The sequence below is a fragment of the Azospira sp. I13 genome (genome assembly GCF_003112695.1).
Classification (GTDB): Bacteria; Pseudomonadota; Gammaproteobacteria; order Burkholderiales; family Rhodocyclaceae; genus Azospira.
The window spans coordinates 1-55,964 of the sequence record NZ_BFBP01000007.1 but is presented as its reverse complement, the minus strand read 5'-3'; the positions used below and the strand labels follow the sequence as shown (position 1 = coordinate 55,964).

Below are 55,964 nucleotides of genomic sequence, written 5' to 3'. Positions count from 1 at the left end.
GGATATTGCCAACCAAGGAAACCTAGAGGGTTACTACATCGTTGAGGAAGGAGATTACGTTTATAACCCCCGTATCTCCGCAACAGCCCCCGTTGGACCCGTCTCGAAGAACAGAATAGGTCTCGGCGTGATGTCGCCGTTGTATACGGTATTCAGGTTCAATAACACGCAGAACGATATATACGCCCACTACTTCAAATCGACGCATTGGCATCAGTATATGCGCCAAGCATCGAGCACGGGTGCTCGCCATGACCGCATGAGCATCACAAATGATGATTTCATGGGGTTGCCACTTCCTGTTTCCAAACCAGAAGAACAACAAAAAATCGCTGACTGCCTGTCTTCGCTAGATGATCTCATCGCAGCGGAAAGCCAAAAGCTCGACACCCTCAAGACCCACAAAAAGGGCCTGATGCAGCAGCTTTTCCCCCGCGAAGGCGAAACCGTGCCACGGCTGCGGTTTCCAGAGTTTCGGGAAGCTCCAGCATGGGGCAAGGAGAAATTGGAAAAACTTATTACTACGGTTAGCCCACCGTCGAAACTGCAGTCATCCAACTATGGGACGCAAGGTAAGTTTCCCATCATCGACCAATCTCAAGAGTTTATTTGTGGCTGGACTGATGATGAACGCGCTGTAATTACTGAATCGCTGCCACTCATCATATTTGGCGACCACACCTGCGCCCTCAAGTTTGTTGACAAACCGTTTGCGCAAGGCGCCGATGGCATCAAAATTCTCAAGGTAAGGCCCGCCATCTCTGCTGAATATTTGTTTCATTCCCTCAGCCACCGTCCGTTGGCGATGGAGGACTACAAGCGTCATTTTTCGATGCTGAAGGAGCGTGCAGTTGTTTTTCCTGATATCGAATCAGGCGAGCAACAAAAAATCGCTGACTGCCTGTCTTCGCTGGACGATCTGATCACCGCCCAAACCCAGAAAATCGATGCCCTAAAGACCCACAAAAAGGGCCTGATGCAGCAGTTATTTCCGACGCTGGATGAGGTGGACGCATGAAGCCCGCCCAATCCTTCGCCGACTTGCCCGCGCTGGCCGCTCATCTGCGCAGCGAGCTGGAGAACAAGAAGACCATCCTGCTCTATGCCTACAACGGCACGGGCAAGACGCGGTTATCCATGGCCTTCAAGGACATGGGCAAGCAGGCCGAGGCCCGCGATACCCTGTACTTCAACGCATTCACTGAAGACCTGTTCCACTGGAATAACGATCTGGCAGGCGATGCGGACCGGCGCTTGCTGCTCAACAGGGATTCGCGATTCTTTCAGGGGCTGTTCGATCTGGAGATGGATAACCGCATTCGCCCATTGCTGCGGCGTTACGCGGATTTCGACTTCCGGATCGACACCGAGGGCCCAGAGTGGGCGGTGCGCTTTTCGCGCTTGGCGGATGGCCAGACCGTTGACAACATCAAGGTGTCACGCGGCGAGGAAAACATCTTCATCTGGTGTTTTTTTCTGGCTGTGGTCGAACTGGCGATGGACGCCGATATCGAGGCGTACCAATGGGTGAAGTACCTGTATATCGACGATCCAATCTCGTCGCTAGATGAACACAACGCCATTGCCGTCGCCAATCACTTGGCGCAGTTGCTCAAGCGGCAGGACAATCGGCTCAAGACAGTGCTCTCCACGCACCACACCTTGTTTTTCAATGTGCTCTGTAACGAGCTGGGCAAGGCGCGCCGCTATGTGATCAACAAGCACCCGGCTAACGGCGGCTATCTGCTACGGCCCGAAGAGGGCGATACGCCTTTCTTTCACCACGTTGCGGCCTTGGCGGAACTCTATCAGGCCGCGCAGGAAGATCGTTTGTTCACGCACCACTTCAACATGCTGCGCACGATTCTGGAGAAGACGGCCAGTTTTCACGGCCACAAGAACTTCTCGGCCTGCATCAAGCAAGACGATGATGATCCGGACGGCATTTTGCACGCGCGTCTGATCAACATCCTCAGTCACGGCAACTACTCGCTGTATGAGCCGCAGCAGATGCTCGATGAGAACAAGGCTTACTTTAAGAAGATTCTGAACGACTTCCTGAATCGCTACCCCTTCAACCCCGATTTGTTCCCTCTGCACCCTGAGGCTGTAACAGTAGGTACACCATGACTGAGTTCGAAAAGCAAAAACTGGGCAAGACCCTCTGGGCCATTGCCGACCAGCTGCGTGGCGCGATGAATGCGGACGACTTCCGCGACTACATGCTGGCATTTCTCTTCCTGCGCTATCTGTCGGACAACTACGAGGCCGCCGCGCAGAAGGAGCTGGGGGCGGACTATCCAGACCTTCCTTCCGATGTGTTGAGGCAGACTGGCGTGAATACGCCGCTTCAAGCGTGGTACGAGGAAAATCTGGACGACGTACCCGAATTCGAGAAGCAGATGCGCCGCAAGGTGCATTACGTGATCGAACCCCAATACCTGTGGGGCAACATCGCCGAGATGGCGCGCACGCAGGATGCCGAGCTGCTGCATACCTTGCAGAAGGGCTTCAAGTATATCGAGGAAGAGTCCTTCGCCAGCACCTTCCGGGGCCTGTTCTCAGAGATCAATCTGGCGTCGGACAAGCTGGGCAAGACCTACATCGAGCGCAATGCCCGCCTGTGCAAGATCATCGCCGAGATCGCCAAGGGGCTGGGGCAGTTCTCTACTGACAGTGACACGCTGGGTGATGCCTACGAGTACCTGATCGGCCAGTTTGCGGCAGGCTCGGGCAAAAAGGCCGGCGAGTTCTACACGCCGCAGCGTATTTCAGACATCTTGTCGGCCATCGTCACGCTGGACAGCCAGGAGCCAGCCACCGGCAAGCGCTCGCATCTGGATAGCGTTTTCGACTTTGCCTGCGGCTCGGGCTCCTTGCTGCTCAACGTGCGCCGCCTGATGGGGCCGCACGGCATTGGCAAGATTTACGGCCAGGAAAAGAACATCACCACCTACAACCTGGCGCGCATGAACATGCTGCTGCACGGGGTGAAGGACTCGGAGTTCGAGATTTTCCATGGCGATACCCTGCTCAACGAGTGGGATATGTTGCGCGAAACCAACCCAGCGAAGATGCCGAAGTTCGACGCGGTGGTGGCCAACCCGCCGTTCAGCTATCGCTGGGAGCCGAGCGAGGCGCTGGGCGAAGACGTGCGCTTCAAGAATTACGGCCTGGCACCGAAGTCTGCTGCTGACTTTGCCTTCCTGCTGCATGGCTTCCACTTCCTCAAGCAAGACGGTGTGATGGCGATCATCCTGCCCCACGGTGTGCTGTTCCGTGGTGGTGCCGAGGCTCGCATTCGTACCAAACTGCTCAAGGATGGGCACATCGACACTGTTATCGGCCTTCCGGCGAACCTGTTCTTCTCTACTGGCATACCGGTGTGCATCCTGGTGCTGAAAAAGTGCAAGAAGCCGGACGACGTGCTGTTCATCAACGCTGCCGAGCATTATGAGAAGGGCAAACGCCAGAACCAGCTCTTGCCGGAGCACATCGACCAAATCATCGACGCCTACCAGTACCGCAAGGAAGCGCCGCGTTACTCTCGCCGGGTGAGCATGGAAGAAATCGAGAAGAACGATTTCAACCTGAACATCTCGCGCTATGTGAGCACCGCGCAAGCTGAGGAAGAGATCGACCTGGCAGCGGTTCATGCCGACTTGGTTGCCGCCGAGAACAAGATTGCAGACGCCAAGGCGCGCCACAATCAGTATCTGGCTGAGTTGGGGTTGCCTCCGCTGCCTTAACAAAGGCAAAGCCGATTGGTTTGCAACGTGATGCCATCACGGTTCACTTTGCAAACCGTAATGGCGAGAGTCGATCCCTTGGTCGGCCCATTACTTGTGACGCGGGCGGTACAATTACTCCCTGAGGCTGATCACCGACCAGCAGCACGCTTCCGCGCTCACGGCAGGCCGGCACGCAGTTTGAGGGGTTGCTGCGAGTGTCTTGGGGTATCGTCGTAGAATGGGGGTATCTTTGGGGGGTATATTATGTGCGCGGTAGAATGATCCGTTGCGCAACGCCCCGCAAGAATTGGATTTTTATGGGGATTTTAGGTTCAACGTGTGACTCTTCCGCTTCAACGTCTAATCGACTTGCCGCAAAGAAAAGGGCCCTTGCGGGCCCTTTGTCATTTCTGTGCTTCGCTTTTCGCCAGCTTGTCCGTGGCGGGCGGCGTGGTCGCTGCGTTTTGTGCCGCATCGGCAGGCCCGGTGCTGCCGACCTCTTTGGCCAGGGAAGGCTGGCCTTCCTGATCATCGCGGCGGTCAAAGGCCAGCAGCTTGCCGAAGACCATCTGCACCCATTGCGGATAGGTGTAGGCCGTGCCCTTGTTATGGTCGATGACGGCCCCGATGCCGCCGCCGAAGAGAATGTTCCCCCACATTCCCCCGTTGGCGCGGGATACCGCAGTGGCGCGCCCGTCAGCCAGGCCTTCCTTGCGGCAGGTCACTTGCAGCTCGCTGCCGGAACGGCGCACCGTGACGGCGCCCGGCGTCTTGACGCGGAAAGCGCCATATTCGTTTTGCAGTTCGCATTCGGCATCGCGGATTTCGGTGCCATCGGCCATGCGGGTTTCGACGCGCATGGATTGGGTTGTCTCCCCGGTGATGGATGCGCATCCGGAGAGTAAAAGCAGCGTGGATGCGGAGAGGGATAAAGCGGTTTTTTTCATTATTGGAATACCTTGTATTGTTATAAAGAGTGCCGCCGTAGAGGCGGAAGGGATGCTATAAAAGTACGTCAAACGACTATTTGATTCATGTCATACGAATTGCCAAATCCTGATCCATGCGCGCCACGGCACTACCGGGGCCGTTTCGCCCCGTCGCCCTCCGGCCCCCTGCATTTCGGTTCCCTGGTGGCCGCCCTCGGCAGCTGCCTGGAAGCCCGTTGCCGCGGCGGTGAGTGGCTGGTGCGCATGGAGGATGTGGACGCGCCCCGCACCGTGCCCGGGGCGGCATCGACCATCCTGCGCAGCCTCGAGGCCTATGGCTTTGCCTGGGACGGCCCGGTGCTGTGGCAAAGCCAGCGCCTGGCGGCCTATGGTGAAGCCCTGGCGCAGTTGCAGGCGGCAGAGCTGGCCTATCCCTGCGGCTGTTCACGCAAAGAGATCGCCGAGGGTGGGGGGGGACGTTCAGTGGACGGCGCCCCCCGTTATCCCGGTATTTGCCGCCATGGCTTGCCGCCGGGGCGGCAAGTGCGCGCCTGGCGCCTCGCCGTGCCGGATATCGAGGTGGATTTTGAGGACGGCCTGCTCGGCCCCTGTCGGCAGAACCTGCAACAGAATGTGGGGGATTTCGTGCTGCTGCGGGCTGACGGGCAGTACGCCTACCAGCTGGCGGTGGTGGTGGATGATGCCTTCCAGGGCATCACCCACGTGGTGCGCGGCGCCGACCTGCTCGACTCGACCCCACGCCAGCTCTGGCTGCAAGACTGTCTGGCGGCGCCCCGGCCCGCCTACGTGCATCTGCCCCTGGCCACCAATGAGGCCGGCGAGAAACTCTCCAAGCAGACCCGGGCGCCGGCCCTCGATGATGCCGACCCCGGCCCCGCCCTCTACCGTGCCCTGGCTTTTCTCGGGCAGGAACCGCCGCTGGAACTCAGCCGGGCAGGCCAGGTAGAACTCTGGGCCTGGGCCCTGGCCCACTGGCAGCTCGACAAGGTGCCGGCCCGCCGGTCCATTGTTTTGCCGGCCTAGGCGGAAGGGTTCAGTGCTTGGCGCCGTAGCCGGCGATGCCGATCAGCAGGCGCACCAGGGAATAGGCCAGGCGTCGCATCAGACGTGAATGCCAGGGCAGGCGGCGCCAGCGACCCGGCAGCAGTTCCCGGCTGCCCTCCTGCATGGCTTGCTCCAGGCTGGCCTGCAGTTGCTCGGCAAAACCCTGATCCTTCACCACCACATTGGCCTCCCGGGCCAGCAGCAGGGAAAAGGGGTCGATATTGCTCGAGCCCACGGTAGCCCAGCTGCCGTCCACCACCGCCACCTTGGCGTGGAGAAAGCTGCGGTGGTATTCGACGATGCGGATGCCGGCCTCCAGCAGGGGGCCGTAAAGGGCTTGGGTGGCGTAGTGCAGCAGCCGGTATTCCACCCGCCCTTGCAACAGTACCGTCACCTGCACCCCTCGTTCGGTTGCCGCCTTGAGGGCTTCGCGGAAGCGCCGGCCGGGGAGGAAATAGGCATTGGCGATGAGGATTTCCTGTCGTGCGCCGGCAATGGCCTCCAGGTAGGCATCTTCGATATCCCGGCGGTGGCGCAGGTTGTCGCGAATGAGAAAGGCCGCCGTCTGCTGCCCGGTGATGGGGCAACAGGCGGGCGTCGGCGCCGGCAGGCGGTAGCGGCGGCGGAAGCTGGCCCACACCACCAGTTCCCAGAGATGCTGGACAGCTCGCTGCACCGGCGCCAGGAGCGGCCCTTCCAGTCGCACCGCGTAATCGTAGCGGGGCGGTACTTGATGGGGTGTGTTGCGGTCGTCGATGATGTTGATGCCGCCGACAAAGGCGATGCGGCCATCCACCACGGTGATCTTGCGATGCAGGCGGCGCAGGCGGTGGCGGCGCAGGCGGAAGGGCGCCAGTTCCGGGCGATAGACCAGTACCTGCACGCCATCGGCCACCAGGGCCGGCATCAGGGTACGGGGAAACTCCCGGGCACCGAAGCCATCCACCAGCACCCGCACGGCAACCCCCCGCTGGGCGGCGCGGGAGAGGGTGGCGGCGATGGCCAGGCCGGTGTCGTCCGCCTCAAAAATATAGGTTTCCAGGTGCACGCTCTCCGTTGCTCCGTCGATGGCGGCGCGCAGCGCGGGGAAGAACTCGGCGCCGCTGTTGAGCAGGGTGATGCGGTTACCGGGAAGAAAGTCGGCGCCCATGCCTCAGGCAGGCTCGAGGTGAGCCGACAGGGCGGCGTGGTCGGAAATGCGGGACCAGGGCTGGCCGAAATGCACCTGGGTTGCCTGTACGGCAAAGCCCCGGGCGTAGATGCGGTCCAGGCGGAACAGGGGCAGGCCGGCGGGAAAGCTGCGCACCGGGCGGCCCCGGCTGTCGTGGAAAACTTCGATCAGGCCCAGGCGGTCGGCCAGCAGGCCATCGGCCCGGTTGCTCCAGTCGTTGAAGTCACCGGCGATGATGAGGGGAGCATCCGGCGGCACCAGATCTTCCAGACGCTCGGCCAGGGCGCCCAGCTGCAGCCGCCGGCTGCGGCCGATGAGCGACAGATGGACGCAGACGCAGTGCAGGTGCCGATCCCAACCGGGGGGCTGGACCTGGCAGTGGAGCAGGCCGCGGCGCTCGAAGCGCAGGTGGGTCACATCCTGGTTGTGGCTGGAGAGGATGGGAAAGCGGGAGAGGATGGCGTTGCCGTGGTGGCCGTGGTCGTAAACCATGTTGCGGCCGTAGGCAGCGTCGGGCCAGACGTCGGCAGCGAGGAATTCGTGCTGGGGTGCATCCGGCCAGTGCTCGTGGCGTTCCGCATGGCCCAGGTGGAGGCCCTGCACTTCCTGCAGGAAGACCAGGTCCGGGCCCAGGGCCCGCAGGCGGTCCCGCAGCTCGTGCACCATCATGCGGCGGTTGAACTGGGAGAAGCCCTTGTGGATGTTGTAGGTGGCGATATGGAGGGTGGGATTCGGCATGGCAGACCGGGCCTGTCCGTACTAATTCCTGAACTTCAAGGGTATCACGAGGCCCGCGTCCGGCTGGATAGCTGGGAAATGCCCTAGGTTCGGTTCTCCTAAGGCCCTGATAGCATTCGCGGAATTCTCACGTAAAGGCAGATGACCGTGAACTTTTCCCAATTCAAGCTGCGCACTCAGGTGGCCATCATGCTCGGCGTACTGGTGGCCGGCATGCTCATTTTCGGTGCCTGGTCCTTCCGTACCCTGGGCCAGGTGGAGGTCAATGGGCCGATCTACCGCGACATCGTGCGCGGCAAGGATCTGGTGGCCGACATCCTGCCGCCGCCCAACTACATCATCGAGTCCTATCTGGTGGTGCTGCAACTGGCGGACCCGGAACGGGCTGCTGACCGGCCTGTCTTGATCGGGCGCCTCGGTGACCTGAAGAAGGAATACGCCACCCGCCACGCCTTCTGGCAGGGAGAGCCGTTGGCCGCCGATATCCGCGAGCAGTTCCTCAATCAGGCCCATCGCCCGGCCGAGACCTTTTTCCAGCTGGTGGATTCCCGCTTTCTGCCCCATCTGCAGGCCGGGGATGCGGGGGCCCTGCGGGAGGACCTGAAGGCCCTGCGCAGTGCCTACGAAACCCATCGCCAGGCGGTGGACCGGGTGGTGGACATGGCCAACCGCGCCAATGTCGCGGAGGAACAGCGGGCCGAAGCGGCGGTTTCCAGCGCCAGCATCGGCCTGGCCGTGGTGCTGCTGGTGGCCCTGCTGGGCGGTACTGCCCTGGCCATGGTGGTCAGCGGCGGGCTGATTGCCGCGGTCCGCCGGGCGGCGGACGTGGCGGCCCGGGTAGCGGAAGGGGATTTGTGTTCGCCGGTCACCATTGATGTGGGGGGCGAACTGGGGGAGCTGATGCTGGCCCTACAGACCATGCAGGGGCGCCTGCGGGAATTGATCGGCCACCTCGGGGAAAGCGCGGACCAGATTTTTGCCGCCTCCCAGCAGTTGTCGGTGTCGGCCGAACAGGTGTCCTCCCGCACCCAGGACCAGTCCCTGTCGGCCCAGCAGATTGCCGGGGCGGTAGCTTCCCTGACCGATAGCATTGCCGCCATGGCCGATAGCGCCCAGCGTTCCGAATCCATGGCGCTCCAGGCCGGCACCACCTCTGCCGAAGGTAGCGCCGCGGTCGGCCGCACCGCCCGGGAAGTGGCCGAAGTGGCGCAGCGGGTCGGCGAAACCTCCGACACCATCCAGGACCTGGGCAACCAGTCCCGGCGCATTTCCGACATCGTCAATGTGATCAAGGAAATTGCCGACCAGACCAATCTCCTGGCCCTCAATGCAGCCATTGAGGCCGCCCGGGCGGGGGAGACCGGCCGGGGGTTCGCTGTGGTGGCGGACGAGGTGCGCAAGCTGGCGGAGCGCACCGCCCAGTCCACCCACGAAATCACCAACATGATCACCGCCGTGCAGAGCGGTACGACCAAGGCCGTGGCCTCCATGTTGGCCGGTTCGGAAAAGGCCCAGGAAGGAGTGGGCCTGGTGCAGCAGGCCGCATCCAGCATGCTGGAGATCAAGACCAGCACCGATGCCATCACTCACGAGATCATGGCCATTTCGGCGGCGCTCAAATCCCAGGCCGACAACAGCCGCCATGTCACCGATCAGGTGGATGAAATTGCCCGGGTTTCCGGTGACAACAACCAGGCCATCCAGCAGGTGGCCCAGACGGCCATGAGCCTGACCCGGCTGGCGGAAGGCCAGCATGAGGCGGTGGCGCGGTTCCGGCTGTAGGCGGCTGTAGGCCATAGGGCCCGCGCCGGTTCGTCGCAGGGAACAAAAAAGGGCGTCCGCGGACGCCCTTTTTTGTTCCGATGACAGGCTCAGGAAATGGCCAGCATCCGGTCCAGGGCCAGCTTGGCCATGGGGGCCTCGTGGGCGGGCACGCTGATGCGGTTCACCACCTTGCCCTCGGCCAGGTTTTCCAGGGTCCAGGCCAGATGCTGGGGGTCGATGCGCTGCATGGTGGAGCACATGCATACCGTGGGGGCCATGAACTGGACGATCTTGCCTTCCGGCTTCACTTCTTCCGCCAGACGGTTCACCAGGTTCAGTTCGGTGCCCACCAGCCAGCGGGTGTTGGGAGCGCCTTCCTTGATGGCCTTGACGATGTATTCGGTGGAACCCACGTAGTCGGAGGCCTTGCAGACATCGAATGAGCACTCCGGGTGGGAGATCACCAGGCCGTCCGGATACTGCTGGCGGAAGCGCTGGATGTGGGTCGGCTGAAACATCTGGTGTACCGAACAGTGCCCCTTCCACAGCAGGATTTTGGCATCCTTGATTTGCTGGGGCGTGAGGCCGCCGTATTCCAGGTCCGGGTCCCACACCACCATCTCTTCCATGGGGATGCCCAGGTTGTGGCCGGTCCAGCGGCCCAGGTGTTGGTCGGGGAAGAACAGCACTTTTTCGCGCTGGGCAAAGGCCCACTGGGCGATGGTGCCGGCGTTGGAGGAGGTGCACACGATGCCGCCCCGCTCGCCGCAGAAGGCTTTCAGGTCGGCGGCGGAGTTGATGTAGGTGACCGGCGTCACCTGGGCTTCCGCATCCCCCAGCACTTCGTTCAACTCGCGCCAGCAGCGCTCCACCTTGGCCAGGTTGGCCATGTCGGCCATGGAACAGCCGGCGGCCAGGTCGGGCAGGATGGCGATCTGCTCGGGCTTGGACATGATGTCCGCTACTTCGGCCATGAAGTGCACGCCGCAGAAAATGATGTATTCCGCATCGGTCTGGGAGGCCAGGCGGGACAGCTTGAGGGAGTCCCCGGTCAGGTCGGCGTGCTGGTACACATCGGCCCGCTGGTAGTGATGGCAGAGCAGGACCGCCTTCTTGCCCAGCTTGGCGCGGGCAGCGCGGATGCGTTCCTGGCAGTCAGCATCAGCCATCTGGTTGAAACGGTCGAATTGAATGGTGGCGTGCATTTGCTAGTATGTTCCCGTACGGAATGCAGGTGGCCTCGGGGCCCCGGGTTGGAGCCGATCTTGCGCAAACAGAAATTCTATCATTGCTGCGCTGCCTCTCTTTTGCTGCTTTGTCTTGGCGCGGCAGGCGGTCGCGCGTCCGCCGTCGAGGCCGAAGGGGAGACGGAAATGCTGCTGCAGGCACCGCCGCCCCGCACCATCCAGGACGTCACCCGCCTGCTGGAGCAGTACCAGCCGGATACCCAGGCCGCTGCTGCCGCCTTGCGGGCGGCGGAGCAGGCGGCCCCCGAAAGCTCTGACCGCAACGGCCTGTTCGAGTTTTACCTGGAGCGGGCCCGGGCGGCGGGCCGCATTGGCCGCATCCGTCAGCAGATCGAGGATTTGCGTCTGGCCCGGGAGCAGGGCGAGCCGGGTACTCCCCGCCACGTGCGGGCCTTGCGCGAACTGGCTTCGGCGGAGACTTCCGGCGGCAATCTGCTGAGCGCCCTGCGCTACTCGGAAGAGGCCATCGCCACGGCGCCGAAGAACACTTCCGGCCTGCTGGTGGGCACCTTGCAGCTGGCCGCCTACCAATACACCCTGATCGGCGATTTCGAGTCTGCACGGGCCCGCCTGCGGGAGCTGGAAAGCCTGCTGGTGGTGCTGAAGCGCGGTAAGAGCTGGGACAACTACGGGCATTCCTGGCTTTCTTCCTACGAACGGGGGCGTGGCGAACTGTTCCGGGTCGAAGGCCGCTTCGTCGAGGCTGAGGGGGCCTATCGCCGTGCCCTGCGGGAAAACGACCTTTACCTGGAAAGGCTGCCCCGCCTCCTTGATCGCGGGCTGGATGGCGGTACCACCGACGGTACCCGGCGCTTTACCGAAGTGCTTGAGCGCAGCCTGGCCAGTGTCCTCCTGGCCCAGGGCAAGACCGCCGAGGCGGAAGTGGCGGCACGCCAGGCCATTCGCCATGCCCTGGAGCGGGCCGGGCGGGATTCGGCCGATGTGGGCCAGGGCATCCGCCTGCTGGCGGCCATCCTGGCCGAGGAGGGGCGGCTGGAGGAATCGTCCCGCCTGGCCCAGGCTGCCCTGGATACTTTTCTGCAGGCCGGTGCGGCACCGGAATCCCGGTTGCTGGCCGACGCCCGGCGTGCCGTGGCAGCGGCCCTGGTGGCCCAGGGGCGATATGGCGAAGCCCTGCCGGTATTTGAGGCACTGCGAGCCGGTATCGGCAATGCCCCGGAACTCCTGGCCAAGACCGGTGCTGCCGATCTGGACTGGGTGCTGGCGCTGTTGCGCACCGGTGCTGCCGAACGGGCCGAGCCGATGGCCGGGGCCATGCTGGAATGGGCCCGCCAACGCTATGGCGACCAGGCGGCGCGCACCGCCGAAGTTCGCGGCTTCCACGCCATGACCCTGGCGGCCCTTGGCCGGGACGAGCCAGCCCTGAAGGATTTCCAGCTGGCCGTGCCGGTACTCCTGGAGCAGGCCCGCATCGACAGCGAAGCCGAGGCCGGCTCCCGCAAGCGACAGCAGCGCCTGATCCTGATTGTCGAAAGCTACCTGCAACTACTGGGGCGGCTGGCCGATTCGCCTATCCTGCCTCGGGGTTTCGATGCCCTGGCCGAATCCTTCCGTCTGGCCGACATTGCCCGTTCCAGCGGCGTCCAGCGCGCCCTCACCGCCAGCGCCGCACGGGCCCGCATCGACGATCCCGCCCTGGCCCAACTGGCCCGCCAGGAGCAGGACGCCCAGCGCCGCATCAACTCGCTGAACAACCTGCTGACCCAGCTATTGTCTGCCGCACCGGACCAGCAGCTGCCTCAGGTGCAGCAGAAGATTCGTGCCGACGTGGAGCAGTTGCGGCAGCAGCGGGAGAGTTACCGACGGGACATCCTGCGGGGCTACCCAGATTACGCCCAGCTGGTGGATCCCCAGCCGGCCACCCTGGAGGAGGTGCGCCGCCGCCTGCACCCTGGAGAAGTGCTGCTGGCCTGGTACTTCGGCGAACAAGGCGGCCACGTCTGGGCGGTGCCGGCCCGGGGCAAAGCCCTGGGGGCGCCCGTGGCGCTGTCCCGGGCGGGCCTGGCGGAAGCGGTGGCCGGCCTGCGCCGGGCCCTGGACCCGAATGTCGGCACCATCGAGGAAATTCCGCCCTTCGACGGGCGCGCCGCCCATGCCCTGTATCTTCAGCTGTTGCAGCCGGTACTGCCGGCCTGGCAGGAGGCCAGGGTGATGCTGGCGGTGCCCCATGGTGCCCTCGGCCAGTTGCCCCTGGCCGTGCTGCTGACGGCGCCACCGGTAGCCGCGCCGGCCGCCAGTCTGGCATTTGCCACCTACCGGGAGCAGCCCTGGCTGGCCAGACAGCTAGCCATTGCCCAGCTGCCGTCGGTGACGGCCCTCGGCAGCCTGCGTGCCCTCAAGGCCGGTAGCCGGGAGCGCCGGCCCTTCATCGGCTTCGGCGACCCGATCTTCTCCGAGGAGCAGGCCCGCCAGGCCGCCCAGTCCACCACCCGGCTGGCGACTCGGGGCGGGGCGCTACATTTACGCAACATTCCCCGCACCGGCGGCGTCGATTCCGCCGAGCTGGCCCTGCTGCCGCGCCTGCCGGATACCGGCAGCGAAATTCGCGACATCGGCCGGGTACTGGGGGCCCAGCCGGATGACCTCTACCTCCAGGCCCGGGCCAGCGAACAGGCGGTGATCCATGGCGACCTCAGCAACCGCCGGGTCATCATGTTCGCCACCCATGGCCTGGTACCCGGCGACCTGGATGGTCTGACCCAGCCGGCCCTGGCCCTCAGCGCCCCCCAGGTGGCGGGCGGCAAGGGTGACGGCCTATTGACCCTGGACGAAATCCTCGGCCTCAAGCTGGATGCGGACTGGGTGGTCCTTTCTGCCTGCAACACGGCGGCGGGGGAGGGCGCGGGCGCCGAAGCCGTTTCCGGCCTGGGGCGCGCCTTTTTCTATGCCGGTGCCCGGGCCCTGCTAGTCTCCAACTGGCCGGTGGAAACGGTGGCAGCCCGGCTGCTGATGACCGACCTGTTCCGCCGCCAGGTGCAAAGCCCTGGCCTCGGCAAGGCCGAAGCCCTACGCCAAGCCATGCTGGCCCTGCTCGCCGGGCCTGGCGCCATTGACAGCAAGACGGGCAAGGCTGCCTACAGCTATGCCCACCCCCTTTTCTGGGCCCCCTTTGTTCTGGTGGGCGATTGATTCAAGGAGAAAACCATGCGATCTATGCTGCAAACCCTGACTGCCGGTGCTGTGCTGCTGGCCTTGAGCGTACCGGCCACCGCCGTGACCCTGATCAAGGAGGACGAGGCGCGCCAGCCAGCCCCTGCCGGTAGCTTCACCACCCGCGGCATCACCCGGGGGCCGGCGGTGAAGCTGGTTTCCCCCGATCCGGCGGTGGGCGCAGTGAAGTCGCCCTTCAACCTGAAGGTGGCTTTCGAGCCCCGGGGGGGCGCCAAGATTGATCCGGCCAGCGTCTCCGTGACCTATCTGCGGGCCCAGCCGGTGGATTTGCTGCCCCGGGTCAAAGCCGGCCTGAGTGCCGGCGGCATCGACCTGGCGGGAGCCGAGGTGCCACCGGGAGAGCATCAGATCCGTGTCACCGTCCAGGACAGCGAAGGTCGCCAGACCTCATCCGTGCTGCAATTGAACGTGGCGAAGTAGCCGATGAAGTGCCCTTGCTGCGTTTCGGAGATCGCCCGGGAGGCCCTGGTCTGCCCGGTGTGCCGCCGCGACCTGTATCTCTTCAAGCCATTGCTGGCACGCATTGCGGAGCTGGAACAGGCGCTGGAGGAAAGCCGGGCAGCCGCCACAACCAGGCCCGCAGCCACGCCCTCCGCCGCATCGGCCGTCCAGACGGACGTTCCCACCCTGCAAGCCGGGCTGCCACCGGTGCCGGCGTCGAGCCGGGGCTGGCTGTACTTCTGGGGCTTGCCCCTGGTTATGCTGCTGCTGGCCCACGGCCTGATTGTCGTCGCCTTCGACCTCAATACCCTGTACCTGCGCATTGTTTCCCTGCTGATTCCCCTGCCGTTTGGTTACCTGTGGCTGCGTCAGCGGCCCGATGCCCTGGCACGGGGCGCCCTGGCGGCCTTCCTCATGGCGGCCCTGGCGGTGCTGGGCATGAGCGGCGTGGTGGCCTGGGTGGATGGCGTGCCCTGGTTGCCTCAGGGGCGGGGGGAGTGGCGGGAATTTGCGGAATACGCCGCCAGCGTCGGTTTTAGCTATCTGACGGGGATGCTGCTGGGGCGGCTGAAGGCCCGTAGCGACGATCTGGTGCGCAATGGCGGGTGGAAGATGGCCCTGGCCCGGCGTATGGTCAGCGGACCGCCCAGCATGGAGAAGCTGCAGGCTGCGGTGTCACGCATCAATGAAGTCTCAAGTTCCCTGGTGGCGATCGGCACCACCGCCATTTCCATCTATACCGGCCTGAAGGATCTGCTCGGCTGAGGGGGTCGACACCCCGGCCCCTCCGCCCTGGCTGGGGTGGCTTAGCCCTGCTGCCAGGGCAGGCCGGCAGCGCGCCAGCCACCGACCTTGTTGCGCTGGCCGCTAGCGTCCTTGTCGCCCTCGAAGCCTTCCAGCACGTTGTAGACCTCGGTGTAGCCGGCCTGGGCGGCTACCTCGGCGGCCTTGTGGGAGCGGGCGCCACTGCGGCAGATGAACATCACCAGGGCTTCCTTATCCACCTGATGGGTCAACTGGGCGAGGAAGTTGGGATTGTTCTGGTTGCTCGGGTACTGCATCCATTCAATTTCCACGGCGCCGGGGATCCGGCCCACCCAATCCCACTCGGCGTGGGTGCGCACATCCACCAGCTTGGCACCAGGAGCCAACTGCAGCAGTTCGTGGGCTTCCCGGGGGGTGAGGGCGCCGCCGTAAGCGAGATTGAACTGGCGGGCCCGTTCCTGGGCCAGGGTCAGAATGTCGGAAAGTTTGCCCATGGCAGCCATCCTTGCGAACTCGGTTTGGGGAGAAAAAGTATATGCCAGAACCCGCAACGATGCGCCAATGCACCGATATGGTGCGCAAGACTGTAAAATGCACCGTTTTCGTGCGCCAAAAAAGTCCCGGCCGGAAAGTTTGCTTATGGCACAATGGCCTACTCGGCGCGAAGTGCTGGCATGGAACCTGCTAATAGGGTCGCGCACCGAATTATTTGATTGTCGCCGGTCCGGCCGGCACTTGTTCAGTTAGGAGACTTAGCGTATGGCTACCCCCCAAGACATCATGAAGATGGTCAAGGAAAACGACGTCAAGTTCGTCGATTTCCGTTTCACCGACACCCGCGGTAAGGAACAACACGTGGGCGTGCCCGTCAGCGCCTTCGACGAAGACAAGTTCGAATCCGGCCACGCTTTCGACGGTTCTTCCATTGCTGGCTGGAAGGGTATCCAGGCTTCCGACATGCTGCTGATGCCGGACCCCAACACCGCCTACATCGACCCCTTCTTCGATGAAACCACCCTGATCCTGACCTGTGACGTGGTGGAACCCGCCGACGGCAAGGGCTACGATCGCGATCCCCGCTCCATCGCCAAGCGCGCTGAAGCCTACCTGAAGTCCTCCGGCATCGGCGACACCGCCTTCTTCGGTCCGGAACCCGAATTCTTCATCTTCGACTCCGTGGAGTGGAAGACCGACATGTCCGGCACCTACGTGAAGATCTTCTCCGAAGAGGCTGCCTGGTCCACCGCTGAAAAGTTCGATGGCGGCAACGCTGGCCACCGTCCCATGGTCAAGGGCGGCTACTTCCCCGTGCCCCCCGTTGATTCCTTCAACGACATGCGCGCCCAGATGTGCCTGCTGCTGGAAGCCTGTGGCGTGCCCGTCGAAGTGCACCACCACGAAGTCGCCACCGCCGGCCAGAACGAAATCGGCACCGTCTTCAACACCCTGGTGCGTCGCGCCGACCAGACCCAGATCCTGAAGTACATCGTGCACAACGTGGCACACCAGTACGGCAAGACTGCCACCTTCATGCCCAAGCCCATCGTTGGCGACAACGGTTCCGGCATGCACGTGCACCAGTCCATCTGGAAGGATGGCCAGAACCTGTTCGCTGGCAACGGCTACGCCGGCCTGTCCGAAACCGCCCTGTTCTACATCGGCGGTATCATCAAGCACGCCAAGGCCCTGAACGCCATCACCAACCCCGGTACCAACTCCTACAAGCGTCTGGTGCCCCACTACGAAGCTCCGGTGAAGCTGGCCTACTCCGCCAAGAACCGTTCCGCTTCCATCCGCGTGCCCTTCGTGCAATCCACCAAGGCCCGCCGCATCGAAACCCGCTTCCCCGACCCCATCGCCAACCCCTACCTGTGCTTCGCCGCACTGCTGATGGCTGGCCTGGACGGCATCCAGAACAAGATTCACCCCGGCGACGCTGCCGACAAGAATCTGTACGACCTGCCGCCCGAAGAAGATGCCAAGATCCCGACCGTTTGCGCCAGCCTGGACGAAGCTCTGGCCAACCTGGACAAGGACCGCGAGTTCCTGACCCGTGGCGGCGTTTTCTCCAACGACTGGATCGATTCCTTCATCGACCTGAAGATGGAAGAAGTGAACAAGCTGCGCATGACCACCCACCCGGTGGAATTCGACCTGTACTACAGCTGCTAATCAGCTTCGGTACGGAAAAAGGGACGGCTGCGGCCGTCCTTTTTTTTGCCCGCAGAATACGCTGTCGACGGGCTCCGGCAGCGGCTTTGGTCGCCCCCGGAACCATGGCGAATGCATTTGTAAAACCCGGGTTGATCCAATACACTTGCCCCGAACTTTAGGAGCGGCAATGACCATCAAGCTTCCCCATGCCTCCCTGCTGGCCGGCCTGCTGGCCCTCGGGCTCACCGGCCCGGTCCGGGCCGATATCTTCAAGTGTGCCGACGATGCTGGCCACGTCACCTTCTCCAACGTGCAGAGCAAGGGCTGCAAGCGCATCATCACCGATCCCACCAACAGCACCCCCGCCTCCGGCACCAGCCGGGCACCGGCCCGTGTCACCACGCCTTCGCCGACGGATTTCCCCAAGGTGGGCAGCGAAACCCAGCGTTCCCGGGACAATGACCGGCGGACCATCCTGGAACAGGAGCTGGCGACGGAGCAGCGCAATCTGGAGGCCGCGAAGAAGGAACTGGCCGACCAGGAAAACAACATCCTGCCGACGGAGCGCAATGCCGGCGGCGGCATCAATGGCGCCAAGGTGGCGGAGCGGCTTCAGGCCTACAAGGACAAGGTGCAGCTGCACGAGCGCAACATCGAAGCCATCCGCAAGGAAATCGGCAATCTGCGCTGACCTCGGCGAGGTTGGTATGTTTTCTGCTAACCATCCGCCATGCCTAATCTGACCAACGGGCCCTTCAGCGGCCTCGACCTGCTGTCTTCCGCCGTCATCCTGCTGGATGAACAGCTGCGCATCCGCCACATGAACCCGGCGGCGGAAAACCTCCTCGCCACCAGCGGCCGGGTGCTGCTCGAGCGGCCCTTGACCGACATCATCCAGGCATCAAGCGGCTTGCAGAAGGCCCTGGACGCGGCCCTGGCCAAGGACTGGAGCTACACCAGCCACAACGTGGAAATCCGCCGGGACGACGGTGAGGCCCTGCAGATCGACTGCACCGTGACCCCGGTGGAGGCCCAGGCCAAGGAAGCCCGGGATGCCCGCCTGCTGCTGGAACTGCGGCCCATCGACCAGCAAATCCGTGCCTCCCGGGAAGAGCGCCTGCTGCAGCAGCAACAGGCCAGCCGGGAGCTGATCCGCAACCTGGCCCACGAAATCAAGAATCCCTTGGGCGGCATCCGGGGTGCCGCCCAGTTGCTGGAGTTCGAGCTGAACAACCCCAGCCTGCGGGAATACACCCAGGTCATCATCAAGGAAGCGGATCGCCTGCAGGACCTGATGCAGCGCCTGCTCTCGCCCCACCGGCCGATGCAGCCCGGGCCGGTGAATATCCACGAAATCCTGGAGCGGGTACGCAGCCTGCTGCTGGCCGAATTCCCCGGCCAGCTGAAGATCCGTCGCGACTACGACACCAGCCTGCCGGACCTCATCGGCGACCGGGAGCAGCTCATCCAGGCCATCCTCAATATCGCCCGCAATGCTGCCCAGGCCATGGCCGGCAAGGGTGAGATCGTCCTGCGCACCCGGGCCGTGCGCCAGGTCACCCTGGCCAAGAAACGCTTCCGCCTGGCATTGGAGTTGCAGGTCATCGACAACGGCCCGGGCATTCCCGAGGATATCCGGGAGCGCATGTTCTACCCCCTGGTTTCCGGCCGCGACGGCGGTTCCGGTCTGGGCCTGACCCTGGCCCAGAGCTTCGTGCAGCAGCACCAGGGCACGGTGGAATGCGAAAGTCGACCCGGGCGTACCTGCTTCATCATCCGCCTGCCTCTGGAACACGCCTGAGCTAGCCTGGCAGGCTAATTGCTCTGTATCGGCCTGATCAAAAAGAAACTACAAGGGAATACGATGAAACCCGTCTGGATTGTCGACGATGACCGCTCCATCCGCTGGGTCCTGGAAAAGGCCCTGGCCCGGGAGCAGATCGCCCACAAGAGCTTCGCTTCCGCCGTGGATGCCCTGGCCGCCCTGGATGATGGCGAAGTGCCCCAGGTCCTGCTCTCGGACATCCGCATGCCCGGCCAGTCCGGCCTGGAGCTGCTGCAGCACGTGAAGTCCCATATTCCCTCCCTGCCGGTCATCATCATGACCGCCTACTCGGACCTGGAGAGCGCCGTCGCCGCCTTCCAGGGCGGGGCCTTCGAGTACCTGCCCAAGCCTTTCGACGTGGATCAGGCCCTGGAACTGATTCGCCGGGCCCTGGATGAATCCATGCACCAGGATGGTGCGGTGGAAGAGGCGGGGATCACGCCGGAAATTCTCGGCCAGGCCCCGGCCATGCAGGAAGTCTTCCGCGCCATCGGCCGCCTCGCCATGAGTCACGCTACCGTGCTCATCACCGGCGAATCCGGTTCCGGCAAGGAGCTGGTGGCTCGCGCCCTGCACCGCCACAGCCCCAGGGCCGACAAGCCCTTCATCGCCATCAACACGGCAGCCATTCCCAAGGACCTGCTCGAATCCGAACTCTTTGGCCACGAGCGGGGTGCCTTCACCGGCGCCGCCACCCAGCGCCGGGGTCGCTTCGAGCAGGCCGAGGGCGGCACCCTGTTCCTCGACGAAATCGGCGACATGCCCCAGGAGTTGCAGACCCGCCTGCTGCGGGTGCTTTCTGATGGCCACTACTACCGGGTCGGTGGTCATCAGCCCCTGAAGGCCAATGTGCGGGTCATCGCCGCCACCCACCAGAACCTGGAAACCCGGGTCAAGGATGGCCTCTTCCGGGAAGACCTGTTCCACCGGCTGAACGTCATCCGCATCCGCCTGCCGGCCCTGCGCGAGCGGCGGGAAGACATCCCCCTGCTGGCCCGCCATTTCCTCGCCAAGAGCGCCCAGGACCTGGGCGTGGAGCCCAAGCGCCTCTCCGACGGCGCCGTGAAGTTCCTTGTCTCCCTCGACTTTCAGGGCAACGTGCGGCAGCTGGAAAACCTCTGCCACTGGCTCACCGTCATGGCCCCCGGCCAACTGGTGGAAGTGGGGGATCTGCCGCCGGAGCTGCGGGAAGCCAGCCCGGCCAGTGGCGCCGGCGTGGTGGGCGGCTGGGAAGAAGCCCTGGCGGCGGAGGCCGACCGGCTGCTGGCTCGGAGCGTGCCCGATGTGCATGGCAAGCTTTCCGACATCTTCGAGCGCATCCTCATCGCCCGGGCCCTGGCCCATACCGGCGGCCGTCGCATCGAGGCGGCCCAGGCCCTGGGCATCGGCCGCAACACCATCACCCGCAAGATCCAGGAACTGGGTCTGGAAGGCGGCAAGGGCGCTGCGGCGGAAGAGGTCGCCGAATAAGCGGACCGAGCCGGCCGCAGGATGGCGCGCTGAGACAACCGCTGAGATATACGCTGAAATGGCCGCTGAATAGGCCCGGCCGGGGCTTGGCCCCGGTGCACCGGCGCCGGCCATCGCGCCACCCTTCCGGCAGGCAGCCCTTATCCCGGATAATGGCGCCTTCATTTGCGTTGGCGCTGCCATGGCTGCAACCCTGATCGACCCCGCCCTGCTCGTCCCCCTGCTTGGCCCCGCCTTGGGCCGGGTGGATGTGGACAACCTGGAAAGCTGCGACTCCACCAGTTCCGAACTGTCGCGCCGGGCTGCCCGAGGGGCGCCCAGCGGCACCGTGGTGGTCGCCGATCAGCAGACCGCCGGCCGCGGGCGGCGCGGCCGGGGCTGGGTTTCCAGCCCTGAGGACAGCCTGACCTTTTCCCTACTTTGGCGCTTCTCCGGCAATTTCGAGCGCATGGCCGGCCTTTCCCTGGCCGTTGGCGTCGCCGTCGCCCGGGCCTGTGAGGCACAGGGGGCCACGGCGGTCCGCCTGAAGTGGCCCAACGATATCCTGGCGCCCGTTGCCGGAGGGCTCGGCAAGTTGGGTGGCATCCTGGTGGAGCTTTCGGCGGGGCGCCAGGGCATGGAGGCCATCATCGGCATCGGCCTCAACCTGCAGGCGCCGCCGGTGACCGTGCCGGGGGGCTTGGCGCCGGCCGGCCTGGCGCCCTTGCTGACGGGGCCGGCTGATCGTCATGTCCTGCTCGCCACCCTGCTGCGCCATCTGGTGCAGGTGCTGGACGTATTTGAGGCGGCCGGCTTCGCCGCGCTGGCGGAGGAGTGGGGGCGCCGTAACGCCTGGCAGGACCAGCCGGTGCACCTGCTGGAGGATGGCCGGGTGATGGCCAGCGGCCTCTGCCGCGGTGCCGACGATGATGGTGCCCTGCTGCTGGAAGGTCCCCAAGGCCTGGTGCGGCACTACGCCGGTGATCTTTCCCTGAGGCCCCTATGATTCTGCTGCTTGATGCTGGCAACACCCGCCTCAAATGGGGCTTGCGCCAAGGTGGCGCATGGCGTGCCCGGGGCGCTCTGGAACGGGAGCGCATCGGCGACCTGCCCCATGCTCTGCGCCAGGCTTTGCCTGCAGGGCAGGGTCTGCAGCGCATCCTCTTCTGTAACGTGGCCGGCCCGGAAGTGGCGGCGGCCGTCGCCCAGGCCGTGGCGGCTTTGTCCCCCGGGCTGGAGGCATTTGTCTCGACGCCCCAGGCGGCCGGCGTGCGCAATGCTTATGCGCGCCCTGCCCAACTGGGGGCGGACCGTTGGGCAGCCCTGGTGGGCGCCTGGAACCAGGAGCGCCGGCCCTGTCTGGTGGTCAATGCGGGCACCGCACTGACCGTCGACGTGCTGCTGGCCGATCCGGAGAGCCCCGGCGGCGGTCTCTTTGCCGGCGGCTGCATCCTGCCCGGCTTCGATTTGATGCGCGCCGCCCTCAACCGCCATACCGCCCAGCTGCCCCTGGCCAGCGGCGAATGGGTCGAGCTGCCGCGCAACACCGACGACGCCATCGTCAGCGGCTGCCTGCATGCCCAGGCTGGGGCTGTGGAGCGAATCTACCGCCAGTTGCCGCCCGCTTCCCCCTGTCTGCTTTCCGGCGGCGGCGCAGTGCAGCTGGATGCCTGTCTGGACCCGGCCCTGCCGGTGCGCCGGGTCGATTACCTGGTGCTCGAAGGCCTGGCCCGGGTGGCCGACGGCGGGCCGGCCTGAGGGCCTCGCGCTATACTTCGCCATCCCCCGTTCGGGGTGGCTGGCTGAATCGTCAATAAAACACACAAAGGGAGATCATGGAGAACACCCGCATCCTGCTCGAGCAGAACGAGATTCCGACCCACTGGTACAACATCGTCGCCGATCTGAAGAATCCCCCGGCCCCGCCCCTGGGTCCGGACGGCCAGCCGGCGACGCCGGAGCAGATGGGCGTGATCTTCCCCGGCGCCATCCTCGAACAGGAAATGTCGGACCAGCGCTGGATTCCCATTCCCCAGGAAGTGCGCGAAATCTACCGCCTGTGGCGCCCCGCCCCCCTGGTCCGGGCCGTGCGCCTGGAGCAGGCCCTGGGCACCACCGCCAAGATCTACTACAAGTACGAAGGCGTCTCCCCGGCCGGCTCCCACAAGCCCAACTCCGCCGTGCCGCAAGCCTTCTACAACAAGCAGGCCGGCATCAAGCGTCTGACCACCGAAACCGGCGCCGGCCAGTGGGGTTCTTCCATCGCCTTCGCCGGTCAGATGTTCGGCCTGCCGGTGCGGGTGTACATGGTCAAGGTTAGCTACGACCAGAAGCCCTACCGCCGCCTGATGATGCAGACCTGGGGGGCCGAAGTCTTCGCCAGCCCCTCCGAGCTGACCCAGACGGGTCGCGCCGCTCTGGCCGAAAATTCTGATAACCAGGGCTCCCTCGGCTTGGCCATTTCCGAAGCGGTGGAAGAGGCCGCTTCCCGGGCCGACACCAACTACACCCTGGGTTCCGTACTCAACCACGTGCTGCTGCACCAGACCATCGTCGGTCTGGAAGCGAAGAAGCAGTTCGAGAAAATCGGCGAATACCCGGATGTGGTCATCGGGCCCTGCGGTGGCGGCTCCTCCTTCGGCGGCATCGCCTTCCCCTTCCTGGCCGACAAGGCTGCCGGTGACAAGCGGGCCAACAACCTGCGCTGCCTGGCGGTGGAACCCACCTCCTGCCCGACCCTGACCAAGGGCGCCTACGCCTACGACTTCGGCGACGCCTCCGGCTTCACGCCGCTGATGAAGATGTACACCCTGGGCCACGACTTCATGCCCCCCGGCATCCACGCCGGCGGCCTGCGTTATCACGGTGCCTCGCCCCTGGTTTCCCAGGTGGTGCATGAGGGCCTGGTGGAGCCGGTGGCCGTCTCCCAGCTGGCCACCTTCGAGGCTGGCGTGCAGTTCGCCCGGGCCGAGGGCATCATCCCCGCCCCCGAATCCTGCCACGCCATCCGCGCCGCCATCGACGAGGCCCTGAAGGCCAAGGTTACCGGCGAGTCCAAGGTGATCCTCTTCAACCTCACCGGCCACGGCCACTTCGACATGACCTCCTACGAGCGTTTCTTCAGCGGCAAGCTGGAGGACTACGACTACCCGGCCGAGGCGGTGGCCCGTTCCCTGGAACACCTGCCCAAGGTCGGCTGAGCCGGTCTGTTGCGGAGCTGACGACATGCGCGTTCTGGTTTTTCTCCTGGTTCTGGCCAACCTGCTGTTCTTCGCGTTCGCCCGGGGCTACCTGGGCGGTGGCGACAATCCGGACGCGGAGCGGCTGCGCCAGCAACTGCAGCCGGAGCGCATCCATATCGTCAGCAAGGGCGAGCCGGCCCAGGAGGCAAGCGGGACGCCATCCGGCGCCACCCCATCCCCGGAGGCCGCGCCGGACGCGGCTCCTGGTAAGGGGGGGGCGGAGAGCCCCGTCCCTCCTGCCCCGGCGGCCATGCCTGAAAGCAAGCCCGAGGAAAAGAAGGTAGAAGACAGGAAGGCCGAGGAGAAAAAAGCCGAAGAAAAGCGCGCTGAAGAAAAGCGCGCCGAAGAGAAGCGGGCGGAAGAGAAAAAGGCCGAGGAGAAGAAAGCCGCCCAGCAGGCAGCCCAACAGGCGGCCTGCCTGGCCTGGCCTGACCTGCCGGTGGCCGATGCCGACCGCCTGGTGGCCCTGGCCCACAAACGCTATCCCGGCGTCACTCTGAGTCGTAGCACCGTGGCGGCCGAAGGCGGCAACAACTGGGTCTTCATTCCGCCCCTGCCGAGCAAGGCCGATGCGGAGCGCAAGGCCGGCGAACTGAAGAAGCTGGGTGTCACCGAGTTTTTCATCGTCAGCGAAGCCGGGGCCAACCAGTACGCCATTTCCCTGGGCCTCTTTTCCTCCGAGCAGGGGGCCAAGGATCTGCTGGAGGCCCTCAAGGCCAAGGGCGTACGTTCCGCCAAGGTGGGGCTGCGGGGCGGCAAGGTGACCAATGTGCATCTGGAAGCCCGGGGCGACGCGACCCAGATCCAGGGCCTCAAGGATTCCGGCACCGCCATCACCGCCACGCCGGCCGCCTGCGACCCCAAGGCCGCCAATAAGCCCTGATGTCTGGGCAGCGTCCCTACGTCGTCGGGCTCACCGGCGGCATCGGCAGCGGCAAGAGTACCGTGGCCGATCTGTTCGTCGCCCACGGTGCGGCCCTGGTGGATACGGATGCCATCGCCCACGAATTGACCGGCCCCGGCGGCGGCGCCATGGCGGCGATCCGGGCTGCCTTTGGCGATGGCGTCGTGGATGCCCGCGGTGCCCTCGACCGGGCTGCCATGCGGCGCCTGGTCTTTGCCGATGCGGCCGCCCGGCAGCGCCTGGAAGCCATCCTGCACCCCCTCATCCGTGAAGAAAGCGCCCGCCGTTGCGCTGCCGCCGCGGCGCCCTACGTCATCCTGGCGGTGCCCCTGCTGGTGGAATCCGGCACTTACCGGGAGCGGGTGGACCGGGTGCTGGTGGTGGATTGTTCCGAAGCCGCCCAAATCGCCCGGGTGATGGCCCGTAGCGGCCTGGAGGAAGCCCAGGCGCGGGCCATTCTGGCCGCCCAGGCGAGTCGGGCAGAACGCCTGGCGGTGGCCGATGACGTGGTGGATAACGGCGGCGCCCCTACGGCACTTCCCCCGCAAGTGGCGCGTCTGCACCAGGAATATCTGCAGCGGGCCGGGCAGGCGCACCAAAATCATGCACCAAATTGATGCATGTTCTGCAAATTTCAGCCTAAAGGCCTAAGAGTATTGAGGTTTGTTGCTGAATGGTTCAGAATCCACGCACTTTGACGGCAAAATCAGCGCCATAGCCGCATGTACGGCGCCGATCCTCGTAAAACCTGGCGAAATCTGGCGAATCCTCGGCGTGATCACCTACGAATATCCCTTCAACGAGCGTATCCGCACCCTGCTGCGGCTGGAGGATCTGTTCGACAAGGCCGCCCATTTCATGCAGCTCGATGGTCCCCAGGATCACCACGTCGTCCTCCTCACGCTGTTTGAAATCCTGGAAGTTTCCCGGGCCGATCTGAAGACCGACCTGATCCAGGAACTGGAACGCCAGCGCCAGACCCTGCTGGCCTTCCGCAACAATCCCGACATCTCCGAAGAAGCCCTCTCCGGCGCCCTCTATGAAATCGAGCAGGCCGCCGCCGCCCTGCTGGCCATGACCGGCAAGATCGGCCAGTACCTGCGGGAAAACGAGTGGCTGATGAGCATCAAGAGTCGGGCCGCGATTCCCGGCGGCCTCTGCGAATTCGACCTGCCCTCCTATCATTTCTGGCAGCACCACCCGGCCGAGATGCGGCGTGCAGCCCTGATGGGTTGGCTCAAGCCCCTGCTGCCCCTGCGCGACGGCCTGACCATCGTGCTGCGCCTGCTGCGCTCCTCCGGCCGACCCAAGCCCCAGGTGGCCCCGGCCGGCGGCTTTCAGCTGATGCTGGGCGGCAGCAACGCCCAGATGGTGCGGGTCAGCCTGCGGGAGGGCGATCCCGCCATTCCCGAGATCAGCGCCAACAAATACGCCCTCAACATCCGTTTCACCTGCCCCGATGGCGACCTGAAGCCCCGTGCCTGCGAGCGGGAAGTCGCTTTCGACATGACCTTCTGCAATCTCTGATTTTCTCGTCGCTGCAACAGTGATTTTCGGCCTTTTGCCGATCTAGCTGCCGCCGATGTCATTCCGCGACGTTTTCCGGTGACCCATCCCATGAGCGAAGCCCGCAAAGTCCGCTGCCCCCAGTGCGGCGGCGAATCCCTTTGGTCCACCGACAATCCCGAACGCCCCTTCTGCAGCAAGCGCTGCAAGCTGATCGACCTGGGTGCCTGGGCCTCCGAGTCCTACCGGGTGCCGGTGCAGGAAGCGGCAGGGCCCGGGGAAGACGGGGCGTCGCTGGACAGCCCCTTCCCCAAGCCTTGACGGGCTTTCGCAGCCCCGTTCCGGGGGCTGCTCCTGTCGGACTGTAGGGGGCCGATCTTCTCCTGTATTGCCGGCGGCACGGCTGGGGGGCTTACCAGCCCCGCATCAGGGCAACGCCCTGGGCGCCGTGCTGGCGGGCTTCCGCCAGGCTATGCCGCGTCAGGCCGCCCAGGCCATAAACCGGCAGGGCACAGTCGAACACCCATTCCCCAAAATGCTTCCAGCCCAGCACCGGTGCGCCCGGGTGGGTGGGCGTCGGGCTGACCGGCCCGAGCACGGCGAAATCCAGCGCCAGGCGGTCGGCCTGGGCCAGTTCTGCCGGGTCGTGGCAGGAGGCGGCCACCAGGGGGAAGTCCGGTCGCTGCGCCAGGTCCATGAGGCGGCTGGCCGGCAGGTGGATGCCATCGGCACCGATCTCCCGGGCCAGGGCGTCAGCGGCGGCGTCGGCGGCGTTGAGCAGTACCCGGGCACCGTGGGCATGGGCCAGGGCTACCGCCTGGGCGGCGAAGGCGGCCCGTTCGGCCGCCGGCAGGGTTTTGTCCCGCACCTGAACCAGCTTCAAGCCCCCTTGCAGGGCTTGCTCCAGACGCGCCAGTTCGGCCGCAGCGCCCCGGTGCTCGGCCTGGGTCAGGGCATACACCGGCGGCAGGGCCAGGGCCCGCAGGATGGGATCGTTGGCCGGCAGGATGGGGGCCACGCCGGGGTCGGCGCCGATATGGGCCCAGGCGAATCCCGAGTGTTCGATGGGGGCAATCACCCCCTCCCAGGCGGTGACGCGGAAGAACTTGAGGCGCACCGTGGCGTGGGGATAGACAAAGCGGCGGGAGAGCCAGGGCGTGGCCGCGGTGACGGTGATGCCCAGTTCCTCGTGCAGTTCCCGGTCCAGAGCCTGGCGGTGGGTCTCGCCGGGCTCCACCTTGCCGCCGGGGAATTCCCAGTAGCCGGCGTAGACCTTGCCTTCCGGGCGGCAGGCGAGCAGGAATTCCTGGCCGTCGGCCCGCTCGATGACGGCGGCGGAAACTTCGGTGATCTTGATGCCTTCGTTCATCGACGGCCCTTGCCCTGCAAAGTGCCGGCGTAGTCCCGGGCGAATTGCCAGGCCACCCGGCCGCTGCGGGAGCCGCGCTGCAGGGCCCAGTTGAGGGAATCCCGTTCCCAGGCGCTGCGGTCGCTGGCGTCGCAGCCGAAGTGGACCAGCCAGTAGGCGGCGATGTTGAGGTAGTCGTCCTGGCTGAAGGGGTAAAAGGAAATCCACAGGCCGAAACGCTCGGAGAGGGAAATCTTTTCCTCCACCGCTTCGCCAGGATGAATTTCGTCGCCCACCCGGGTGGTTTCCAGGTTTTCGGCGTGGTATTCCGGCATCAGGTGGCGCCGGTTGGAGGTGGCGTAGATCACCACGTTATCCGGCAGATGGGTGACGGAGCCATCCAGCACCGACTTGAGGGCCTTGTAGCCGTCTTCCCCGGATTCAAAGGAGAGATCGTCGCTGAAGACGATGAATTTCTCGGGCCGATTGGCCAACAGATCCACGATGTCCGGCAGGTCAATCAGGTCCGACTTGTCCACCTCGATCAGGCGCAGGCCCTTTTTCGCGTATTCGTTGAGCAGGGCCTTTACCAGGGAGGATTTGCCGCAGCCCCGGGTGCCCGTCAGCAGCACGTTGTTGGATGGCCGGCCGGCGAGGAACTGGCGGGTATTGGCGACGATGCGCTGCTTCTGGTCGTCGATGTCCTGCAGGTCCTTGAGGCGGATAGGGTGGGGCTTGGCCACCGCCTGCAGAAAGCCGCGCCCGTTCTTGCGCCGCCAGCGGAAGGCCGCAGCCTTCCAGTCCGGTGCCGGCAGGGCTTCGGGCAGCAGGGGCTCGAGGCGGGTGAGCAGGGCTTCGGCCTTGTCGAGAAAGCGGACCAGGCGTTCCAGCGGATCGGTCACGGCGGGGGCCGTACGTTGTGTCTTGGAGGGAGCGGACATGGGGCTACCGGTATACTTCGGGAAAAGTCCGGAACATAGCCCAATCATGCCCGTAAGCCAAATGCCCCCGCGCCAGCCTTTCCTCCTCCTGCTTGCCGCCAGTCTGCTCCTGCTGGGAGGCTGCGCCACGCCGTCCCGCCCCCCCGCCACTGCAGCGACTGCCGCCGGGGCTTGCCCGGCCTGTCCCGCTTGCCCGGCGCCGGGCGCGGCGCCGATGTGTCCGCCGACCACGGCATTGCCGCCGCCACCTGCCGCCAAGCCCTTGCAGGCTGCCCGCTGGGAAGACCTGCCGGGCTGGGGCGAGGATGACCTGGGGGCGGCCTGGCCTGCCTTCCTGCAATCCTGCCGCGGCCTAGTGGGCAAAAAGGAATGGGCCCTGTGGCGCCCTGCCTGCGACGAGGCCCAGGGCCTGGCGGCCAGCCCGGGTGGCAAGCCGGACAACGGGACCCTGCGGCGTTTCTTCGAATCCCGCTTCCAGCCCTACCTGCTGACCAACCCGGAAGGCACGACGGAGGGCATGATCACCGGCTACTACGAGCCCCTGCTCAAGGGCAGCCGCAAGCCCACCGGTCCGGGCCGTTACGCCGTCCTGGGGGTGCCGGAGGATCTGCTGACCATCGACCTTTCCGAGCTCTACCCGGATCTGAAGAACTACCGCCTGCGAGGCCGCCTGGTGGGCAACAAGGTGGTGCCCTACTGGTCCCGGGCGGAACTGATGGCCAAGGAAGATCGGGAGGGGCGAGATGGACTCAAGGCCCGTACCCTGCTGTGGGTGGAGGATCCCATCGAATTGTTCTTCCTGCAGATCCAGGGCTCGGGGCGGGTCAAGCTGCCCGACGGCGGTATCGTTCGCCTGGGGTATGCGGACCAGAACGGCCACCCCTATCAGTCCATCGGCCGGGTGCTGATCGAACGGGGCGACCTGAAGCCGGAGCAGGCGTCCATGCAGGGCATCCAGGCCTGGGCTCGGGCCAATCCGGCGAAGGTCAATGAACTCCTCAATGCCAACCCCAGCTACGTCTTTTTCCGGGAGCTGGACCTGCCGGCCACGGAAGGCCCCATCGGCGCCCTGGGCGTGCCCCTGACGCCGGAGCGCAGCATCGCCGTGGATCCGCGCAGTACGCCTCTGGGGGCGCCGGTGTTCCTTTCCGCCACCCAGCCCAACAGCAACAAGCTTCTGCGCCGGTTGGTGCTGGCCCAGGACACGGGCGGTGCCATCAAGGGGGTGGTGCGGGCCGACTACTTCTGGGGCTATGGTGCCGAGGCAGGTGCCCTGGCCGGGCGCATGAAGCAGTCCGGCCAGATGTGGGTGCTGCTGCCCCCCGGCCTGGGGCCGCGCTGAGCGGCACCACAGCGGTGCAAATTGCACCAGGATGCTGCATGTAAGGGGTTTGACGCACATAATCGGTGCGTGCACCCACAGGGCAATGGCGTAAGCAATTGATTTACGGTGTTTCATGGGCTGGAACGACGTTTGCTTTTCGTGGTGCAAACTCTTATTGGAGGCACCATGGAAGCGTACAAGTCCGCCTCGGACACCCTTTTCATCCTGCTGGGCGCCATCATGGTGCTCGCCATGCACGCCGGCTTTGCCTTTCTCGAACTGGGCACGGTGCGGCGCAAGAACCAGATCAATGCCCTGGTGAAGATCCTGGCGGACTTCGCCGTGTCCACCCTGGCCTATTTTTTCATCGGCTACGGTGTGGCCTACGGCGTGCATTTCTTCCAGGGCGCCCACAGCCTGATGGAGAACAGCGGCCACGAGCTGACCAAGTTCTTCTTCCTGCTCACCTTTGCTGCGGCCATTCCCGCCATCATCTCCGGCGGCATCGCCGAGCGGGCCAAGTTCAATCCCCAACTGGTGGCCACCTTCTGTCTGGTGGGCTTCGTCTATCCCTTCTTCGAAGGCATCGCCTGGAACCACGCCTTCGGTATCCAGGAGTGGCTGCTGGCCACCTTCGGTGCCGAGTTTCACGATTTTGCTGGCTCCGTGGTGGTCCACGCCATGGGCGGCTGGATTGCGCTGCCGGCGGTGATCCTGCTCGGCGCGCGGCGTGGCCGCTACCACAAGGATGGCGGCATCGCCGGCGCCCATCCCCCGTCCTCCATTCCTTTCCTGGCCCTCGGTGCCTGGATTCTCATCGTCGGCTGGTTCGGCTTCAACGTCATGAGCGCCCAGACCCTGGACAAGATTTCCGGCCTGGTGGCGATCAACTCCCTCATGGCCATGGTGGGCGGCACCCTGGCCGCCCTGGTGCTGGGCAAGAACGACCCGGGCTTCGTGCATAACGGCCCCCTGGCCGGTCTGGTGGCAGTCTGTGCCGGCTCCGATCTGATGCACCCCCTTGGTGCGTTGGTCACCGGCGGCGTTGCCGGCGCCCTCTTCGTGGTCATGTTCACCCTCACCCAGAACCGCTGGAAGATCGACGACGTCCTCGGTGTCTGGCCCCTGCACGGCCTGTGCGGCGCCTGGGGCGGTATCGCTGCCGGCATCTTCGGCCTGGAAGCCCTGGGTGGCGCCGGCGGCGTCTCGTTCGTGGCCCAGGTCCTGATGACCCTGCTGGCCATCGTGGTTGCCCTGGTGGGTAGTGGCCTGGTCTATGGCACCCTCAAGGCGGTGCTGGGTATTCGCCTCGATCAGGAGGAGGAATACAACGGCGCTGACCTGACCATCCACAAAATTTCCGCATCCGCGGAGCGGGAGACGCTCTGGTAAGCCAGCGGTTCGTGTTTCCGGACAATAGTTTCTTGAAATGAAATAGAGAATCTTGAAACTAAATAAAAACAAGGAGATAGCTGTTTTGCTGCAAAAATGAACTGATGGTAGTAAATAAAGTCGGCCGGACAACAATGGAAAAGAGGCCCCGCAATTGCGTGGCCTCTTTTTCATTTGGTTGCCATAGCTCAATCGATATCGCCCCGAGTGAAAGGCTTCAATGTGGCTACTATGGTTGCGTTACTTCACTAGCTCCGGCTGCTTTATGTGTGATGAGTGCATTATTGCTTCGATGATGTGGCTACAAAGCCGGAAGGGGTCATGTGGCAGTTATGTCGAGAGATCGTTCGCTTACTGGCACGTATGCCCGATGACCACGATGTGGAATGTTGGGGGCTAGACTGCACTTGGTCAGGCGTATCCGGATTCCCCACTGGACGGCTCAAACGCAACAGCGGCAGGCCAACTTGTCTAGGATATGATGGTTATCGCCAAGTTTGCAGAGGGACTCAAAATGCCGATCGAGCTCTTCAAAAAGGATGTATCCCAAGGAAAACTCATCAGGTCGCTGGAACATCGGGCGTTTCAGTTGATCAACAATCTCCCGCTCGCGGGCCGCTGGCGCCACTAGATAAAGATGTTCCTCCTTTCCCGGAATGGAAAGGGCCATATCGGTGAGGCGCAATATTCCGGAATAGATGGAGGTACTTTTTTCAACCTCAAAGGCGGCGGCAATCTGCGCCTTCCCCTTGTACAGCCAAAGGACATCGATCAGTTCCGCCGTAGCGTGCACCTCCGGAGACAATCCCAAGTCTGGAAGATGCTCTAGGCAGTGGAATCCCAGCGGGCGGCCTTGGTATTGCGCACTACGGTCATTGCGTGCGACCAAGACGTCATATCCCAGGGTACGCCCTAGTTCAGAAAGTTGGTGCTGAACCTTGGTGTGCAGCCGTTCCTCCACAACATCCTGTTCAACCTGTGCGTGCCGTTTGCGGCGACTTTTCTCCAGTTTTTCCTGCGCCGCAGCCAAGGTTTGCTGGCCATTAGAATCGGGGGCCAAGCGTCCTACCCCGATCTCAAACAACATGCCACTGAACGCGCCAAGATCCTTGGAAAGTGTTCCAAGCGTCGAATTGGCTTCGATGATCGTCTCGCGCATTTCCAGGTAGCTGTCCCAAGACCCTAACTTCTTCTTGGCCTGAAAGAGGGCATTGAAACCGTTGAGCATCGCCGTATTAAATGGCGGAAACAGTGTGGGATGAAGAAAGTAGAGGATATTGGCGACCGCTGGCCCCAGGCCCTTGATGCTGCGGCCGGCAAGCTTCAAAACTTCCCTTTCCAGAATCCGGATGTCGGCGGTTTCCAGGCAGGCGAAGAGAAATTCCCCGAACGCCCCCTTATTTTCATCGTTCTCGTAGATATCCGGGATGCGAAGCTTAGGCTTCCAATAGAAGGGATGGGCCGCCCCTTCAAACACCTGCTTTTGCTCAGCAATACAGCTCAGCACAAATTCCAGCGATGATCCTTTGAAGTCGTTGGGGAAACGCTTCTGCTTGATGTCCTCGACAACCGTACCAACACCGCGCCGGATGCTTCGAAACGCTTTGAGGCGATCTTCACTACTAACAAACCAAGTGTTGTAAACAGACTCGGGGTCAGCCTTATAGGCTTGCGCTATGGGCAGGAGAAGTTGCTTCATGACGAAGCATTATGAAAGGGCGGAATTACTTTTGCTAGTACAAAAGGTAATCAGAACGCCTCGTTCCCCTAATTACCTAGGCGTAGTTCCATGCATTTGACAAATTCCTTGGCTCAGCGCATTTTCTTCAATCGTTCTGAAGCTATGGCGATAGGCTAAGACCCGTCATGGAAAGATGGTTACTATCGCCAGCCAGTTCTTCCAGGATGGGGCAATCGGGCCGGTGATTTCCTTGGCAACAACTGACTAGATGCTGGAGCGCCTTTTTCATTGCAAGAAGCTCTTGGAGCTTCTTTTCGAGCTCGTCTAGATGCTCCTTGGCCAGGGCTTTTACCTCGCGGCTGGTACGGTCTCGGTTCTGCCAAAGACTTAGCAAATTTCGAATTTCATCAATGGAGAATCCGAGATCTCGAGAGCGACGAATAAACTGCAGGGTCCGGATGTCAGCTAATCCGTATTGGCGGTAGCCCGCCGCAGTTCTACAGGCCGGTGGCAACAACCCTACACTCTCATAATGACGAATCATCTTGGTCGAGATGCCGGCGGCCTTTGCTACCTCTCCAATATTCATTTTTAGCTCCCTGGCTAGATTCAATCAGGATGTCTGATATCACTGGCGCTACGCCAGCGGCGAAGTAATAGCGCATTCATTACTACGCTAACACTACTGAATGCCATCGCTGCCCCTGCAACAACAGGACTTAGCATTCCGGCAGCTGCGAGGGGAATACCGAGGATGTTGTAAGCAAAAGCCCAAAAAAGACCCTGTTTGATTTTTCCGTAAGTGCGGCGAGAAACATCGAGAGAATCGGCAACCAGGCGGGGGTCTCCTCGCATTAAGGTGATTCCGGCTGCCTGCATCGCCACATCGGTCCCAGTGGACATGCTGAGCCCAACATCAGCGGCGACCAAACTGGGAGCATCGTTCAGTCCATCTCCAACCATTGCCACAACGTATCCACGGTCACGGAGGTCCTGAATGATTGAGGCCTTATCCTCTGGCAACAATCCAGCCCAGACTTCATCAATACCCAGATTCTCGGCAACGGCGTTGGCGCTTCCCTGATTATCCCCAGTCAACATCACTGTTTTGATGCCTAGCTTATGCAAGTTGGCCACCGCTTGGTAAGAAGCACCTTTCACAGCATCACCAAAAGCTAGAAGGCCCAATGTCTCTGTTTCATTTCCGCGGCTACGAAGTAGCCAGGAGATAGTTCGCCCTTGCTTTTCAAGGGCAGCCGCACGTTCCAGTAGTCGAGCGGGGGCTGTTCCAGACTCCAACATTAGTCGGGTGCTACCCAGCATCAGGATTTCCCCACCAACTACTCCTTGCACTCCACGTCCAGGAAGGGCTTTGGCATTCACCGTGTCGGGTACTGCTAGTCGTTGTGATTTGGCCATTTCCAGGACAGCATGGGCCAAGGGGTGGTCACTGGTCTTTTGCAGCGCAGCCGACAACTGAAGGATGTTGTTCTTGTCCATGCCTTCAACAGCCTCGACAGCGACCAGCATTGGCTTTCCCTCCGTCAGTGTTCCCGTCTTATCAAAAGCAACGGCTGTTACCGAGTGGGCAATTTCGAGTGCTTCAGCGTCTTTGATCAGGATGCCATGTCGGGCCGCCACACCGGTACCCGCCATTATTGAGGTAGGGGTGGCAAGGCCAAGGGCGCATGGACAGGCAATTACTAAGACTGTTACCGCGTTGATCAATGCGACCTCCCAGTCTGCCAGGAGTAGCACCCAAACAATAAATGTCAGTATGGCGATGGAAAGGACGACTGGTACGAAGACAGCGCTGATTCGATCAACGATACGCTGAATCGGAGCTTTGGCTGCTTGCGCAGATTCCACCATCCGGATGATGCGGGCTAGAGTGGTTTCTGTACCGATGGCGATGGTTCGCAGAACCATTAATCCTTCACCATTCACCGATCCGCCTGTCACCTGATCACCAGGAGCCTTCGCGATAGGGAGGCTTTCTCCGGTAATCAGAGCTTCATCGACGTGGCTTTGTCCATTGATGACAGTCCCATCCACTGGGATCCGCTCTCCTGGCCGCACCACCACCTTGTCTCCGATTGCAACTTGCTGGACAGGAATAGAGACTTCCTGCCCTTCTATCAGGACGCGAGCCACCGTTGGGCGAAGTGCGTTAAGGGACCTGATAGCGTCGGTAGTTTGTCGCTTGGCTCGTGTTTCCAGCCATTTCCCCAGAAGCACCAAGGTGATGACAGCCGCAGATGCCTCAAAATAAAGATGGGGCATTCTGGTATCTGTATTTCTCCAAAGCAGATACACCGATAAGCCATAGGCAGCAGAAGTTCCCAGGGCCACCAATAGGTCCATATTGCCGGCACGGGCCCGAACTGCCTTCCACCCGGCCCGGTAAAACCGTAAGCCCAGCCAGAGCTGAACGGGGGTTGCCAATGCAAGTTGCCACCAGCCATCCAACATCCATTCCTTCCCCAGGAGCTCAAGCAACATCGGTGCAAGTAGCGGAAGTGTAAGGACGGTACTGACTGCGACCGGCCACCATTCCGGAAAACGTCGCTTCACAGCAGGAACTTCTCCAGCTGTCTCGGGGCTGGCGGCATACCCGGCTTTCCCAATGGCTGCGGCAAGCGTGGCAAACGATACGTCGGGCAACGTGATCACCGTCGCCTTTTCAGAGGCCAAATTTATTGAAGCCTCTTGCACTCCAGGCACCTTTAAAAGGGCTTTCTCCACCCGGGCGACACAGGAGGCACAACTCATCCCGTCGACTAAAAGGGTGTGGTTCGTAGTGCGAATAGTTGAAGTAAAGGCAGACATGGAACTCTCCAGAAGCGTTATAGCGCCTATGCTGAAGATTCCCATGGAGGGAAGGTCAACGGTTCAAACTGAAAAAAACGACTTCATCCAAATAACGACATCACGGTGTTGACCTTCCCCCTGTAGGAAGGAAGAAAGTGGTCAGGGTAACTTCCCAAAAAATGAAAGGAGAAAACCGTGATTACCTTCAAAGTTGATGACATGACCTGTGGCCATTGCGTCAGCAAGCTCACCCAGGCGCTTCGGGATCTGGACAAACATGCCAAGATCACAATCACTCTGGAGCAGCATCTGATATCTATTGAATCAGTAAGCGTCAGTGTTGAAGAGGTGGAAGGTGCAATTTCTGAAGCTGGCTATATGCCCCTCAGGGTCGAGAATGCTTAAGTAGTGGCAGGCTGCTTACTGCTGAATAGACGGCAGCCGTAGTTCAAAGGTTGTCAATCCATCCTCAGAGCGCACCGTCGCATTGCCTCCGTGGGCGCGCAGGATAGATCGCGTAATAGCGAGGCCTAAGCCCGCTCCTTCGGAGTCCCGTTGCCTTGACGGATCGGCCCGATAAAAGCGGTCAAATAATCGAGGAAGATGCTCCGGAGAGATAGTTTGGCCTGTATTGCTAATGCTGATAGTTGCCATTCCATCGACGTTTGTTAGCAACACGGCAATGACGCCACTCCTAGGGGTGTGTCGGAAAGCATTGGATAGCAAGTTGCCAATAGCTCGCCGGAGCATCAACCTATCACCTGCTACGGAAGCCTCTCCTTTGATGGATAGGGTTACGCCCCTTTCATCCGCCAGAGCTTCATAAAACTCCAGTAAGTCATCGGTTTCCTCACGCAAGTTCAGCGGCCCAAGTTCCGGCACAACTAGATCGTTTTCAGCTTTAGCCAGAAACAACATATCTGCGATGGTTCGGGAAAGCCGCTCGAATTCTTCGGAGTTCGATACCAATACCTCTCGATATTCCTCGGCAGTGCGAGTTTTCGATAGTGTGACTTGTGTCTGGGTAAGGAGGTTACTAACTGGTGTGCGCAACTCGTGTGCAAGGTCAGAGGAAAATTCGGAGAGTCGACGGAAGGACGCCTCAAGGCGACCGAGCATTTCATTTAGCGTCCTAGCTACTTCCGCAAGTTCGATGGGGAAGTCTTCTGCAGTCAGCCGGCGGTCTAAGTGGTCGGCCGTAATCCCCGCAGTATCGCGGCATATTTCCCGTAAGGGGGAAAGCCCCCCTCTGGCAGCCAGCCAGCCGAATAGACCACTAGCTATCGCGGCCAAGGCGACTAAACCCCAGAACGTCTTATTGAAAGAGTGCATGAAATGTTCATGGACTTGCAATTCAGTGGAGACCGCAACGATGGCACCTCCGGTAACAGTGCCGGATATGCCTCGGAAAAGCTGCCCATCTTCATTTCGCCAGAGCTTAGGGTGAGTTCTAAGGTCAGTGCCTGGCACCTTCATGATTGATGGGAAATCAACACTGCCGTGGGAATAAATCGGCTTGCCGGAAGCGTCCCAAATAGCTACTGCCAGTCCGTGATGCCCAACCAGTGCTGCGTCCAGTCGGTCACTCAAGGCACTCTGACTGTGCTCCCATAGAGCATGGCTGACGAGCTCGAACTTCCCCACCAACAGTTCTGTGTCCATTTCTTCAAAGTGGCGCTCAACCAGAGCACCTACCGCTAGCCCAAGTGTTGTCAGCACCAGGGCGGAAACAACAGTAAAAAGCAGTGTTAGCCGAAGCGTTATAGACTTCTTGCCTAAGGGCTTCATTCCCCATCCTCCAGCACATACCCCATGCCTCGTGCTGTCCGGATCAGCTTTAGCTCGAATCCGTCGTCCACTTTGGACCGCAAGCGACGAATGGCGACCTCAATAATATTGGTGTCGCTGTCGAAATTCATATCCCAGACCTGGGATGCGATGAGGGATCGGGGCAGCACCTCGCCACGTCGGCGTAGCAAAAGTTCCAGTAAGGAAAATTCCTTGGATGTCAGGTCGATCTTTCTCCCTCCACGAGTGACCCGACGCCGGCGAAGATCCAGTTCCAGATCCGCAATTCGCAAAACATCATCCTCGCGGGCCTTTGTACCACGGCGCAAAAGCGTTCTAACTCTTGCGAGCAGTTCTGCAAAAGCGAAGGGTTTTACGAGGTAATCATCCGCCCCCAGTTCTAGGCCTTTGACCCGGTCATCCACCGAGTCGCGAGCAGTAAGGAAAAGTACGGGGATTTCCTTGCCGGCCTTACGGATTCCTTGCAATACCTGCCATCCATCAATACCGGGAAGCATTACGTCGAGAATGGCCAAGTCATAGGCTTCAGTTAGGGCCAAATGTAGTCCATCGAACCCATCCCGAGCTAGGTCCACTACAAACCCGGCTTCTGAGAGCCCCTTATGCAGATAGTCACCTGTTTTGGGTTCGTCTTCTACGACCAGTATCTTCACATCACTCTCCTGAAGGTCGAATAGGCGCATTGTGAGGCTGAAATCACCCAGAAAGCATCCGCATTACATAAATGTAATGTTGATGTCAGTCCCTCGTTATGCGGCATCTACCAGAATCCTGGTTACTCCTAAATAACCGCATTCCAATGCAAAAGCCCTTTCTTACTGTCGTAGGCGTAGCTGCAGTATTTGTAAGCGTGGTCGGAGCATCCATCAGCATGGGGTTTCCCTCCTTTGCCGCGGATGAGCCCCATTCTGAGTTAGTGACATCTCTCATCACTTATGCAAGAGAGCGTTCCATAAGCCGAGAGGTTAAAGGAGTAGATGTTCCTGCGGATCTAGGCTCTCCTGAACGAGTCCGCCGTGGTGCGGGGAATTACGAGGCCATGTGCGTCGACTGCCATCTATCCCCCAGTGCTGGAAATAGCGAAATCCGCCAAGGGCTATATCCCACTCCGCCCAATCTATCGGTAGTGCGAGAAAACGCCCATGACCCGAGTTCTGACGCCCGGGACTTCTGGATCATCAAACATGGCATCAAGGCCTCCGGCATGCCTGCCTGGGCAAAAGGAGGGATGGATGATGCAGCTATTTGGGATTTGGTTGCTTTCCTGAATGTCCTCCCCACGCAATCTACCGATAGTTACCAGCAACTGGTGAGTGCCAGCAACGGCCATTCTCATTCTGGAATTCCGGATGCCCATGGTGCCAGTGGTGGTCCCAGCCACCATTCGGTAGATGAACACAGTCCAGGCCACGTACATAGCCATTGATTACAAAAATGTAATCCGCGAGTCAGCCAACTGTAGGGGACGAGTCCTCAAACTGGGGACTTACAACGCAGGAGCTAGACAGTTATGACCCTACAAATGACATTTCGGCAGTTGCTAATGGTCGCCGCTGTGGCGGCTTCCGGTGCTGCTTACGCGCAAACCTCTACTCATGTCGAAGTCTTCAAGAGTCCTTACTGCGGTTGCTGCAAGGAGTGGGTTGAACACATGCGTAAGGCAGGATTCGATGTAACAACCCAGAATGTGACCGACGTTCCTGCTGCACGCAAGGCAACCGGAATGCCCGAAAAGTTTGGGTCCTGTCATACCGCCAAAGTTGGCGGCTATGCCATTGAGGGCCATGTTCCTGCTGCAGATGTTCAGCGCCTTCTTAAAGAAAAGCCCAAAGCCATCGGCCTTGCTGTCCCCGGGATGCCCCAAGGCTCTCCGGGTATGGAGACTAATCACCCGCAGCCGTATGACACCCTACTCGTCATGCCTGACGGTAGCTACAAGGTTTTTGCCAAGCACTGAGTTCATAATTAGGAGATTGACATGAAAAAGATGATTGTTCCGTTTGTTGCCGTTGCTCTGCTGGGGCCCGCTATTGGTATGGCAGCATCTGGCCATGATGATCATGGCAGCCACGGTGGAATGCACATGGAAGCCACTCAATCTGCCCTGATTGATGGCATCGTCAAAAAGGTGGATAAGGCAGGTGGAAAACTGACGGTATCGCATGGTGCTTTGCCGAATGGAATGCCTCCTATGACTATGGCGTTCCTGGTCAAAGATGCATCTTGGCTTGGCAAGGTGAAGGAAGGGCAGAAAATCCGCTTTGCCTCAGAAAACATTGATGGTGCGATGACCATCGTTCGCCTGGAGCCTCAAAACTAGGTGACTCTAGTTTGAGCGCGGTGTAATCGGAAACTTCCACGAGGGTCCAAACATGAAATCAATAAAAACCTCGCGCAACATCCTGTGCGCCGCGCTTATTGCAGCCTGGAGCATAAGTGCCGGAGCCCAGGTTCAACCGGGCAGCACGGTGGAGAGCCTTCTCTCGATTGCTCGGGAGAACAATCCTGAATTTGCCAGCATGCGCTACGAAGCCGATGCCGCAGCAGAGCGGATAGTTCCGGCAGGCGCCTTGCCCGACCCCCGGCTGCGTACCGAGTTGATGGATATCACAAAGGGGGGGGCTCAGAGCCCAACGCTTGCCCCCAACCGTGTTGGTACGGCTCGTTATACCCTGATGCAGGATGTTCCGTGGTTCGGCAAACGCGATCTCAAACGTGAAATTGCAGAACTAGAGGCTGCTGGGGCCAAAGGGCGTGCTTACGGGGTCTGGAGCGAGGTTTCTGCCAAAATCAAGACGACCTATGCCCAACTGTACTATCTAGCTCGCAATGAAACCCTGACCCAAGAAATATTGGATCTTATGGTTCGCTTGGAGCGCATAGCTCGAGTTCGCTACGCAAACGGATTGGCTGCCCAGCAGGATGTTATTCGTGCTCAGGTTGAGCAAACTGCAATGCGCAATGAACTCATTGCCCTGGAAACTGAGCATCACCACCTTACTACCCGGATGAATGCTCTGCTCGGACGGCCGGCATCGGCGTCCCTGGCATCTCCCGAAATCCTGCGCCCTTTGCCTCCGCCGGCCAAATTGGATTACGCCAGTCTAGTAGAGCGGGCCGAGGCCAAGAACCCGATGCTCTCGGCTGAAGGGCATCGCATCAAAGCCGCCGAGAAGAGCCGAGATCTGGCTTACAAAAATCGATATCCCGATTTCACCCTGGGTCTTGTTCCCAACCAGATGGGAAATGATGTGAAGCAATGGGATTTGATGTTCGAAATCAATATCCCATTACAACAAGCCAGCCGCCGTGCCCAGGAGCGTGAGGCAGAAGCAATGGTTTCGGCTAGTCGTGCCCGACGCGAAGCAACTGCTAACCAACTGCTCTCGGATCTTTCTGAGAGTTTGGCAGCGCTGGAGGCTGCGGTACGGACGGAGCGTTTGTCGACAGACAACCTACTGCCACAGGCTGAATTGACATTTAAGGCCGCCCTCGCTGGTTATGAGACTGGCAAGGTGGATTTCACCACGTTGCTGGATGCCCAGCGCCAAATCAGACAGGCCAAACTCAACCAGATTAAGTCCCGTGCCGAGGCTCAAGTACGTCTGGCTGAGGTAGAACGTATTCTCGGAGAAGAACTATGAACAAGGGAGTCATTTCAGTTGCCGTAGTTGCTGTTCTGGCTGCAGGTGGTGGGTATTGGGCAGGACAGAATAGTGGAAATGCTCCCCATGCCCACGACACCGTGGCTAGCCCCACTGACTCTGGGAAGGCAGAGCGGAAGATTCTCTATTACCGCAATCCGATGGGTTTGCCGGATACCTCCCAGGTACCAAAAAAGGATCCCATGGGGATGGACTACATCCCGGTATATGAGGGGGAGCAGGACGACGAGCCGGCCTCAGCAAACCAGATCAAGATCAGCACGGAAAAGATTCAGAAGCTGGGTGTTCGAACCGAAGCGGCGACCCTTGAGAGTCTTGATAAGGTGGTTCGGGCTGCTGGCAGAATCGAACCCGATGAACGCCGCACTTACGCTATTTCTCCAAAATATGAAGGCTATGTCGAACGCCTCTATGTGAATGCGACCGGACAGGCGGTTGGCAAGGGACAACCACTGTTTGAGGTCTATAGCCCTGAACTGGTCTCGGCACAGCGGGAGTACGCAATTGCTTCCCAAGGGCTAGAGAGCATGAAATCTGCTGATGACGCTGCCCAGTCTGGCATGCGTCAGTTAGCCGACTCCAGTCTGACTCGCTTGCGAAATTGGGATATTTCTGAGGAACAAGTCAAATCCTTGACCAAATCTGGCGATGCCAAACGTACGCTGATTTTTCGTTCTCCTGTTAATGGCATTGTGGCTGAAAAGAAGGCGGTTCAGGGAATGCGCTTTGCTCCAGGGGATGTGCTCTACCAAATTACTGATTTGGGCACCGTCTGGGTGATTGCTGATGTCTTTGAGCAAGATATTGGATGGGTGAAGTCCGGTGCCAAAGCGAAAGTAAAAATCAACGCTTACCCTGAAAAGACCTTCGAAGGGACCGTTTCCTATGTGTATCCGACCTTGAAGGCAGATACACGGACCATTCCGGTTCGGCTCGAACTCCCCAACCCTGGCAATCTGCTGAAGCCCGGCATGTTTGCCCAGGTAGAACTCCCCACTATTGCCAAGGGTGCTGTAGTCACTATCCCGAACTCGGCCGTAATTGATAGTGGTACCCGGCAAATTGTTCTGATCCAGGCGAAGGAAGGTCGATTTGAGCCGCGTGACGTAAAGCTTGGTGCCCGGAGTGAGAACCGGGTGGAGGTAATCGAAGGAGTTCGGGAGGGTGAGCAGGTTGTTGTTGCAGCCAACTTCCTCATTGATGCGGAAAGTAACCTCAAGGCTGTAGTCGGTGGATTCGGTCATTCCGGCCATGGCAGCTCCTCTCCTGGTGCAGGCCAAGATAAGCCTGTAGGCGTTGGCTACAAGGCAGAGGGCAAGGTTGAAGACCTTGATGCTAAAGCAGGGACCGTGATGCTTGCCCACGGGGCAATCCCGAGCCTGAAGTGGCCTGCCATGACGATGGAGTTCAAGGTGGCCAATCAATCTCTGCTCAAAGACCTCAAACCTGGGACCCCCATCAAATTTGAGTTTGTGGAGCGCAGTCCGGGAGAATGGGTTGTAACCACCATTAGCCCCGTTGCCGCTGTCCCAGTCCAGGCCAATCCTCACGCTGGTCACTGAGAAAAATAAAAGGAGCCCAGCGCGATGTTGGCAAAAATCATTGAATGGTCAGGGCGGAATCGCTTCCTGGTCTTGTTAGCCACGCTATTCATCATTGTTGCCGGTGTCGTTGCTGTCGTACGGACACCGCTTGATGCCCTGCCTGACCTGTCGGATGTACAGGTTATTGTCTATACCGAGTATCCCGGGCAGGCTCCCCAGGTGGTGGAGGATCAGGTTACCTATCCGCTAACTTCGGCAATGCTCTCTGTACCGAAGTCCAAGGTGGTTAGAGGCTTCTCGTTCTTTGGCGCCTCCTTTGTTTACATCATCTTTGAGGACGGAACGGATATCTACTGGGCCCGGTCCAGGGTCCTGGAATATCTCAACTTTGCCGCCGGCCGGATGCCCAAGGGTGTTACGCCCCAAATTGGTCCGGATGCCACCGGTGTTGGTTGGGTTTATCAGTATGCCGTCTTGGCAAAGAACAAGACCCTGGCAGAACTCCGTACCCTGCAGGACTGGTACCTGCGCTACCAGCTGACCAAAGCGCATGGTGTGGCTGAGGTTGCCTCCATCGGAGGCTTTGTCCAGACCTACCAAGTTACCGTAGATCCGGTAAAGCTACGGTCTTACGGCATCCCCCTGTCCAAAGTCTCCCAGGTTATTCGGGATTCCAATCGCGATGTGGGGGGGCGTGTCGTTGAGATGGCTGAAACCGAATACATGGTCCGCGGCAAAGGATATCTCCGTGGCACCGCAGACATTGAGAATCTGGTTGTTAAGGCCCAAGGCGGAACCCCCGTCATGATTCGGGACATTGCCCGAGTCGAATTGGCGCCCGATGAGCGTCGCGGGTTGACCGAGCTGAATGGAGAGGGAGAGGTTGTCTCCGGCATTGCAATGGCTCGTTATGGCCAGAATGCCCTAGAGGTCATCCATAACCTCAAGGAGAAGATCGGCGAGATTTCCTCCGGTCTTCCTGAGGGGGTAACCATTGAGACGGTCTATGACCGCTCCGAACTCATTCATCGGGCGATTGACACGCTAAAGCATACCCTGGCGGAAGAAAGCGTCATCGTGGCTCTGGTGTGTGTTGTGTTTCTACTGCACCTACGTAGCGCCCTGGTGGCAATTCTGATGCTGCCTGTAGGCGTCCTGATTTCCTTCATCTCCATGCGTTTGTTAGGGATGAACTCCAACCTCATGAGTCTTGGGGGGATTGCCATCGCCATTGGGGCGATGATTGATGCCGCCATCGTCATGATTGAGAACGCTCATAAGCACATTGAGCGGCTGCCCGAAAATCACAGCCATTCTGAGCGGGTGGAAGCAATGATTGCCGCTTGCAAGGAGGTGGGGCCGGCGTTGTTCTTCTCGCTGTTGATCATCACTGTCTCCTTCCTCCCTGTATTCACGCTGGAGGCCCAGGAAGGACGGCTGTTTTCCCCGCTTGCCTATACCAAAACCTTCTCCATGGCCGGTGCTGCTCTCCTGTCGGTCACGTTAGTTCCGGTCCTGATGATGCTGTTTATCCGCGGCAAGATCATGCCGGAAGCTAAAAACCCGGTGAATCGATTCCTCATCTGGGGATACCGGCCGATTATTGCGTGGGTGATGCGTCGGAAGACTGCCACCATCATCGCTGCGATTGTGGCGATGCTGATCTCAATCTATCCCGCTTCCAAATTGGGCTCAGAGTTCATGCCCACACTGAACGAAGGGACCTTGCTCTACATGCCGGCTTCCCTGCCAGGGATGTCCATTACTAAGGCGGCAGAGCTTCTCCAAACCCAGAACAAAATCATTAAGAGTTTCCCGGAAGTTGCCTCGGTCTACGGCAAGGCTGGTCGCGCCAATACCGCGACTGATCCGGCGCCGACAGAGATGTTTGAGACCGTGATCAACCTTAAGCCGGAGTCTGAATGGCGCCAGGGCATGACAACTGACAAGCTCATAGCCGAAATGGACAAGGCTCTGCAGTTCCCTGGTGTATCTAATGCCTGGACGATGCCGATCAAGGCTCGGATCGACATGCTCTCTACGGGGATCCGTACGCCCATCGGCATCAAGGTCTTTGGTAAAGATTTGAGTGAGATGGAGAGCCTTGCCCGAGAAATCGAAACTGTTGTGAAAGAAGTTCCCGGGACAACCTCGGCCTTTGCGGAACGAATCACTGGCGGCTATTACCTAAACATCGAGCCCGACCGTACCCAGCTTGCCCGGTATGGGCTGGCTGTTGGGGAATTGCAGGATGTGATTGGCCAAGCCTTGGGCGGTGAAATGGTCACCACTACCGTTGAAGGACGGGAGCGCTTCGGTGTGACTGTTCGCTATCCCCGGGAGTTGCGTTCCGATCCGCAGCAAATTGCCCAGCAGGTACTCGTGCCAACTGCGGATGGAGCCATGATTCCGCTTGGGCAACTGGCCAAGGTCCAAGTAGCCAAGGGAACGCCAGGTATCCGAACAGAAAACGCACTGCTTTCCGCTTACATATTTGTGGATATCCGTGATCGGGACATCGGTGGTTATGTTGCAGATGCCAAGAAGGCCGTTGCTGAAAAGGTGAAGTTCCCTCCCGGCTATTACGCCACCTGGAGCGGCCAATTTGAATCCATGGAACGGGCTATCGAGAAGATGAAGGTTGTGGTGCCTGTCACCCTGCTCATCATCTTCCTGTTGCTCTACCTCAATTTCAAACGTCTGACCGAAACGCTCATTGTGATGCTGTCAGTCCCGTTTGCCCTGGTGGGAGGGGTCTGGCTCATGTGGCTGCTGGGCTACAACCTGTCGGTTGCAGTGGCGGTTGGCTTTATCGCACTGGCCGGCGTGGCTGCGGAGACCGGGGTAGTCATGTTGATCTACCTCGACCATGCCTGGGAAGAACTCAAGACCAAGCGTCGGGCATCTGGCCAGGAGCCCAGCCTGGGCGACTTGTACGAAGCGATTATGGAGGGTGCAGTAGAGCGAGTCCGTCCGAAGATGATGACCGTGGTGGCCATCATGGCGGGCCTCCTGCCCATCATGTGGGGTACCGGTACCGGCTCGGAAGTCATGAGCCGTATTGCAGCCCCCATGGTTGGTGGAATGATTTCCTCGACAATCCTCACTCTGGCAGTGATTCCCGCGATCTACGCCCTGATTAAGCAGTGGCGGTTGAAGAATGGGAAAGAGAGTTAAGCGCATTAGGAGAAATATCATGAGAACCAGGATATCCCTTCCGATCCTCTGTCTGTGTCTGGGATTGTCGTCTGCAGCCTTTGCCAATGACGAACATCATCCGGAAAAGCCTCAAACCCCAGCTTCAGCTCCGGCGCCCCTCCAGCAAAGTGGGGGAATCAATACGCTTAAGTCTGATGTCATCAGACTCCGCTTGCAGGTCCAGAAAATCGCAAAGGCCAAAGACGACCAGGAGCGTAAGCGACTGCTGACTGAATACATGCATACCCTCCACGAGAGCATGCAGACGGCAGAAGGTATGGTTGGAGGAATGGAGGGCTGCTCGATGATGGACGAAATGTCGGGAGGCCTGCCTGCGGGCGGTAACCATGAGCATCATATGGAAATGATGAAGCGCATGATGGCGCCAGATAAGCACTGATCTTTATCTGCAGAGGAACTGTTTAGGTTGCGCATACCCGACTAGCAGCCGTGGGGAGGAGCTGAAATGAGTGACATTGATCCCGTATGTGGAATGACCGTAAAGCCGGATTCCCCCCATGCGTCTGATTTTGGGGGGACGCACTACCGGTTCTGTAGCGGCAAGTGCAAGGCAAAATTCGATGCTGATCCGCGGCAGTATCTGCATCCCCGCCAGGAGGAAAAGGCGCCCACCGGTGCTGAGTACACCTGCCCAATGCATCCGGAGGTTCGTCAGCTGGGGCCTGGAACCTGTCCCAAGTGCGGTATGGCTTTGGAGCCGATCATTCCGGAACTGGAGGCAGAGGAAGGCAATTCGGAGTATCGGGATTTCCGGTTTCGCTTCTGGGGCAGCCTACCGCTAACGCTCTTGGTAGTAATGCTGGCGATGGCGGGGCATCAACTCGAATTCCTGGCACCACAGCTACGGACCTGGGCGGAAATGGTGTTGTCCGTTCCCATCGTTTTCTGGGCGGGAGCCCCTTTCTTCATCCGTTGCTGGCAGTCCCTGGTCCACCGGACCCCCAACATGTGGACGCTTATCGGAATCGGTACCGGCGCCGCCTTTTCCTACAGCGTGGTGGCAGCCTTGGCCCCGGGACTGTTCCCGGCCTCGTTTGAAGCTCACGGCCGGATCGGGGTGTATTTCGAGGCGGCGGCGGTGATTATTTCCCTGACGCTGTTGGGGCAAATGCTGGAATTACGGGCCCGCTCCCAAACCTCTGCAGCGATCAAGTCCTTGCTGGGGCTGGCGCCCAAAACGGCGCGTCGGATCAATGCTGACGGGACTGAAGAGGACATCCCCCTTAATTATGTCCACGTGGGGGATACTCTGCGAGTTCGCCCGGGAGAAAAAGTCCCGGTGGATGGTGAGGTTACCGAGGGCTCCAGTGCGGTGGATGAATCCATGCTGACGGGTGAGCCGATCCCGGTGACCAAGCGGCCTGGGGACAAGGTGATTGGTGCCACAATGAATACCTCTGGCAGCCTCATTATTCGCTCCGAAAAGATCGGCTCCGAAACAATGCTGGCCCAGATTGTCCAGATGGTTGCCCAGGCCCAGCGTTCCAAGGCCCCAATGCAGCGCATGGCCGATGTGGTGGCTGGCTATTTCGTAATTGTTGTTGTCGCTATTGCCCTTCTGAGCTTCTTTGGGTGGGGCTTCTTCGGCGGAGAGAAGGGTTGGCTCTTTGGGCTAATCAATGGTGTCTCCGTGCTGATTATTGCCTGCCCCTGTGCCCTGGGGCTGGCGACACCCATGTCCATCATGGTGGCAACGGGTAAGGCCGCTACCCAGGGGGTATTGTTTCGAGATGCCGCGGCTATTGAGCGGCTCCGGGAGATCGATACGCTGATCGTGGACAAGACCGGCACTCTCACAGAAGGCAAGCCTACGTTTGAGTGTGCCATTGGTGCCCCCGGTGTCGATCAACAGGAGGTATTACGTTTAGCTGCCAGTCTTGACCAGGGGAGCGAACATCCCTTGGCTGTTGCGATTGTTCAAGCAGCCCGGGATCAGAGTCTCAACCTGGAAAAGGTTGAGGGTTTCGAGTCCGCCAGCGGCATTGGCGTGAGAGGTATGCTCGCCGGCAAGCAGCTGGCTTTGGGCAATACGGTCCTGATGTCCCAGGATGGTGTGGAGGTAGCCCCCATGGCAGGGCAAGCAGAGACGCTACGCCAAGGAGGGGCCAGTGTCATGTACCTGGCAGCTGACGGCCGCTTGCTCGGAGTCCTTGCGGTATCTGACCCGGTCAAGGCCAGCACTCCGGAAGCATTAGCGGTCTTAAGGGAAGCGGGCCTCCGGGTGGTAATGGCAACCGGTGACGGTGACACCACTGCCCGGGCTGTTGGGCAACGATTGGGGATCAGTGAAGTCCATGGAGAAGTGAAGCCAGCAGACAAGTTGGCCTTGGTTGAACGCCTGCAGAGGGAAGGAAGGGTAGTCGCCATGGCCGGAGACGGCATAAACGATGCGCCTGCACTGGCCAAGGCTGATGTTGGGATTGCCATGGGAACCGGTACGGACGTGGCAATGAACAGCGCCCAGGTGACTCTTGTAAAAGGTGATTTGCGTGGTATCGCCCGTGCCCGCCTGCTATCGGCTGCTACGGTGGGTAATATGCGGCAAAACCTTGCCTTTGCCTTCTTGTACAACGCTTTGGGGGTGCCGGTAGCGGCAGGGATTCTCTATCCAGCATTCGGCTTGGTCTTGTCCCCGATTATCGCTGCGGCGGCCATGAGTCTTTCATCTCTCAGCGTGGTGAGTAATGCCTTACGACTACGTGGCATTAAGGCGGCAAACCTTACATAAAAATAATGATGCGGTAATGGTTTTGACGGTTTTTCCGGTGCAAGATGGAAATCGTCCGGGGGCAACCGGACGTGATCCCAACTCAACTGTTCAAGGAGATTGTCATGAAAACCAAAATTACTCTTGCTGCGACCCTGGTTGCTGCTGTTGCTCTGTTTTCTAATGGCGCTTTTGCTGCTGCGGACTCCGACAAGGTAACGGCTCCCGAAGCAACGGCTACCAAGACCAAGCCCCATTCCCACATGGAGGAGAAGACTGGCGTTACCGCTCCTGCAAAGGATCAAAAGGAAGCCACTCCTGCTGAAGGTCAGAAGAAGGTTGCCAAGAAGCAGCACTTTCATCCGCGTGACGGCAAGTAAGTCACTAAGGTATGGGCCGGGTATCCCGGCTCGTCATCCCTATGTCGCCATATGAAAACCCTGGACACGGTAATCTCTGTTCATGCCGTCTTTTGGCTGATGCAGTTGGTAGTGATCCCAAGGAAATACGCTTTGGCTTCTGTCGGAATGTTTTGATGCGACGCTGGCAGATCCAATGCAACCACGGCTGTACGAGGGTGCAACCGCCGGCAGATCCTAAGAGTTCCCATTGGAAGAATTTTGGAGAAATGGATTCCATCAAGGCCATCCTCATTCATAACGAGTAAGTGATTGGTTGAGGAACGCCATAAGGAGTACCACGATGAGAACTGCATCCCAGTCTTCCTCTGACAGGGCGTATGGTGAATGTACTGCCAACAGCCGCCTCGGCTTGGCACCTGTCTTCAAGAAACGCCGACTGCATTTCATATCTCCTGTTCCGGAGGCAATTCGTATGGTTTGCGGCTTTCTTCTTGGGATGGAGGGGGTGAGGTCAGCCATTCCGGAGGGAGATGCTCTGTTGGTCGAATATGACCTGTTCCGGGTCACCTTGGCCCAGCTGGAGAAAACCTGCGCTGGTACTGGGCTCGTTCTGTGCAGCGGATTTCATGGTTGGATGCGAGCAATATGGCGCTTTACTGAAGACAATGAAATTCAGAATGCGGCCCATCCAATTAGTAGAGGATGTTGTAACCATCCTCCGGCCCATACCCGCTAAGGCGCCAGGATAAGGAGCCGCGAAATGCGAACTGAAAGCAAGACAAAGGACGACTCTGCTCATGCACGACATGGGCGAAAAATATGGTGGGGATGGTGGTTCTTTGCTGCAGCTGGATTGTTCTATCTGCTGTCTGAACACCAAGCCCATTTATTCGGCGTTCTACCCTACCTGCTGTTGCTGGCTTGTCCCTTTATGCATCTGTTCATGCACCATGGCCATCACGAACGCCATGCGCAGGAGGACGGGCACAACAACGAGCAAGATGAAAAGAAGGAGACTGGGCTATGAACCATGGTGAATCCGGTTACGGACTTTGGACTCTCGTACTCCTGAACTCCGCCTTCTTCATTTTTTTTGCTGCCAGCTTTTTTAAGCCTCAAACGAAACAGGATTGGCGGACGCTTGGGATGTTTTCAGCCTTTCTGGTTGCGCTCTTTACCGAGATGTATGGATTTCCGCTGACCATTTATCTGCTGTCTGGATGGTTGACGAAGTATTTCCCTGGGATCGACTGGCTATCTCATGATGCAGGTCATTTACCGGAAATGCTGTTCGGTTGGAAAAATAACCCGCACTTTGGCCCCTTCCATTTGCTATCGACCGTATTCATTCTTGGGGGCTTCCTACTGCTAGCGAATGCCTGGCCAGTTCTCTACAAAGCACAAAGGAGCAGTACGCTGGCGACGGAGGGACCATATCGGCGGATTCGGCACCCACAATACCTAGCCTTTATTCTGATCATGTTTGGGTTTCTGTTGCAGTGGCCAACAATTATTACCCTTCTATTGTTCCCTCTTCTCGTGACGACCTACGTCAAACTAGCTCATCGGGAAGAGCAAGTTGGCCAAGCTATGTTTGGTGAGGCATGGCGCGATTATGCTGAGCACACTCCAAGGTGGATTCCCATAATCCGGGTTGAAGAGACTGGTGACTCCGCATAGAGGGGGGGCTTCTCCCGTCTAGGCAACTGCTATGGAATCTGACCGAAACGTGACCGGTTTGTAATTTCCCCGTTATGGGGGGGACAGGTTACCCCAGGCAAACTCTCCCTATGAGGCAATGAGCCTTTATGTTAGAGGGAGAAATCATGTCTGAGGTGACCCCATTCAGTAGCGCTAGAGCCCAGGTTGAGTCTCATCTGGATTTTGCCGGTCAACTGGCTATTTTAAATCTAGAGTACGCAGCCAAAGCACTCTCAAATCATCTCTCTACGGCCAAAGAATTTCTGCGCCAGCCAGCAGAGCTGGCTATTCTTGACTATGACCGGCCTGGGAAATGGCTAGTGGGTTTTAGTTGTTCTGCGATTGATTATTGGAAGACGCATTCCATCGATTGCTTTGAATATCAGTATCGGATTTCCCAGGTTCTAACCGCATATTCGGCGAAGGAAGATTCTGGAAGATAGATAACCCCCTGATACCGACAAACTATCACTCTCATGGCTGGGGCATCGTCAATTCCTCCTGTGGCCAATGCCTCTATGTCTTCGGCTCAAGGCGGACATGAGGGGCATGGGAATGGGGGGGGGAATGCTGAAGGCGGAGCCTTTTCTGGGGCTTTGAGCCAGGCGATTGCGCAACAGGCAGGTAGTCCCATGAGCACCCATGCTGCTCATGGTGGAGTTGGGTCCAGTGGTAATAGCCAAGGAATTGGGCACTCATCTGGAATGCTATCCAATAATGCTGCGGGGCACTCCGCGCATTTCCCGATCGGACAAGGGGGACATGGCAGTCACGATTTTCAGCAAAAAATGCTAGGGGTGCGTGCTTACCGGCAGCAACTCATTGCGTCGAACATCGCGAATGCTGACACCCCTGGCTATAAGGCCGTTGATATTGATATTGAGCAGGCTGCTGAGATCGTCCGAGGAGCTTCAGCATCTCTCCCGTTGGCAAATACTGTGCAAGGTCACTTATCTGGAAGCAAGCAGCCCCCTCCTTTTCCCCTCAAATATCATGTTCCCTATCAACCAGCAGCTGATGGGAATACAGTAGAGATGGATGTTGAGCGAGCAAAGTTTGCAGAGAATTCGACGATGTATGAATTCTCCTTGGATCGGGTCAGCGGCCATTTCAAGCACATGATGGAGATGCTGCAAAATTTGAAATGAAGCGTTCGGCTTTTTATCCCTAAATACGCCGGGATATATCCGATAAAGACCTAAGTTGCCGAGCAACTATGTTAGGCAGAATTTATAGGAATGTATGAAACGAAAACGGCTCCCAAAGGGAGCCGTTCAGATGGACATCAAAATTGATTAACCGCGATGCCCGCTGTGCAACAGATTATCAAGGCGCATGACCTCGTCACCATGCATCATGATCTTCTGGCCGTCTTTGGTTTCCATTACGGTGTCCTTCTTCATGCGTGTGGCACGACCGAACTTGTCCTCCATGCTCATTTTCCCATCTTTGAAGATGTAGAGAGTAGAGCCATCTTTCAACTCGATCGATTTCTCAACTTGAGAGGCGTCGACGGCGAAGGCGGATACACATGCGGTACTCAGGGCGGCAATGATTAGTGCTTTCTTCAGCATTTTTATCTCCTCATTTAGGTGTACTGCAGTTCCGATATTAGGGGTTTCATCCTGACAAACTGCCGTCACCAAGGTGACAATTGTGTCACCCCGGTGTCAGTGCATTAGCCCCCCTGATAGCTCGGATTTTCAGCTACATAGACCGTAATGCCATCTGCGCCAGGCATGATTTTCGAAAGAGGAAACGCGGCAGTTCCCAACGTATCAAAGGTCCAGACAACAGTCTTGCCTCCGACATTGATCTTGACGGTTTCCAGGCGAGTGACATTTACGTGCTTGGTACCGCTATCCACAGTGATTTCTCGATCGGCACTTTTGGTGGCGGCGTATCCAAATGCTGCTTGCTGATTTGCCGTCGGGCTTCCCGTGCTTTCTGCAACATGGCTAAGCCAATGAATGGCACCTGCCTCGGAGTAGTCTTCGTGGGCATAAGTCGTACCGACAGCCGCTAGACTCATAGCAGCGATTGCCATCAGTTGGGAAATCTTCGTCTTCATGGTTTTCTCCTTGTGACATCTAGTTAATTGAGGCGGACTATCGCGTCCAACCGTGATGCCATCTTAGGAGTCGTAAACCAACAGAACGCTGACCCAGGCGTTACGTTTATGAAAGCATTTTGATAAGAATTGTCAGGAATGCTTCCATAAACATTAAAGGCTATAGAAGTAGTAGCCAGGCCTTCTTATATGCGTGTAAGTTTTATTCATGGTCTATTGCCCTATTAAAGTCATTGGCGCTATCGTTTCCAATAATGATATTTGGATGAATTGAGGCGCGCCTTATGGGGCTGATTGTTGGGGATGATGGACTCCCTGCTGACGAAGTGGGGATCTGGGCCAAAGACAAGCACAAGTACCTTACTCGATACTTGGATATTTCCCGAGCCACTCGTCGGAAGTACATAGGCGAACGAAAGGGAGGTGCTGTTTATTTCGACCTTTTCTGCGGGACGGGCCGCTCGAAAGTTCGAGATACCGGTGAATGGATTGATGGCGGTGTCGTGGCTGCCTGGAAGACCAGTGTCGAGGGAGGCGCCCCCTTCACTGCCCTCCATATCTCGGATTTAGACGAAGAACGGCTGAAGGCCTGCACCAGTCGCCTAAAAGCACTCGGAGCTCCAGTGCATCCGATACACGCTAGTGCTGCACAAGCAGCAGACCTAATGGTCAAGGCGGTTAGCGGATATGCACTCCACTTTGCATTTATCGACCCCTACAATCTGGAGGCATTAGATTTTCGGGTAATCCAGGCCCTGTCGAGGCTCAAACGGATTGATCTTCTGATCCACTTAAGTGCGATGGATCTTCAACGCAACCTGGCGATCAATCTATCTGCAGAACACTCTGCCTTTGATGCATTCGCACCCGGCTGGCGCCAAGGAGTGTGTACTACCACCACCCAACTTGAGGTTCGCCGACAAGTGGTGGATTACTGGAGAGAATTGGTGGCCAATCTTGGTGTATGGCCTTCAACGGAGATGAAACTGATTACCGGAACGAAAAACCAGCCGCTTTACTGGCTCCTCATGGCCGCCAAGCACGAACTGCCGCACAAATTCTGGGAGACGGCAGCAAATGTGGAGGGCCAAGGACGACTTTTCTAGTAGGCCACTTGCTGGGCCGAAGGGTAAGCATCCCAGGTACGGCCCTTGAAGACTCGTCCATTTGCTTTCTTGTGGCGCTTAACGCCATCTGCGCCCCATCCTCCCCACTGTTTAAAGAAGAAGGCAGAACCGGCGGCATCTGCCTGTTCCTGGACGTTGGTTACCCAGTCCTCTTGCATGGGCCGGGCATGATGCCCCGATTCACCGCCAACAATGACCCAGTGAATCCCTGTCAGGTCGATCTCGCCGATATCTTCCAGCAAAGGCTCCACCGACAAAAAGCGGATACTTGCCTCTACCTGCCGCAGGTAATCGATACGGGGAACACCATATTTCCGGTCTTCCACCGAAACCCCAAGCCACACATTACTCGGGCATCCCCGCTCCCTGAAGTACTGAGGTAGGCGCTCAGCCCGCTTGGTCAGAATCTGGTAAGTGTGCTGAGGGGTATTGCGGATGACGTCAAAGACTTGGTCTAGGAACGTATCCGGAATGTCCTCGTGGAAGAGGTCGCTCATGGAATTGACGAAGTAGACGGTCGGCTTTTTCCGTTGCAGCGGTTGCTTCAGCCGTTCCGGCAGGATGGCCAACTTGAAGCCATTTTCATAGCCTGGCGCCCCCATGGCATGCAACCGACGAGCCATAACTTCAGCGTAGCAATGCTTGCATCCGGGAGATATTTTGGTGCACCCAGTTGTGGGATTCCAGGTTTGTTCAGTCCACTCGATACTGGTTTGAGTTGTCATAGCAGCTCCTTCCTACAAGCAGTAGTCCTTAATCTCACTAGGCCAGTTAATCAGACTGCAAGGCCGTCGATCAGTTTGGAGAGGGCCGTCCGTAAAGGCGCCTGATCCGCTCGCCCTAACCGTCCCCGGACCTTGGCCACGAGTTCTTCAATGGAGGATCCCTGGTCATCGTCGTTTCCATGCACCAGGTGCATACATTGCTCAATGACTTCGGCTCTGGGATTGACCTCTCCGCTTTCGTAGCGACAGAGCGTCGATTGAGAAACGCCCAGAAATTTGGCGAATTCAGCCTGACTCCTGCGACCACGGGCTTTTCGGATTAACTCGGGAATGTTGGTGATCATTGAGGCGTGTGACGAATAATGTATATTTTGCATTATATATGCATTTGGCGCATATTATTGTCCTAAGTGGAGTTGCCTGAATGCAATTGCTGAAACCTCGGGGAAAATCTTGTGATGCCCATGAGGGGGCGGTGCCGAAGTCGGAGCGCTGTTTCGTTCTCAGACTCGTTTGACGCTAGTTGTTTGGCCGATTAAAGACGTAGTTAAGCCCACACTTAGATGTTGAACAAAGTCTGGGCAGACGAACCGGATGTTCGGAGGTGCGCGAATGGAACTTGCTGAGCAGATCCAGCGGGATATCGGTGCGTTGGTCGATAAGCATCGACATGCTGCACTCGACAGTCCTACTAGGAATGAAAAGCTACAGCGGTGGCTGGCCAGCATCAATTCGCCAACCGGGACGCAAAAAAAGCATCGCCGCGTAATGACTTGGGACAAGCTCAATGAGCGCGTCCAGCAGGGATACGGGATGGGGCACGGCGCTGACTATCAGCCATGGCTTACCCTCCGGCGGAAGAACTCATCTCGTGAGTCCAATCAAGTCGCAGCACACTTACATCCGCTGCATCGAGTTGGGTATTTCTTTTCCCGTGGCGAGTACCAGATCGCACTTTTGCTTCTATGGCTGCAGATTCATGATCTGCGGGAGCAGTACCCCCTTTGGCCAATTGCGCATCCTCATCCCCTGTATGGAACTCCGGGAACTGATGGGCTGCAGCTAGGCTACTGTACTGGCCTCTTTGACATTGCAGCGGAAGCTGGGATCGACCACGGCTACTTTCCTGGTACTGATATTCCCTATGTTGCCACCATCGACTTTCTCGTCACCGTACGGAACGGTAACGAGTTCGACCTGGTAGCAATCTCCTGTAAGCCGATTGAGGATCCGGATCAGGAGGTGAAGTGGCGAACGCTAGAACGCCTGGAACTTGAGCGACGCTACGCAGAACGCATGGGAATCCGGTATCTCATCATGAGTTCGCGGTTCGTTGTTAGCAACACAGTAAAAATGACCCAGGGCATCAACTGAAAATTGACCCACCTCACTTTTTTCAGAAACGCCTAGGTCG

Annotated in this window: 53 protein-coding genes (1 of these 53 running past the window's edge); 37 read left to right on the top strand and 16 right to left on the bottom strand. The window is 59.7% G+C overall.

Features of this window, described 5'->3' with window-relative positions; translation table 11 throughout:
- The 3 genes in view from AZSI13_RS07065 to AZSI13_RS07055 are tightly spaced (each overlapping or abutting the next) and all read left to right on the top strand, a layout consistent with a single transcriptional unit that may run on beyond the window.
- Nucleotides 1-1,018 carry the 3' portion of a restriction endonuclease subunit S gene (locus AZSI13_RS07065; RefSeq protein ID WP_109040476.1) on the top strand. It extends 197 nt beyond the left edge of the window, so only the last 1,018 of its 1,215 coding nucleotides appear in the window; the start codon falls outside the window, past its left edge; it ends in the stop codon at nt 1,016-1,018.
- On the top strand, nt 1,015-2,130 hold the full coding sequence (locus AZSI13_RS07060) for an AAA family ATPase (RefSeq protein ID WP_109040475.1): 1,116 nt from the start codon (nt 1,015-1,017) through the stop codon (nt 2,128-2,130). Before AZSI13_RS07065 ends, AZSI13_RS07060 begins: the two co-directional genes overlap by 4 nt.
- Nucleotides 2,127-3,749, top strand: a complete 1,623-nt coding sequence (locus AZSI13_RS07055) for a type I restriction-modification system subunit M (RefSeq protein WP_109040474.1) — start codon at nt 2,127-2,129, stop codon at nt 3,747-3,749. The genes AZSI13_RS07060 and AZSI13_RS07055 overlap by 4 nt, the downstream gene beginning before the upstream one ends.
- A gap of 386 nt (nt 3,750-4,135) precedes the next feature.
- Here AZSI13_RS07055 and AZSI13_RS07050 read toward each other — a convergent pair whose 3' ends face one another.
- Nucleotides 4,136-4,678: a hypothetical protein gene (locus tag AZSI13_RS07050; RefSeq protein ID WP_201262330.1), complete on the bottom strand. Its 543-nt coding sequence runs from the start codon at nt 4,676-4,678 to the stop codon at nt 4,136-4,138.
- An 87-nt stretch (nt 4,679-4,765) separates the two neighbouring features.
- Between AZSI13_RS07050 and gluQRS the strand changes: the two genes are divergently transcribed.
- Nucleotides 4,766-5,704 (top strand): tRNA glutamyl-Q(34) synthetase GluQRS, encoded by a 939-nt coding sequence (gene gluQRS / locus AZSI13_RS07045; protein WP_109040473.1) that lies wholly within the window; start codon nt 4,766-4,768, stop codon nt 5,702-5,704.
- 10 nt (nt 5,705-5,714) lie between these two features.
- Here gluQRS and clsB read toward each other — a convergent pair whose 3' ends face one another.
- Nucleotides 5,715-6,875: a cardiolipin synthase ClsB gene (gene clsB / locus AZSI13_RS07040; protein ID WP_109040472.1), complete on the bottom strand. Its 1,161-nt coding sequence runs from the start codon at nt 6,873-6,875 to the stop codon at nt 5,715-5,717.
- A gap of 3 nt (nt 6,876-6,878) precedes the next feature.
- On the bottom strand, nt 6,879-7,634 hold the full coding sequence (locus tag AZSI13_RS07035) for an endonuclease/exonuclease/phosphatase family protein (RefSeq protein ID WP_109040471.1): 756 nt from the start codon (nt 7,632-7,634) through the stop codon (nt 6,879-6,881).
- A gap of 147 nt (nt 7,635-7,781) precedes the next feature.
- Here AZSI13_RS07035 and AZSI13_RS07030 point away from each other — a divergent pair, with 147 nt between their 5' ends.
- Entirely contained in the window at nt 7,782-9,416 is a 1,635-nt protein-coding gene (locus tag AZSI13_RS07030) for a methyl-accepting chemotaxis protein (protein ID WP_165833381.1), read from the top strand.
- A gap of 89 nt (nt 9,417-9,505) precedes the next feature.
- On the opposite strand, the gene nadA is transcribed toward AZSI13_RS07030, so the two are convergent.
- Nucleotides 9,506-10,603, bottom strand: coding sequence for a quinolinate synthase NadA (gene nadA, locus AZSI13_RS07025; RefSeq protein WP_109040469.1), 1,098 nt, complete (start codon nt 10,601-10,603; stop codon nt 9,506-9,508).
- Between the two features lie 168 nt (nt 10,604-10,771).
- Between nadA and AZSI13_RS07020 the strand changes: the two genes are divergently transcribed.
- The 3 genes from AZSI13_RS07020 to AZSI13_RS07010 are packed head-to-tail and all read left to right on the top strand — an operon-like array spanning nt 10,772 to nt 15,043.
- On the top strand, nt 10,772-13,795 hold the full coding sequence (locus AZSI13_RS07020; RefSeq protein WP_109040468.1) for a CHAT domain-containing protein: 3,024 nt from the start codon (nt 10,772-10,774) through the stop codon (nt 13,793-13,795).
- A 15-nt stretch (nt 13,796-13,810) separates the two neighbouring features.
- Entirely contained in the window at nt 13,811-14,257 is a 447-nt protein-coding gene (locus AZSI13_RS07015) for a hypothetical protein (RefSeq protein ID WP_109040467.1), read from the top strand.
- Nucleotides 14,258-14,260: 3 nt separating this feature from the next.
- Nucleotides 14,261-15,043, top strand: a complete 783-nt coding sequence (locus AZSI13_RS07010) for a hypothetical protein (RefSeq protein WP_109040466.1) — start codon at nt 14,261-14,263, stop codon at nt 15,041-15,043.
- 41 nt (nt 15,044-15,084) lie between these two features.
- On the opposite strand, the gene AZSI13_RS07005 is transcribed toward AZSI13_RS07010, so the two are convergent.
- Nucleotides 15,085-15,537 (bottom strand): rhodanese-like domain-containing protein, encoded by a 453-nt coding sequence (locus AZSI13_RS07005; protein ID WP_109040465.1) that lies wholly within the window; start codon nt 15,535-15,537, stop codon nt 15,085-15,087.
- A 265-nt stretch (nt 15,538-15,802) separates the two neighbouring features.
- On the opposite strand from AZSI13_RS07005, the gene glnA reads away from it, so the two are divergent.
- From glnA to AZSI13_RS06950, 11 genes are all read left to right on the top strand, one after another.
- On the top strand, nt 15,803-17,215 hold the full coding sequence (glnA, locus tag AZSI13_RS07000; protein ID WP_109040464.1) for a type I glutamate--ammonia ligase: 1,413 nt from the start codon (nt 15,803-15,805) through the stop codon (nt 17,213-17,215).
- Between the two features lie 169 nt (nt 17,216-17,384).
- Entirely contained in the window at nt 17,385-17,888 is a 504-nt protein-coding gene (locus AZSI13_RS06995; protein WP_109040463.1) for a DUF4124 domain-containing protein, read from the top strand.
- Between the two features lie 39 nt (nt 17,889-17,927).
- On the top strand, nt 17,928-18,998 hold the full coding sequence (gene glnL / locus AZSI13_RS06990; RefSeq protein ID WP_109040462.1) for a nitrogen regulation protein NR(II): 1,071 nt from the start codon (nt 17,928-17,930) through the stop codon (nt 18,996-18,998).
- A gap of 63 nt (nt 18,999-19,061) precedes the next feature.
- Nucleotides 19,062-20,492: a nitrogen regulation protein NR(I) gene (gene ntrC / locus AZSI13_RS06985; protein WP_109040461.1), complete on the top strand. Its 1,431-nt coding sequence runs from the start codon at nt 19,062-19,064 to the stop codon at nt 20,490-20,492.
- A gap of 181 nt (nt 20,493-20,673) precedes the next feature.
- Nucleotides 20,674-21,477, top strand: a complete 804-nt coding sequence (locus AZSI13_RS06980; protein WP_109040460.1) for a biotin--[acetyl-CoA-carboxylase] ligase — start codon at nt 20,674-20,676, stop codon at nt 21,475-21,477.
- Nucleotides 21,474-22,229 carry a type III pantothenate kinase gene (locus AZSI13_RS06975; protein WP_109040459.1) on the top strand — a complete coding sequence of 252 codons (756 nt, stop codon included), beginning with the start codon at nt 21,474-21,476 and terminating at the stop codon, nt 22,227-22,229. The genes AZSI13_RS06980 and AZSI13_RS06975 overlap by 4 nt, the downstream gene beginning before the upstream one ends.
- Nucleotides 22,230-22,306: 77 nt before the next feature.
- Nucleotides 22,307-23,671, top strand: coding sequence for a TrpB-like pyridoxal phosphate-dependent enzyme (locus tag AZSI13_RS06970; RefSeq protein WP_109040458.1), 1,365 nt, complete (start codon nt 22,307-22,309; stop codon nt 23,669-23,671).
- A 25-nt stretch (nt 23,672-23,696) separates the two neighbouring features.
- Nucleotides 23,697-24,596, top strand: coding sequence for an SPOR domain-containing protein (locus AZSI13_RS06965; RefSeq protein WP_109040457.1), 900 nt, complete (start codon nt 23,697-23,699; stop codon nt 24,594-24,596).
- Nucleotides 24,596-25,234, top strand: coding sequence for a dephospho-CoA kinase (gene coaE, locus AZSI13_RS06960; protein ID WP_109040456.1), 639 nt, complete (start codon nt 24,596-24,598; stop codon nt 25,232-25,234). Before AZSI13_RS06965 ends, coaE begins: the two co-directional genes overlap by 1 nt.
- 157 nt (nt 25,235-25,391) lie before the next feature.
- Complete coding sequence (zapD, locus tag AZSI13_RS06955; protein ID WP_109040455.1) at nt 25,392-26,144, top strand: cell division protein ZapD; 753 nt, start codon at nt 25,392-25,394, stop codon at nt 26,142-26,144.
- 90 nt (nt 26,145-26,234) lie between these two features.
- Complete coding sequence (locus AZSI13_RS06950; RefSeq protein ID WP_109040454.1) at nt 26,235-26,444, top strand: DNA gyrase inhibitor YacG; 210 nt, start codon at nt 26,235-26,237, stop codon at nt 26,442-26,444.
- Between the two features lie 91 nt (nt 26,445-26,535).
- Here AZSI13_RS06950 and AZSI13_RS06945 read toward each other — a convergent pair whose 3' ends face one another.
- Both AZSI13_RS06945 and AZSI13_RS06940 read right to left on the bottom strand, forming a co-directional pair.
- Nucleotides 26,536-27,492, bottom strand: coding sequence for a Nudix family hydrolase (locus AZSI13_RS06945; RefSeq protein WP_109040453.1), 957 nt, complete (start codon nt 27,490-27,492; stop codon nt 26,536-26,538).
- Nucleotides 27,489-28,412 (bottom strand): ATP-binding protein, encoded by a 924-nt coding sequence (locus AZSI13_RS06940; RefSeq protein WP_109040452.1) that lies wholly within the window; start codon nt 28,410-28,412, stop codon nt 27,489-27,491. Before AZSI13_RS06940 ends, AZSI13_RS06945 begins: the two co-directional genes overlap by 4 nt.
- Nucleotides 28,413-28,458: 46 nt before the next feature.
- On the opposite strand from AZSI13_RS06940, the gene AZSI13_RS06935 reads away from it, so the two are divergent.
- Nucleotides 28,459-29,754, top strand: coding sequence for a murein transglycosylase A (locus tag AZSI13_RS06935; RefSeq protein WP_235609703.1), 1,296 nt, complete (start codon nt 28,459-28,461; stop codon nt 29,752-29,754).
- Between the two features lie 168 nt (nt 29,755-29,922).
- On the top strand, nt 29,923-31,128 hold the full coding sequence (locus tag AZSI13_RS06930; protein WP_109040450.1) for an ammonium transporter: 1,206 nt from the start codon (nt 29,923-29,925) through the stop codon (nt 31,126-31,128).
- A gap of 442 nt (nt 31,129-31,570) precedes the next feature.
- On the opposite strand, the gene AZSI13_RS06925 is transcribed toward AZSI13_RS06930, so the two are convergent.
- The 3 genes from AZSI13_RS06925 to AZSI13_RS06915 all read right to left on the bottom strand — a co-directional run bounded on the left by AZSI13_RS06925 (nt 31,571) and on the right by AZSI13_RS06915 (nt 35,638).
- Nucleotides 31,571-32,827 carry a hypothetical protein gene (locus tag AZSI13_RS06925; RefSeq protein ID WP_109040449.1) on the bottom strand — a complete coding sequence of 419 codons (1,257 nt, stop codon included), beginning with the start codon at nt 32,825-32,827 and terminating at the stop codon, nt 31,571-31,573.
- Nucleotides 32,828-32,969: 142 nt separating this feature from the next.
- A complete protein-coding gene (gene cueR / locus AZSI13_RS06920) occupies nt 32,970-33,398 on the bottom strand; it encodes a Cu(I)-responsive transcriptional regulator (protein ID WP_109040448.1) in 429 nt (142 codons plus the stop codon).
- A 20-nt stretch (nt 33,399-33,418) separates the two neighbouring features.
- On the bottom strand, nt 33,419-35,638 hold the full coding sequence (locus tag AZSI13_RS06915; RefSeq protein WP_109040447.1) for a cation-translocating P-type ATPase: 2,220 nt from the start codon (nt 35,636-35,638) through the stop codon (nt 33,419-33,421).
- A gap of 177 nt (nt 35,639-35,815) precedes the next feature.
- On the opposite strand from AZSI13_RS06915, the gene AZSI13_RS06910 reads away from it, so the two are divergent.
- Nucleotides 35,816-36,025: a heavy-metal-associated domain-containing protein gene (locus tag AZSI13_RS06910; protein ID WP_014236169.1), complete on the top strand. Its 210-nt coding sequence runs from the start codon at nt 35,816-35,818 to the stop codon at nt 36,023-36,025.
- A 15-nt stretch (nt 36,026-36,040) separates the two neighbouring features.
- Here the strand turns inward: AZSI13_RS06910 and AZSI13_RS06905 are convergent, their stop codons facing one another.
- The gene (locus tag AZSI13_RS06905) at nt 36,041-37,408 is read right to left on the bottom strand and encodes a heavy metal sensor histidine kinase (RefSeq protein WP_109040446.1); all 1,368 of its coding nucleotides are present in this window, start codon (nt 37,406-37,408) and stop codon (nt 36,041-36,043) included.
- A complete protein-coding gene (locus AZSI13_RS06900; RefSeq protein ID WP_014236171.1) occupies nt 37,405-38,082 on the bottom strand; it encodes a heavy metal response regulator transcription factor in 678 nt (225 codons plus the stop codon). The genes AZSI13_RS06905 and AZSI13_RS06900 overlap by 4 nt, the downstream gene beginning before the upstream one ends.
- A gap of 218 nt (nt 38,083-38,300) precedes the next feature.
- Between AZSI13_RS06900 and AZSI13_RS06895 the strand changes: the two genes are divergently transcribed.
- The 13 genes from AZSI13_RS06895 (at nt 38,301) to flgB (ending at nt 51,775) form a co-directional block, all read left to right on the top strand.
- The gene (locus AZSI13_RS06895) at nt 38,301-38,855 is read left to right on the top strand and encodes a cytochrome c (RefSeq protein WP_235609702.1); all 555 of its coding nucleotides are present in this window, start codon (nt 38,301-38,303) and stop codon (nt 38,853-38,855) included.
- An 84-nt stretch (nt 38,856-38,939) separates the two neighbouring features.
- Nucleotides 38,940-39,386, top strand: a complete 447-nt coding sequence (locus AZSI13_RS06890; protein ID WP_109040444.1) for a DUF411 domain-containing protein — start codon at nt 38,940-38,942, stop codon at nt 39,384-39,386.
- A gap of 21 nt (nt 39,387-39,407) precedes the next feature.
- The gene (locus AZSI13_RS06885; protein WP_014236174.1) at nt 39,408-39,749 is read left to right on the top strand and encodes a copper-binding protein; all 342 of its coding nucleotides are present in this window, start codon (nt 39,408-39,410) and stop codon (nt 39,747-39,749) included.
- 52 nt (nt 39,750-39,801) lie between these two features.
- Nucleotides 39,802-41,073, top strand: coding sequence for a TolC family protein (locus tag AZSI13_RS06880; protein ID WP_014236175.1), 1,272 nt, complete (start codon nt 39,802-39,804; stop codon nt 41,071-41,073).
- A complete protein-coding gene (locus AZSI13_RS06875) occupies nt 41,070-42,656 on the top strand; it encodes an efflux RND transporter periplasmic adaptor subunit (protein WP_014236176.1) in 1,587 nt (528 codons plus the stop codon). Before AZSI13_RS06880 ends, AZSI13_RS06875 begins: the two co-directional genes overlap by 4 nt.
- A gap of 24 nt (nt 42,657-42,680) precedes the next feature.
- The gene (locus AZSI13_RS06870; protein ID WP_014236177.1) at nt 42,681-45,815 is read left to right on the top strand and encodes an efflux RND transporter permease subunit; all 3,135 of its coding nucleotides are present in this window, start codon (nt 42,681-42,683) and stop codon (nt 45,813-45,815) included.
- 19 nt (nt 45,816-45,834) lie between these two features.
- Complete coding sequence (locus AZSI13_RS06865; protein ID WP_109040443.1) at nt 45,835-46,236, top strand: hypothetical protein; 402 nt, start codon at nt 45,835-45,837, stop codon at nt 46,234-46,236.
- Between the two features lie 66 nt (nt 46,237-46,302).
- A complete protein-coding gene (locus AZSI13_RS06860) occupies nt 46,303-48,585 on the top strand; it encodes a heavy metal translocating P-type ATPase (protein ID WP_109040442.1) in 2,283 nt (760 codons plus the stop codon).
- Between the two features lie 104 nt (nt 48,586-48,689).
- A complete protein-coding gene (locus tag AZSI13_RS06855; RefSeq protein WP_014236180.1) occupies nt 48,690-48,944 on the top strand; it encodes a hypothetical protein in 255 nt (84 codons plus the stop codon).
- 742 nt (nt 48,945-49,686) lie between these two features.
- Entirely contained in the window at nt 49,687-49,953 is a 267-nt protein-coding gene (locus AZSI13_RS06845; RefSeq protein WP_109040441.1) for a DUF2933 domain-containing protein, read from the top strand.
- The gene (locus AZSI13_RS06840; protein ID WP_109040440.1) at nt 49,950-50,606 is read left to right on the top strand and encodes an isoprenylcysteine carboxylmethyltransferase family protein; all 657 of its coding nucleotides are present in this window, start codon (nt 49,950-49,952) and stop codon (nt 50,604-50,606) included. Before AZSI13_RS06845 ends, AZSI13_RS06840 begins: the two co-directional genes overlap by 4 nt.
- A gap of 146 nt (nt 50,607-50,752) precedes the next feature.
- Nucleotides 50,753-51,070: a hypothetical protein gene (locus tag AZSI13_RS17240; RefSeq protein WP_133247277.1), complete on the top strand. Its 318-nt coding sequence runs from the start codon at nt 50,753-50,755 to the stop codon at nt 51,068-51,070.
- Nucleotides 51,071-51,259: 189 nt separating this feature from the next.
- Nucleotides 51,260-51,775, top strand: coding sequence for a flagellar basal body rod protein FlgB (gene flgB, locus AZSI13_RS06835; protein WP_232058775.1), 516 nt, complete (start codon nt 51,260-51,262; stop codon nt 51,773-51,775).
- 147 nt (nt 51,776-51,922) lie between these two features.
- Here the strand turns inward: flgB and copK are convergent, their stop codons facing one another.
- Both copK and AZSI13_RS06825 read right to left on the bottom strand, forming a co-directional pair.
- Nucleotides 51,923-52,201 (bottom strand): periplasmic Cu(I)/Cu(II)-binding protein CopK, encoded by a 279-nt coding sequence (gene copK / locus AZSI13_RS06830; protein WP_014236184.1) that lies wholly within the window; start codon nt 52,199-52,201, stop codon nt 51,923-51,925.
- A 104-nt stretch (nt 52,202-52,305) separates the two neighbouring features.
- Nucleotides 52,306-52,698, bottom strand: coding sequence for a CzcE family metal-binding protein (locus AZSI13_RS06825; protein ID WP_014236185.1), 393 nt, complete (start codon nt 52,696-52,698; stop codon nt 52,306-52,308).
- Nucleotides 52,699-52,982: 284 nt separating this feature from the next.
- Here AZSI13_RS06825 and AZSI13_RS06820 point away from each other — a divergent pair, with 284 nt between their 5' ends.
- Complete coding sequence (locus tag AZSI13_RS06820) at nt 52,983-53,804, top strand: three-Cys-motif partner protein TcmP (RefSeq protein WP_014236186.1); 822 nt, start codon at nt 52,983-52,985, stop codon at nt 53,802-53,804.
- Here AZSI13_RS06820 and AZSI13_RS06815 read toward each other — a convergent pair.
- Both AZSI13_RS06815 and AZSI13_RS06810 read right to left on the bottom strand, forming a co-directional pair.
- Nucleotides 53,801-54,550 (bottom strand): phage Gp37/Gp68 family protein, encoded by a 750-nt coding sequence (locus tag AZSI13_RS06815; protein WP_014236187.1) that lies wholly within the window; start codon nt 54,548-54,550, stop codon nt 53,801-53,803. The two genes, AZSI13_RS06820 and AZSI13_RS06815, sit on opposite strands and share 4 nt — an antisense overlap.
- Nucleotides 54,551-54,600: 50 nt before the next feature.
- On the bottom strand, nt 54,601-54,894 hold the full coding sequence (locus AZSI13_RS06810; protein WP_165833379.1) for a helix-turn-helix transcriptional regulator: 294 nt from the start codon (nt 54,892-54,894) through the stop codon (nt 54,601-54,603).
- A 268-nt stretch (nt 54,895-55,162) separates the two neighbouring features.
- Here AZSI13_RS06810 and AZSI13_RS06805 point away from each other — a divergent pair, with 268 nt between their 5' ends.
- On the top strand, nt 55,163-55,924 hold the full coding sequence (locus AZSI13_RS06805; RefSeq protein WP_165833377.1) for a TnsA endonuclease N-terminal domain-containing protein: 762 nt from the start codon (nt 55,163-55,165) through the stop codon (nt 55,922-55,924).
- The last annotated feature ends 40 nt before the right edge of the window (nt 55,925-55,964 follow it).

Bases quoted from the DNA above. Each gene is read 5' to 3' on its own strand.
- AZSI13_RS06905 (WP_109040446.1), bottom strand. From the start codon at position 37,408: ATGAAGCCCTTAGGCAAGAAGTCTATAACGCTTCGGCTAACACTGCTT.
- AZSI13_RS07050 (WP_201262330.1), bottom strand. From the start codon at position 4,678: ATGAAAAAAACCGCTTTATCCCTCTCCGCATCCACGCTGCTTTTACTC.
- glnA (WP_109040464.1), top strand. From the start codon at position 15,803: ATGGCTACCCCCCAAGACATCATGAAGATGGTCAAGGAAAACGACGTC.
- AZSI13_RS06865 (WP_109040443.1), top strand. From the start codon at position 45,835: ATGAGAACCAGGATATCCCTTCCGATCCTCTGTCTGTGTCTGGGATTG.
- AZSI13_RS06870 (WP_014236177.1), top strand. From the start codon at position 42,681: ATGTTGGCAAAAATCATTGAATGGTCAGGGCGGAATCGCTTCCTGGTC.
- AZSI13_RS07015 (WP_109040467.1), top strand. From the start codon at position 13,811: ATGCGATCTATGCTGCAAACCCTGACTGCCGGTGCTGTGCTGCTGGCC.
- AZSI13_RS06940 (WP_109040452.1), bottom strand. From the start codon at position 28,412: ATGTCCGCTCCCTCCAAGACACAACGTACGGCCCCCGCCGTGACCGAT.
- AZSI13_RS06930 (WP_109040450.1), top strand. From the start codon at position 29,923: ATGGAAGCGTACAAGTCCGCCTCGGACACCCTTTTCATCCTGCTGGGC.
- AZSI13_RS06925 (WP_109040449.1), bottom strand. From the start codon at position 32,827: ATGAAGCAACTTCTCCTGCCCATAGCGCAAGCCTATAAGGCTGACCCC.
- AZSI13_RS06970 (WP_109040458.1), top strand. From the start codon at position 22,307: ATGGAGAACACCCGCATCCTGCTCGAGCAGAACGAGATTCCGACCCAC.
- glnL (WP_109040462.1), top strand. From the start codon at position 17,928: ATGCCTAATCTGACCAACGGGCCCTTCAGCGGCCTCGACCTGCTGTCT.
- AZSI13_RS06965 (WP_109040457.1), top strand. From the start codon at position 23,697: ATGCGCGTTCTGGTTTTTCTCCTGGTTCTGGCCAACCTGCTGTTCTTC.
- AZSI13_RS06860 (WP_109040442.1), top strand. From the start codon at position 46,303: ATGAGTGACATTGATCCCGTATGTGGAATGACCGTAAAGCCGGATTCC.
- flgB (WP_232058775.1), top strand. From the start codon at position 51,260: ATGAGCACCCATGCTGCTCATGGTGGAGTTGGGTCCAGTGGTAATAGC.
- AZSI13_RS06950 (WP_109040454.1), top strand. From the start codon at position 26,235: ATGAGCGAAGCCCGCAAAGTCCGCTGCCCCCAGTGCGGCGGCGAATCC.
- AZSI13_RS06935 (WP_235609703.1), top strand. From the start codon at position 28,459: ATGCCCGTAAGCCAAATGCCCCCGCGCCAGCCTTTCCTCCTCCTGCTT.
- gluQRS (WP_109040473.1), top strand. From the start codon at position 4,766: ATGTCATACGAATTGCCAAATCCTGATCCATGCGCGCCACGGCACTAC.
- AZSI13_RS07060 (WP_109040475.1), top strand. From the start codon at position 1,015: ATGAAGCCCGCCCAATCCTTCGCCGACTTGCCCGCGCTGGCCGCTCAT.
- AZSI13_RS17240 (WP_133247277.1), top strand. From the start codon at position 50,753: ATGTCTGAGGTGACCCCATTCAGTAGCGCTAGAGCCCAGGTTGAGTCT.
- AZSI13_RS07035 (WP_109040471.1), bottom strand. From the start codon at position 7,634: ATGCCGAATCCCACCCTCCATATCGCCACCTACAACATCCACAAGGGC.
- AZSI13_RS07055 (WP_109040474.1), top strand. From the start codon at position 2,127: ATGACTGAGTTCGAAAAGCAAAAACTGGGCAAGACCCTCTGGGCCATT.
- AZSI13_RS06945 (WP_109040453.1), bottom strand. From the start codon at position 27,492: ATGAACGAAGGCATCAAGATCACCGAAGTTTCCGCCGCCGTCATCGAG.
- AZSI13_RS06825 (WP_014236185.1), bottom strand. From the start codon at position 52,698: ATGAAGACGAAGATTTCCCAACTGATGGCAATCGCTGCTATGAGTCTA.
- AZSI13_RS06855 (WP_014236180.1), top strand. From the start codon at position 48,690: ATGAAAACCAAAATTACTCTTGCTGCGACCCTGGTTGCTGCTGTTGCT.
- nadA (WP_109040469.1), bottom strand. From the start codon at position 10,603: ATGCACGCCACCATTCAATTCGACCGTTTCAACCAGATGGCTGATGCT.
- AZSI13_RS06915 (WP_109040447.1), bottom strand. From the start codon at position 35,638: ATGTCTGCCTTTACTTCAACTATTCGCACTACGAACCACACCCTTTTA.
- AZSI13_RS06815 (WP_014236187.1), bottom strand. From the start codon at position 54,550: ATGACAACTCAAACCAGTATCGAGTGGACTGAACAAACCTGGAATCCC.
- AZSI13_RS06975 (WP_109040459.1), top strand. From the start codon at position 21,474: ATGATTCTGCTGCTTGATGCTGGCAACACCCGCCTCAAATGGGGCTTG.
- AZSI13_RS06840 (WP_109040440.1), top strand. From the start codon at position 49,950: ATGAACCATGGTGAATCCGGTTACGGACTTTGGACTCTCGTACTCCTG.
- AZSI13_RS06845 (WP_109040441.1), top strand. From the start codon at position 49,687: ATGCGAACTGAAAGCAAGACAAAGGACGACTCTGCTCATGCACGACAT.
- AZSI13_RS06995 (WP_109040463.1), top strand. From the start codon at position 17,385: ATGACCATCAAGCTTCCCCATGCCTCCCTGCTGGCCGGCCTGCTGGCC.
- AZSI13_RS06805 (WP_165833377.1), top strand. From the start codon at position 55,163: ATGGAACTTGCTGAGCAGATCCAGCGGGATATCGGTGCGTTGGTCGAT.
- AZSI13_RS07010 (WP_109040466.1), top strand. From the start codon at position 14,261: ATGAAGTGCCCTTGCTGCGTTTCGGAGATCGCCCGGGAGGCCCTGGTC.
- AZSI13_RS06880 (WP_014236175.1), top strand. From the start codon at position 39,802: ATGAAATCAATAAAAACCTCGCGCAACATCCTGTGCGCCGCGCTTATT.
- coaE (WP_109040456.1), top strand. From the start codon at position 24,596: ATGTCTGGGCAGCGTCCCTACGTCGTCGGGCTCACCGGCGGCATCGGC.
- ntrC (WP_109040461.1), top strand. From the start codon at position 19,062: ATGAAACCCGTCTGGATTGTCGACGATGACCGCTCCATCCGCTGGGTC.
- AZSI13_RS07005 (WP_109040465.1), bottom strand. From the start codon at position 15,537: ATGGGCAAACTTTCCGACATTCTGACCCTGGCCCAGGAACGGGCCCGC.
- clsB (WP_109040472.1), bottom strand. From the start codon at position 6,875: ATGGGCGCCGACTTTCTTCCCGGTAACCGCATCACCCTGCTCAACAGC.
- AZSI13_RS06810 (WP_165833379.1), bottom strand. From the start codon at position 54,894: ATGATCACCAACATTCCCGAGTTAATCCGAAAAGCCCGTGGTCGCAGG.
- AZSI13_RS07020 (WP_109040468.1), top strand. From the start codon at position 10,772: ATGCTGCTGCAGGCACCGCCGCCCCGCACCATCCAGGACGTCACCCGC.
- cueR (WP_109040448.1), bottom strand. From the start codon at position 33,398: ATGAATATTGGAGAGGTAGCAAAGGCCGCCGGCATCTCGACCAAGATG.
- AZSI13_RS06895 (WP_235609702.1), top strand. From the start codon at position 38,301: ATGGGGTTTCCCTCCTTTGCCGCGGATGAGCCCCATTCTGAGTTAGTG.
- AZSI13_RS06885 (WP_014236174.1), top strand. From the start codon at position 39,408: ATGAAAAAGATGATTGTTCCGTTTGTTGCCGTTGCTCTGCTGGGGCCC.
- AZSI13_RS06820 (WP_014236186.1), top strand. From the start codon at position 52,983: ATGGGGCTGATTGTTGGGGATGATGGACTCCCTGCTGACGAAGTGGGG.
- AZSI13_RS06980 (WP_109040460.1), top strand. From the start codon at position 20,674: ATGGCTGCAACCCTGATCGACCCCGCCCTGCTCGTCCCCCTGCTTGGC.
- AZSI13_RS06875 (WP_014236176.1), top strand. From the start codon at position 41,070: ATGAACAAGGGAGTCATTTCAGTTGCCGTAGTTGCTGTTCTGGCTGCA.
- copK (WP_014236184.1), bottom strand. From the start codon at position 52,201: ATGCTGAAGAAAGCACTAATCATTGCCGCCCTGAGTACCGCATGTGTA.
- AZSI13_RS06890 (WP_109040444.1), top strand. From the start codon at position 38,940: ATGACCCTACAAATGACATTTCGGCAGTTGCTAATGGTCGCCGCTGTG.